56 protein-coding genes and 1 tRNA gene are annotated in these 56,203 nt (G+C 56.6%); 26 read left to right on the top strand and 31 right to left on the bottom strand.

Annotation, left to right across the window (positions count from 1 at the left end):
- The first annotated feature begins 61 nt into the window (after nt 1–61).
- The 5 genes from dapF to BLM14_RS19435 all read left to right on the top strand — a co-directional run bounded on the left by dapF (nt 62) and on the right by BLM14_RS19435 (nt 5,032).
- On the top strand, nt 62–955 hold the full coding sequence (dapF, locus tag BLM14_RS19455) for a diaminopimelate epimerase (protein ID WP_100000889.1): 894 nt from the start codon (nt 62–64) through the stop codon (nt 953–955).
- Nucleotides 955–2,250 carry a tRNA (N(6)-L-threonylcarbamoyladenosine(37)-C(2))-methylthiotransferase MtaB gene (gene mtaB, locus BLM14_RS19450; protein WP_100000888.1) on the top strand — a complete coding sequence of 432 codons (1,296 nt, stop codon included), beginning with the start codon at nt 955–957 and terminating at the stop codon, nt 2,248–2,250. Before dapF ends, mtaB begins: the two co-directional genes overlap by 1 nt.
- Before the next feature lie 23 nt (nt 2,251–2,273).
- The gene (gene ftsY, locus BLM14_RS19445; protein WP_100000887.1) at nt 2,274–3,836 is read left to right on the top strand and encodes a signal recognition particle-docking protein FtsY; all 1,563 of its coding nucleotides are present in this window, start codon (nt 2,274–2,276) and stop codon (nt 3,834–3,836) included.
- Complete coding sequence (locus BLM14_RS19440; protein ID WP_100000886.1) at nt 3,836–4,504, top strand: septation protein A; 669 nt, start codon at nt 3,836–3,838, stop codon at nt 4,502–4,504. Before ftsY ends, BLM14_RS19440 begins: the two co-directional genes overlap by 1 nt.
- Nucleotides 4,505–4,606: 102 nt before the next feature.
- The gene (locus BLM14_RS19435; RefSeq protein ID WP_100000885.1) at nt 4,607–5,032 is read left to right on the top strand and encodes a hypothetical protein; all 426 of its coding nucleotides are present in this window, start codon (nt 4,607–4,609) and stop codon (nt 5,030–5,032) included.
- A gap of 8 nt (nt 5,033–5,040) precedes the next feature.
- On the opposite strand, the gene BLM14_RS19430 is transcribed toward BLM14_RS19435, so the two are convergent.
- The 5 genes from BLM14_RS19430 to ccmA are packed head-to-tail and all read right to left on the bottom strand — an operon-like array spanning nt 5,041 to nt 7,892.
- A complete protein-coding gene (locus BLM14_RS19430) occupies nt 5,041–5,637 on the bottom strand; it encodes a DsbE family thiol:disulfide interchange protein (protein ID WP_100000884.1) in 597 nt (198 codons plus the stop codon).
- A complete protein-coding gene (ccmD, locus tag BLM14_RS19425; RefSeq protein ID WP_100000883.1) occupies nt 5,634–5,807 on the bottom strand; it encodes a heme exporter protein CcmD in 174 nt (57 codons plus the stop codon). Before ccmD ends, BLM14_RS19430 begins: the two co-directional genes overlap by 4 nt.
- The gene (locus BLM14_RS19420; protein WP_162293177.1) at nt 5,804–6,574 is read right to left on the bottom strand and encodes a heme ABC transporter permease; all 771 of its coding nucleotides are present in this window, start codon (nt 6,572–6,574) and stop codon (nt 5,804–5,806) included. Before BLM14_RS19420 ends, ccmD begins: the two co-directional genes overlap by 4 nt.
- A gap of 44 nt (nt 6,575–6,618) precedes the next feature.
- Nucleotides 6,619–7,284 (bottom strand): heme exporter protein CcmB, encoded by a 666-nt coding sequence (ccmB, locus tag BLM14_RS19415; RefSeq protein ID WP_100000882.1) that lies wholly within the window; start codon nt 7,282–7,284, stop codon nt 6,619–6,621.
- The gene (gene ccmA, locus BLM14_RS19410) at nt 7,284–7,892 is read right to left on the bottom strand and encodes a heme ABC exporter ATP-binding protein CcmA (protein WP_100000881.1); all 609 of its coding nucleotides are present in this window, start codon (nt 7,890–7,892) and stop codon (nt 7,284–7,286) included. Before ccmA ends, ccmB begins: the two co-directional genes overlap by 1 nt.
- Before the next feature lie 292 nt (nt 7,893–8,184).
- Between ccmA and acnA the strand changes: the two genes are divergently transcribed.
- From acnA to BLM14_RS19390, 3 genes are all read left to right on the top strand, one after another.
- On the top strand, nt 8,185–10,872 hold the full coding sequence (gene acnA / locus BLM14_RS19405) for an aconitate hydratase AcnA (protein ID WP_100000880.1): 2,688 nt from the start codon (nt 8,185–8,187) through the stop codon (nt 10,870–10,872).
- A gap of 235 nt (nt 10,873–11,107) precedes the next feature.
- Complete coding sequence (locus BLM14_RS19400; protein WP_418314245.1) at nt 11,108–11,833, top strand: DUF1223 domain-containing protein; 726 nt, start codon at nt 11,108–11,110, stop codon at nt 11,831–11,833.
- A 392-nt stretch (nt 11,834–12,225) separates the two neighbouring features.
- A complete protein-coding gene (locus tag BLM14_RS19390) occupies nt 12,226–12,600 on the top strand; it encodes a DUF2794 domain-containing protein (RefSeq protein WP_418314191.1) in 375 nt (124 codons plus the stop codon).
- 3 nt (nt 12,601–12,603) lie between these two features.
- Here the strand turns inward: BLM14_RS19390 and BLM14_RS19385 are convergent, their stop codons facing one another.
- From BLM14_RS19385 to BLM14_RS19370, 4 genes are all read right to left on the bottom strand, one after another.
- Nucleotides 12,604–13,152 (bottom strand): GNAT family N-acetyltransferase, encoded by a 549-nt coding sequence (locus BLM14_RS19385; protein WP_100001532.1) that lies wholly within the window; start codon nt 13,150–13,152, stop codon nt 12,604–12,606.
- 164 nt (nt 13,153–13,316) lie between these two features.
- Nucleotides 13,317–14,093 carry a Bax inhibitor-1/YccA family protein gene (locus tag BLM14_RS19380; protein ID WP_100000876.1) on the bottom strand — a complete coding sequence of 259 codons (777 nt, stop codon included), beginning with the start codon at nt 14,091–14,093 and terminating at the stop codon, nt 13,317–13,319.
- Between the two features lie 191 nt (nt 14,094–14,284).
- Entirely contained in the window at nt 14,285–16,852 is a 2,568-nt protein-coding gene (locus BLM14_RS19375) for an ABC transporter permease (protein ID WP_100000875.1), read from the bottom strand.
- On the bottom strand, nt 16,849–17,553 hold the full coding sequence (locus BLM14_RS19370; protein ID WP_100000874.1) for an ABC transporter ATP-binding protein: 705 nt from the start codon (nt 17,551–17,553) through the stop codon (nt 16,849–16,851). Before BLM14_RS19370 ends, BLM14_RS19375 begins: the two co-directional genes overlap by 4 nt.
- A gap of 70 nt (nt 17,554–17,623) precedes the next feature.
- Between BLM14_RS19370 and BLM14_RS19365 the strand changes: the two genes are divergently transcribed.
- Both BLM14_RS19365 and thpR read left to right on the top strand, forming a co-directional pair.
- A complete protein-coding gene (locus BLM14_RS19365) occupies nt 17,624–18,292 on the top strand; it encodes an arylesterase (RefSeq protein ID WP_100000873.1) in 669 nt (222 codons plus the stop codon).
- 169 nt (nt 18,293–18,461) lie between these two features.
- The gene (thpR, locus tag BLM14_RS19360) at nt 18,462–19,058 is read left to right on the top strand and encodes an RNA 2',3'-cyclic phosphodiesterase (RefSeq protein ID WP_100000872.1); all 597 of its coding nucleotides are present in this window, start codon (nt 18,462–18,464) and stop codon (nt 19,056–19,058) included.
- On the opposite strand, the gene BLM14_RS19355 is transcribed toward thpR, so the two are convergent.
- Nucleotides 19,010–19,480: a low molecular weight protein-tyrosine-phosphatase gene (locus tag BLM14_RS19355; protein WP_100000871.1), complete on the bottom strand. Its 471-nt coding sequence runs from the start codon at nt 19,478–19,480 to the stop codon at nt 19,010–19,012. The genes thpR and BLM14_RS19355 overlap by 49 nt on opposite strands.
- Nucleotides 19,481–19,699: 219 nt before the next feature.
- Here BLM14_RS19355 and BLM14_RS19350 point away from each other — a divergent pair, with 219 nt between their 5' ends.
- From BLM14_RS19350 to BLM14_RS19335, 4 genes are all read left to right on the top strand, one after another.
- A complete protein-coding gene (locus BLM14_RS19350; protein ID WP_100000870.1) occupies nt 19,700–20,092 on the top strand; it encodes a YkvA family protein in 393 nt (130 codons plus the stop codon).
- A 264-nt stretch (nt 20,093–20,356) separates the two neighbouring features.
- Nucleotides 20,357–20,860, top strand: a complete 504-nt coding sequence (locus BLM14_RS19345) for an invasion associated locus B family protein (protein WP_100000869.1) — start codon at nt 20,357–20,359, stop codon at nt 20,858–20,860.
- 127 nt (nt 20,861–20,987) lie between these two features.
- Nucleotides 20,988–22,226 (top strand): dual-specificity RNA methyltransferase RlmN, encoded by a 1,239-nt coding sequence (rlmN, locus tag BLM14_RS19340; RefSeq protein WP_100000868.1) that lies wholly within the window; start codon nt 20,988–20,990, stop codon nt 22,224–22,226.
- 8 nt (nt 22,227–22,234) lie between these two features.
- Nucleotides 22,235–22,648, top strand: a complete 414-nt coding sequence (locus BLM14_RS19335; protein ID WP_133123917.1) for a hypothetical protein — start codon at nt 22,235–22,237, stop codon at nt 22,646–22,648.
- Between the two features lie 16 nt (nt 22,649–22,664).
- On the opposite strand, the gene BLM14_RS19330 is transcribed toward BLM14_RS19335, so the two are convergent.
- Complete coding sequence (locus BLM14_RS19330) at nt 22,665–23,306, bottom strand: LysE family translocator (protein WP_100000866.1); 642 nt, start codon at nt 23,304–23,306, stop codon at nt 22,665–22,667.
- Nucleotides 23,307–23,496: 190 nt separating this feature from the next.
- Here BLM14_RS19330 and BLM14_RS19325 point away from each other — a divergent pair, with 190 nt between their 5' ends.
- The 4 genes from BLM14_RS19325 to BLM14_RS19310 all read left to right on the top strand — a co-directional run bounded on the left by BLM14_RS19325 (nt 23,497) and on the right by BLM14_RS19310 (nt 29,638).
- Complete coding sequence (locus tag BLM14_RS19325) at nt 23,497–24,288, top strand: phosphatase PAP2 family protein (RefSeq protein ID WP_100000865.1); 792 nt, start codon at nt 23,497–23,499, stop codon at nt 24,286–24,288.
- Between the two features lie 101 nt (nt 24,289–24,389).
- A complete protein-coding gene (locus BLM14_RS19320) occupies nt 24,390–26,090 on the top strand; it encodes an ArnT family glycosyltransferase (RefSeq protein ID WP_100000864.1) in 1,701 nt (566 codons plus the stop codon).
- A 121-nt stretch (nt 26,091–26,211) separates the two neighbouring features.
- Nucleotides 26,212–27,435, top strand: a complete 1,224-nt coding sequence (locus BLM14_RS19315; protein WP_100000863.1) for an argininosuccinate synthase — start codon at nt 26,212–26,214, stop codon at nt 27,433–27,435.
- A gap of 151 nt (nt 27,436–27,586) precedes the next feature.
- Nucleotides 27,587–29,638 carry a M3 family metallopeptidase gene (locus BLM14_RS19310; RefSeq protein WP_100000862.1) on the top strand — a complete coding sequence of 684 codons (2,052 nt, stop codon included), beginning with the start codon at nt 27,587–27,589 and terminating at the stop codon, nt 29,636–29,638.
- 6 nt (nt 29,639–29,644) lie between these two features.
- Here the strand turns inward: BLM14_RS19310 and BLM14_RS19305 are convergent, their stop codons facing one another.
- Both BLM14_RS19305 and BLM14_RS19300 read right to left on the bottom strand, forming a co-directional pair.
- Entirely contained in the window at nt 29,645–30,466 is an 822-nt protein-coding gene (locus BLM14_RS19305) for an alpha/beta fold hydrolase (RefSeq protein ID WP_100001530.1), read from the bottom strand.
- Nucleotides 30,467–30,655: 189 nt separating this feature from the next.
- On the bottom strand, nt 30,656–31,078 hold the full coding sequence (locus tag BLM14_RS19300; protein WP_100000861.1) for an organic hydroperoxide resistance protein: 423 nt from the start codon (nt 31,076–31,078) through the stop codon (nt 30,656–30,658).
- 157 nt (nt 31,079–31,235) lie between these two features.
- On the opposite strand from BLM14_RS19300, the gene BLM14_RS19295 reads away from it, so the two are divergent.
- Nucleotides 31,236–31,706 carry a MarR family winged helix-turn-helix transcriptional regulator gene (locus tag BLM14_RS19295; protein ID WP_100000860.1) on the top strand — a complete coding sequence of 157 codons (471 nt, stop codon included), beginning with the start codon at nt 31,236–31,238 and terminating at the stop codon, nt 31,704–31,706.
- A 48-nt stretch (nt 31,707–31,754) separates the two neighbouring features.
- Here the strand turns inward: BLM14_RS19295 and BLM14_RS19290 are convergent, their stop codons facing one another.
- Nucleotides 31,755–32,789 carry an aspartate-semialdehyde dehydrogenase gene (locus BLM14_RS19290; RefSeq protein ID WP_100000859.1) on the bottom strand — a complete coding sequence of 345 codons (1,035 nt, stop codon included), beginning with the start codon at nt 32,787–32,789 and terminating at the stop codon, nt 31,755–31,757.
- A gap of 574 nt (nt 32,790–33,363) precedes the next feature.
- On the opposite strand from BLM14_RS19290, the gene BLM14_RS19285 reads away from it, so the two are divergent.
- Nucleotides 33,364–35,250 carry an MFS transporter gene (locus BLM14_RS19285; RefSeq protein WP_100000858.1) on the top strand — a complete coding sequence of 629 codons (1,887 nt, stop codon included), beginning with the start codon at nt 33,364–33,366 and terminating at the stop codon, nt 35,248–35,250.
- Between the two features lie 67 nt (nt 35,251–35,317).
- Here BLM14_RS19285 and leuB read toward each other — a convergent pair whose 3' ends face one another.
- On the bottom strand, nt 35,318–36,430 hold the full coding sequence (gene leuB, locus BLM14_RS19280) for a 3-isopropylmalate dehydrogenase (RefSeq protein WP_100000857.1): 1,113 nt from the start codon (nt 36,428–36,430) through the stop codon (nt 35,318–35,320).
- 218 nt (nt 36,431–36,648) lie between these two features.
- On the opposite strand from leuB, the gene BLM14_RS19275 reads away from it, so the two are divergent.
- On the top strand, nt 36,649–36,858 hold the full coding sequence (locus BLM14_RS19275; protein WP_108724314.1) for a hypothetical protein: 210 nt from the start codon (nt 36,649–36,651) through the stop codon (nt 36,856–36,858).
- A gap of 156 nt (nt 36,859–37,014) precedes the next feature.
- On the opposite strand, the gene leuD is transcribed toward BLM14_RS19275, so the two are convergent.
- Complete coding sequence (leuD, locus tag BLM14_RS19270; protein ID WP_100000856.1) at nt 37,015–37,620, bottom strand: 3-isopropylmalate dehydratase small subunit; 606 nt, start codon at nt 37,618–37,620, stop codon at nt 37,015–37,017.
- A 157-nt stretch (nt 37,621–37,777) separates the two neighbouring features.
- Between leuD and BLM14_RS19265 the strand changes: the two genes are divergently transcribed.
- Together BLM14_RS19265 and BLM14_RS19260 are read left to right on the top strand one after the other, a co-directional pair.
- Complete coding sequence (locus BLM14_RS19265) at nt 37,778–38,659, top strand: HpcH/HpaI aldolase/citrate lyase family protein (RefSeq protein ID WP_100000855.1); 882 nt, start codon at nt 37,778–37,780, stop codon at nt 38,657–38,659.
- A 43-nt stretch (nt 38,660–38,702) separates the two neighbouring features.
- Nucleotides 38,703–38,909, top strand: coding sequence for a DUF1737 domain-containing protein (locus BLM14_RS19260; RefSeq protein ID WP_100000854.1), 207 nt, complete (start codon nt 38,703–38,705; stop codon nt 38,907–38,909).
- On the opposite strand, the gene BLM14_RS19255 is transcribed toward BLM14_RS19260, so the two are convergent.
- The 7 genes from BLM14_RS19255 to BLM14_RS19225 form a co-directional block, all read right to left on the bottom strand.
- Nucleotides 38,890–39,249, bottom strand: a complete 360-nt coding sequence (locus BLM14_RS19255; protein ID WP_100000853.1) for a YunG family protein — start codon at nt 39,247–39,249, stop codon at nt 38,890–38,892. The genes BLM14_RS19260 and BLM14_RS19255 overlap by 20 nt on opposite strands.
- A gap of 91 nt (nt 39,250–39,340) precedes the next feature.
- Nucleotides 39,341–39,763: a metallopeptidase family protein gene (locus tag BLM14_RS19250; protein WP_100000852.1), complete on the bottom strand. Its 423-nt coding sequence runs from the start codon at nt 39,761–39,763 to the stop codon at nt 39,341–39,343.
- A gap of 77 nt (nt 39,764–39,840) precedes the next feature.
- Nucleotides 39,841–40,419: a TetR/AcrR family transcriptional regulator gene (locus BLM14_RS19245; RefSeq protein WP_100000851.1), complete on the bottom strand. Its 579-nt coding sequence runs from the start codon at nt 40,417–40,419 to the stop codon at nt 39,841–39,843.
- A 76-nt stretch (nt 40,420–40,495) separates the two neighbouring features.
- On the bottom strand, nt 40,496–40,690 hold the full coding sequence (locus BLM14_RS19240; protein ID WP_100001528.1) for a Trm112 family protein: 195 nt from the start codon (nt 40,688–40,690) through the stop codon (nt 40,496–40,498).
- A gap of 20 nt (nt 40,691–40,710) precedes the next feature.
- Nucleotides 40,711–41,373 (bottom strand): LON peptidase substrate-binding domain-containing protein, encoded by a 663-nt coding sequence (locus BLM14_RS19235; protein ID WP_100000850.1) that lies wholly within the window; start codon nt 41,371–41,373, stop codon nt 40,711–40,713.
- 61 nt (nt 41,374–41,434) lie between these two features.
- Entirely contained in the window at nt 41,435–42,370 is a 936-nt protein-coding gene (gene trxA, locus BLM14_RS19230) for a thioredoxin (protein WP_237143575.1), read from the bottom strand.
- 107 nt (nt 42,371–42,477) lie between these two features.
- Entirely contained in the window at nt 42,478–42,987 is a 510-nt protein-coding gene (locus BLM14_RS19225) for a prolyl-tRNA synthetase associated domain-containing protein (protein WP_100000848.1), read from the bottom strand.
- A gap of 205 nt (nt 42,988–43,192) precedes the next feature.
- Between BLM14_RS19225 and BLM14_RS19220 the strand changes: the two genes are divergently transcribed.
- Both BLM14_RS19220 and holA read left to right on the top strand, forming a co-directional pair.
- Nucleotides 43,193–43,267, top strand: a tRNA-Gly gene (locus BLM14_RS19220).
- 167 nt (nt 43,268–43,434) lie between these two features.
- The gene (gene holA, locus BLM14_RS19215; RefSeq protein WP_100000847.1) at nt 43,435–44,487 is read left to right on the top strand and encodes a DNA polymerase III subunit delta; all 1,053 of its coding nucleotides are present in this window, start codon (nt 43,435–43,437) and stop codon (nt 44,485–44,487) included.
- Between the two features lie 15 nt (nt 44,488–44,502).
- Here the strand turns inward: holA and BLM14_RS19210 are convergent, their stop codons facing one another.
- The 5 genes from BLM14_RS19210 to mnmE form a co-directional block, all read right to left on the bottom strand.
- Nucleotides 44,503–45,387, bottom strand: a complete 885-nt coding sequence (locus tag BLM14_RS19210) for a ParB/RepB/Spo0J family partition protein (protein WP_100000846.1) — start codon at nt 45,385–45,387, stop codon at nt 44,503–44,505.
- 38 nt (nt 45,388–45,425) lie between these two features.
- The gene (locus BLM14_RS19205; RefSeq protein WP_162293176.1) at nt 45,426–46,220 is read right to left on the bottom strand and encodes a ParA family protein; all 795 of its coding nucleotides are present in this window, start codon (nt 46,218–46,220) and stop codon (nt 45,426–45,428) included.
- 53 nt (nt 46,221–46,273) lie between these two features.
- The gene (rsmG, locus tag BLM14_RS19200) at nt 46,274–46,918 is read right to left on the bottom strand and encodes a 16S rRNA (guanine(527)-N(7))-methyltransferase RsmG (protein ID WP_100000844.1); all 645 of its coding nucleotides are present in this window, start codon (nt 46,916–46,918) and stop codon (nt 46,274–46,276) included.
- Nucleotides 46,915–48,783 (bottom strand): tRNA uridine-5-carboxymethylaminomethyl(34) synthesis enzyme MnmG, encoded by a 1,869-nt coding sequence (gene mnmG, locus BLM14_RS19195; RefSeq protein WP_100000843.1) that lies wholly within the window; start codon nt 48,781–48,783, stop codon nt 46,915–46,917. Before mnmG ends, rsmG begins: the two co-directional genes overlap by 4 nt.
- 759 nt (nt 48,784–49,542) lie before the next feature.
- Nucleotides 49,543–50,877 carry a tRNA uridine-5-carboxymethylaminomethyl(34) synthesis GTPase MnmE gene (mnmE, locus tag BLM14_RS19190; RefSeq protein WP_100000842.1) on the bottom strand — a complete coding sequence of 445 codons (1,335 nt, stop codon included), beginning with the start codon at nt 50,875–50,877 and terminating at the stop codon, nt 49,543–49,545.
- A 74-nt stretch (nt 50,878–50,951) separates the two neighbouring features.
- Here mnmE and BLM14_RS19185 point away from each other — a divergent pair, with 74 nt between their 5' ends.
- The gene (locus BLM14_RS19185; protein ID WP_100000841.1) at nt 50,952–52,958 is read left to right on the top strand and encodes a thioredoxin domain-containing protein; all 2,007 of its coding nucleotides are present in this window, start codon (nt 50,952–50,954) and stop codon (nt 52,956–52,958) included.
- A 2-nt stretch (nt 52,959–52,960) separates the two neighbouring features.
- Here the strand turns inward: BLM14_RS19185 and rho are convergent, their stop codons facing one another.
- The 3 genes from rho to hemE all read right to left on the bottom strand — a co-directional run bounded on the left by rho (nt 52,961) and on the right by hemE (nt 56,018).
- A complete protein-coding gene (rho, locus tag BLM14_RS19180) occupies nt 52,961–54,226 on the bottom strand; it encodes a transcription termination factor Rho (protein WP_027230937.1) in 1,266 nt (421 codons plus the stop codon).
- A 197-nt stretch (nt 54,227–54,423) separates the two neighbouring features.
- A complete protein-coding gene (hemJ, locus tag BLM14_RS19175; RefSeq protein ID WP_100000840.1) occupies nt 54,424–54,963 on the bottom strand; it encodes a protoporphyrinogen oxidase HemJ in 540 nt (179 codons plus the stop codon).
- 23 nt (nt 54,964–54,986) lie between these two features.
- Nucleotides 54,987–56,018 (bottom strand): uroporphyrinogen decarboxylase, encoded by a 1,032-nt coding sequence (hemE, locus tag BLM14_RS19170; protein ID WP_100000839.1) that lies wholly within the window; start codon nt 56,016–56,018, stop codon nt 54,987–54,989.
- Nucleotides 56,019–56,203 lie beyond the last annotated feature (185 nt).

Raw genomic sequence — 56,203 nt, 5'->3', positions numbered from 1 at the left:
CCTTTTCCGCCATATAAGCCCTCTACGACGATGTAATGGCAATGACAGGCTGGCGATAAGCATGGCGGCACGCGCACAATTTGCGAAGATGAACGGGCTCGGCAACGAAATCATCGTTGCCGATATGCGCGGACGTGCGGACCGGATTACGCCGGAGGCCGCCATTGCGCTAGACCGTGATCCCGCGACCAAGTTCGACCAGATCATGGCCATTCACGCACCAAAGACCAGCGGCACGGAAGCCTATATCGAGATCATCAATTCCGACGGCACGCAGGCTCAGGCTTGCGGCAATGGCATGCGCTGTGTGGTCCAGGCGCTCAGTTCCGAAACGGGCAAGCGCGAATTCACGTTCGAGACCATCGCGGGAATTCTGACCGCGCACGAACATCCCGACGGCCAGATATCCGTCGATATGGGCAAGCCGCGCTTCGACTGGCAGGATATCCCACTGGCTGAACCGTTTCACGACACGCGCAGGATCGAACTGCAGATCGGCCCCATCGACGCGCCGGTATTGCATTCGCCCTCCGTTGCCAGCATGGGCAATCCGCATGCGATCTTCTGGGTCGACCAGGATGTCTGGACCTATGACCTCGAACGGTTCGGCCCGCTGCTCGAAAACCATCCGATCTTTCCGGAGCGCGCCAATATTTCAGTCGCACATGTAACCAGCCGCCACGCCATCACACTGCGCACCTGGGAACGCGGCGCTGGTCTGACCCGCGCCTGCGGCTCGGCCGCCTGTGCTGCCGCGGTTTCTGCCGTGCGCACTGGCCGTACCGAGCGCACCGTTACGGTAACCGTTCCAGGTGGCCCTCTGCTTATCGAATGGCTCGAAAACGATCACGTGATGATGACCGGCCCGGCCGAGTGGGAGTTTTCAGGCGCCCTCGACCCGCAGACCGGTGCATGGCAGCGCGACGAAACGGCACCTTCGCAGGGAGCCGCCTGATGGCTGTCGACGTCGTCACCTTTGGCTGTCGGCTCAACACCTATGAGTCCGAGGTGATGAAGCGTGAAGCCGATGCGGCCGGGCTCGGTACGCTGGAAAATGGTGCGATCATCTTCAATACGTGTGCCGTCACCAGCGAAGCGGTGCGCCAGGCAAGGCAGGCGATCCGCAAGGCGCGCCGCGACAACCCGGAAGCGCGCATCATCGTTACGGGTTGCGCGGCCCAGACAGGCGCGGATGATTTCGCCGCTATGGATGAGGTTGACCTTGTACTTGGCAACGAGGAAAAGCTGAAATCCAATTCCTACCGCATGCTGCCGGATTTCGGTGTCAACCAGTTCGAGAAGGTGCGCGTCAACGATATCATGGAGGTGCGAGAGACCGCGTCACACATGGTCGACGCGATCGAAGGCCGAGCCCGCGCCTTTGTTCAGGTGCAAAATGGCTGCGACCATCGCTGTACCTTCTGCATCATTCCCTATGGACGCGGCAATTCCCGCTCGGTCCCGATGGGCGGGGTAGTTGAACAGGTCAAGCGGCTCGTCGGCAATGGCTATAATGAGGTAGTTCTGACAGGCGTGGACATGACCAGCTACGGTCCTGACCTGCCGGGAAACCTTCGCCTCGGCAAGCTGGTCAAGACTGTCCTCAAAGAAGTGACGGATTTGCAGCGCCTGCGCCTCTCCTCCATCGATTCAATCGAAGCTGACGAAGATCTGATGGAGGCGCTGGCGACTGAAAAGCGGCTGATGCCGCATCTGCATCTGTCGCTGCAGTCAGGCGACAACATGATCCTGAAGCGCATGAAACGGCGCCATTTGCGCGAAAATTCCATCGAATTTTGCGAAAATGTGCGCCGGATTCGCCCCGATATCGTCCTTGGGGCGGATATTATCGCGGGTTTTCCGACCGAAACGGACGAGATGTTCGAGAATTCGATCCGGATCGTCGAGGAATGCGGACTGACGCATCTCCACGTTTTCCCGTTCAGTCCGCGCGAAGGTACACCTGCTGCGCGTATGCCGCCGGTTAACCGCCGGATCGTCAAGGCACGTGCTGCAAGGCTGCGGGCTGCGGGCGATGCCGCCTATCTCAGCCATCTGCATGGCCTTGTCGGCACTCGCCAAAAAATACTCATCGAACGCGAAGGCCTTGGCCGCACGGAAGGTTTTACTCTCGTCGGTATTGACGGTGGGACGCCGGGCCAACTCATCGAGTGCACGATCAACGGTCATGACAGTGACAAGCTGTTGGCCATTGATAGTGGCAATGATAGCAATCGGCGCGCAGCGTAAACTTAATCAGCAAAGCAGTTTTCATGGCTCTGGGTTTCATCAAGAAGATTTTCTCCTTTGGCAAGAAGGAGGTCGAAGGGGTTCCGGTCGAAGAGACCCCGACCGTGCCGGGGGCGTCTCCGACAGTCGAACAGGTCTACGAGGATACGGCGGCACAAGAGGCACTACCGGTTGCGGCTGAAACTGCACCTGTTGCAGCGGAATCGGTCGAAAGCCAAGCGGCTTACGCCGAGCCCGAAGCTGTCGTCGATGAACCGGCGCCGGAACCGGAAATTCTGCCGGAAATCGAACCTGTCATCGTTGAGCAGGTCGAAATCGCGATTGCTCCGCTCGAAGATCCGGTCACAGCAAAGATCGAAGCGGCACCCTTACCTGAAGCAGTCGGAGAGCCTGATGAAGCCGCCATTGCGGCTCTCGAAACTGTTCCAGAAATAGAGGCTGCAGCGGAAGAACCATCCGGGGCTGCGGCAGAACTCCTTGAACCGCCGATGGGCGAGCGAGTGATTGAACCGGTAGCAATACCAGCGCCGGAAATTCCAGCGGCTGAAATTGCGGTGTCGATTGAACCTGCTCCCGTGCCGGTGAAGCCCTCGTCGTCAAAGGTGACGGTCAGCAGAACGGTCGAGGAAAAGCAAGCCGACGAACCACTTCCCGTTGAGCCGGAAAAGCGGCTTACCTGGTTCGAGCGCTTGCGCAAGGGCCTGTTCCGTTCCTCGCAACAGCTCGGTGATTCCATCGGCAGCATATTCACCAAGCGCAAGCTCGATGAAGACACGCTGCAGGATCTCGAAGATGTTCTGATCCAGGCCGATCTTGGCATGGAAACGGCTATCCGCATCACCGATGCCCTTAGCGCCACGCGCTATGGCAAGGATATCAGCACGGAAGAAGTCCGTACCATCATGGCGTCGGAAATCGAAAAAGTGCTCGGCCCGGTCGCCAAGCCGCTGGAGCTTGATCTCTCGCACAAGCCGCACGTCATTCTCGTCGTTGGCGTCAACGGCACCGGCAAGACCACGACAATCGGCAAGCTTGCGGCCAAACTTACCGCGGGCGGCCTGAATGTCATGCTTGCCGCGGGCGATACGTTCCGTGCCGCCGCCATCGAGCAATTGCATATCTGGGGCAAGCGTACAGGCGCTCCGGTCGTCTCGTCGAAACTTGGCGCCGATGCAGCAGGACTTGCCTTTGACGCCTGGAAACAGGCAAAGGAAGCGGGAAGCGATGTTCTGATCATCGACACCGCCGGCCGCCTGCAGAACAGGGCGGAATTGATGGAAGAACTGGCGAAGATCGTTCGTGTGCTTGGCAAGAACGATCCGGAGGCACCGCACACGGTGCTGCAGACGCTCGACGCCACCACCGGTCAGAATGCGCTGAATCAGGTCGAGATCTTCAGGAATATCGCCGGCGTCAATGGTCTGGTCATGACCAAGCTTGACGGCACGGCACGGGGTGGCATTCTTGTCGCCATCTCGGCCAAACACAAACTGCCTGTTTATTTCATTGGCGTGGGCGAACAGGTCGAAGACCTTGAGCCGTTTGCCGCGAGAGATTTTGCCAAAGCCATTGCGGGAGTTGCATGATGGAAGAATCCGTATTCGAACGTGATCCGTCCGATCCGGCACATAAGGAAGTCAATCCCCTGCTGAAACTGGCTTTGGAACTGGGCCCCCTCATGGTCTTCTTCTTCGCCAATGCGCGCGGCGAATGGCTGATCGAACGTTTTCCAGTATTGGCCAATATAGGTGAGCCGATCTTCATCGCGACAGCCCTGTTCATGGCTGCGACGGCGATAGCACTGAGCGTATCGTGGATCTTGATCCGCAGCCTGCCGATCATGCCGCTGATTTCCGGTATTGTCGTTCTGGTTTTCGGTGCCCTGACGCTCTGGCTGCACAATGACACCTTCATCAAGATGAAGCCGACCATCGTCAACACGCTGTTCGGCGTCATTCTGCTTGGCGGGCTTTACTTCGGCAAATCGCTGCTCGGCTATGTGTTCGACAGTGCCTTCAAGCTGAATGCCGAAGGCTGGCGCAAGCTGACCATGCGCTGGGGTATTTTCTTCCTGTTCCTCGCCGTGCTGAATGAAGTCATCTGGCGCAGTTTCTCAACGGATTTTTGGGTAGCCTTCAAGGTCTGGGGCACCATGCCGATCACCCTGCTTTTTACCTTTGCGCAGATGCCACTGGTGATGAAATATTCCCTTGAACAAGAGACACCCGAAAAAGCGGCAAGCAAAGACAAGTAAATCCGCCAAACGGCCATAATTTCCACCCGATCGCGACGAAATCCCGCCGCGATCTGCGCTCAAGAATCGCGGCAACAGCAACGAATTCAGAAAGCGCGCTCCATGAAAACGGCTCTCATCGTGATGACCCTGATGGGTTGCGACTGCGATGCGAAAATCTGCGAATATATCAAGACCGCAGATGCCGGCTGGACCAGCATCGAGCGTTGCCGCGCTGATCTCGAAAGCCAGATTCGCCAGAACACCAAGGCCGATTACCCGCTGATTACCGCGACCTGCACGGTAAAAGCTGCACCGGGAACAGCGGTAGCCAGCCGGTCCTTTACAGTTCCGGCGCCCGCCGCCGACCGGCCGATCGAGACGTTGGCGCTCGGAACACCTATTGACGCGCCGGTTACGGTCGCAACGAAGACGACATTCGGCTATCGGATGATCACCGTCCCGCTCACCCACGCCTATGACAGCACAGCGACGGCCGCAACCCGCGCGGCTGGTTGGGTGAGGCACTACGCCATGCTGGAAAACTGAGAGAACTGTTACTTCTTTAGAGCGGTTTCCACAGCCGGCATCAGATCATCGCGGATCGACTGTTCGGTGAAGGGCCCGACATGCTTGTAGGCGACGATGCCGTCCCGACCGATCAGGAAGGTTTCCGGCACGCCGTAGACGCCCCATTCGATCGCGGCACGGCCATTCGTGTCTGCACCGATCATCGCATAGGGATTGCCGAGCTCATCCAGAAAACGCAAGGCGTTTTCGGTCTTGTCCTTGTAATTCAATCCGGCCAGACGAATCCGCTTGTCTTCGGCAAGCTGCATCAGCAACGGATGCTCCACCCGGCACGGCACGCACCAGGAACCAAAGACGTTGACGAGGGTGACCTGTCCCTTGAAGCTTGCAGGATCAAGGCCGGGAACCGGCTGTCCATTCTTTTGCAAGCCGCTGACGGCAGGCAGGACAAGGTTTGGTGCGGGCTTTCCGATAAGAGCCGAGGGGATGACGGATTCATCCCGGCCGGATGCAAGCTGGAAAGCGAAAATCGCCGCGAGAGCGACGAAGAGAATAAGCGGCAAGAAGACGAACAATGAGCTGCGCTTCGCCGGGATCTTGTCCACCTGATCCTGTTCCGTCACGATGCGCTGTCCATCTTCGTCTCGGACCTGCGCCGCACACCGCGCGATTCAAGTTCCAGCAACGCCCGGCGCTGGATACGCTGATCCATGAAAATCCACCCAATCAGGCCGGCCAGCACAATGAGCGCGGCGCTATATGAGGCAAGGACAAACCCGGTATGGCTCATCATTGTTCCGTCCTCCGTTCCGCGCTACGCGCCGCGACACGGCGCATGGCGATAACCCGGCGGCGCCAGATTTCATTGCGCATCGCCATGATATGTAATGTGAAAAACAGCAGCGTAAAGCCTATTGCCATCACCAGCAGTGGCCAGAGCAATGACGGATCGATGGTCGAGCCACCCATGCGGAAAACCGATGCGGGCTGGTGCAAGGTGTTCCACCAGTCAACGGAAAACTTGATGATCGGAATATTGATGAAGCCGACCAGCGTGAGGATGGCGGTGGCTTTCGCCGATTTCGCTGGATCGTCCATGGCGCGTGTGAGTGCGATGATCCCGAGATACATAAGGAACAGCACGAAAACCGAGGTGAGACGCGCATCCCACACCCACCATGTGCCCCACATGGGCTTGCCCCAGAGCGAGCCGGTGATCAGGGCGAGCGCTGTGAACACCGCGCCTATGGGGGCAGCAGCCTTGGCGGACACATCCGCCAATGGATGACGCCAGACCAGTGTGCCGAGCGCCGCGATGGACATGATCGTGTAGCACATCATGGACAACCAGGCGAAAGGCACATGGATGAACATGATCTTGACGGTCGAGCCCTGCTGATAATCGTCGGGCGCCTGCATCGACATCCAGAAGCCAACGGCAAGTACGATAATCGTCAATCCGCCGAGCCAGGGTAGTACAGCGCCGGCAAGGCTCAGGAACCTTGTCGGGTTTGCCAGGTCGATCCATCGTCCGGTCTTGGAAACTGCATCACTCATCATGTTCTCTTAGCTTTCCGGGGCCCTTTTCGCAATTCACCTCTCTGTCAGTCTGCCGAGGATTTCAACGCCGCTGCCGCCGCCAGCGGTCCGAGAACCGCAAAGAACAGCGTAATCGCAGCAAGAATAAGGAAAGGTGCCAGAAATGGTGCCGGGTCTTCAACTGCGCCATAGGACGCAGACACACCGAAAATCAGTACCGGTATGGTCAGCGGCAGGATGATTACCGAAACCAGAAGGCCGCCTCGGGGCAGCGAAACCGCGACGGCTGCCCCCACCGCACCGATCAACGTGATTGCGGGAGTACCGACCAGCAGCGTCAGCGTGGTCGCACCAATCGCGGCCGGTTCCATATTCATGAACAGGCCGAGCAGGGGCGATGCGACCACCAGCGGCAGCACGCTCACGGTCCAGTGCGCCAGGCATTTCACCAGCACGGTGAGCGCCAGCATGTGCCGCTCCTGCGCCATGATCAGCAGATCGAGCGAACCATCGTCGCGGTCTGCCTGAAACAACCGGTCGAGACCGAGCAGAGTTGCCAGCAGGGCGCCGATCCACAGCATCGCAGCGCCGATACGGGCGAGCAGCTTTAAGTCAGGCCCGACACCGAAGGGAACAACGGCGATAACCGCGAGGAAGAAGAGGATGCCGACCAGCGCGCCGCCGCCGGCACGCAACCCCAACCGGATTTCGCGCAGGAACAAGGCCCCCATTATACCATCGTCCCTAATGACAGTTCTCTTGAACCTTCGAGCCCGAGCGGCAGATGCGTTGCGGCGACAATGATCCCGCCCCCTTTGAGATGCGCTTGCATCAATCCGGCGAATTGCAATTCCGATGCCTTGTCCAATCCTGCCGTCGGCTCGTCCAGCAGCCACACCGGGCGATCGCTGAGTAGCAGGCGGGCAATGCTCGCTCGGCGTTTTTGCCCGGTGGAGAGATAGCCGAACGGCAGGTGGCCTATATCGCCAAGACTGACACGTTCGAGTGCTTCGGCAATGGAGTACTGGCCCGTCCCGTTGAACGACTGCCAGAAGCGCAGATTTTCATCGATGGTCAAGACAGGTTTCATGGCATTGAGGTGGCCGAGATAATGCGAGGCTGCCACAAGACCCTCAAACGCAACCGGCGCATCATCGAGCCGAAGCTTGCCTTCTGCCTGTAGCAGCAGCCCGGCGATGATTCGCAGCAGCGTGGATTTACCCGCTCCGTTGGGCCCGGTGACAAGCAGGGCTTCACTGGCGGAAACAGCGAAATCAAGGCCGGAAAACAACCGTTCTCCACCCCTTTCCCCGCCCAAGTTTTCCGCGATTAGTCGCATCAATGGCCCGCTTCTTATATGTCCCCGAATACCACGCGATCATTTCGACGCAGCATGCATTTTTGACCAATGTCGGTCTGGCACAGATCGACGAAAAACTCTATATAGCTGTGAACCATGCCAGCGGTCGGTGTGGAAACCATTTTTGGCCGATCTCGATATGGGTGCCGTTTTTGGACACCTGTTGCGGGACGGACAGCGGAAATGACTGCACCCGCACCTTAGCGCGTCCTTGAAACGCGGCAAAGGCGTTCGTCCCGGGTTTAGGCCTCAGCATAAGGACGAACGCAAAATGTCTCAGATTGACAGTTTCAAATGCCGTAAAACCCTCACCGTGGGGGACAAGGAATATGTCTATTACAGTTTGACCGAAGCCGAAAAGAACGGCCTGGAAGGCATTTCCCAGCTTCCATTTTCCATGAAGGTGCTCCTCGAAAACCTGCTTCGCTTTGAAGACAACCGCTCGGTTTTCAAGAAGGACATTGAAAACGTTGCCAAATGGCTTGTCGACCGCGGCAGTGCCGGTGCAGAAATCGCCTATCGTCCGGCGCGCGTCCTAATGCAGGACTTTACCGGTGTTCCCGCAGTCGTGGATCTTGCAGCGATGCGCGACGCCATGGTCAATCTCGGCGGTGACCCTGAGAAGATCAACCCGCTCGTCCCGGTCGATCTCGTCATCGACCATTCCGTTATCGTCGATGAATTTGGCAATCCGCAGGCGTTCAAGCGCAATGTCGATCTCGAATATGAACGCAATGGCGAGCGTTACCGCTTCCTGAAGTGGGGCCAGCAGGCCTTCAAGAATTTCCGCGTCGTGCCGCCCGGCACAGGCATCTGCCACCAGGTCAATCTCGAATATCTGGCGCAAGCCGTCTGGACCAAGGAAGAAGACGGCGTAACCGTCGCCTATCCGGACACCTGCGTCGGCACCGACTCGCACACCACAATGGTCAATGGTCTGGGTGTTCTGGGCTGGGGCGTTGGCGGTATCGAAGCTGAAGCCTCCATGCTCGGCCAGCCTGTTTCCATGCTTCTGCCGGAAGTCATCGGTTTCCGCCTGACCGGCAAGGTCAAGGAAGGCGTGACGGCGACCGATCTGGTTCTCACGGTTGTGCAGATGCTGCGCAAGAAGGGCGTCGTGGGCAAGTTCGTCGAATTCTTCGGCCCCGGTCTCGAAAGCATGACACTGGCTGACCGCGCCACCATTGGCAATATGGGCCCGGAATATGGCGCGACCTGCGGCTTCTTCCCGATCGACCGCGAAACCATCAACTACATGCACATGTCCGGCCGCGACGAAGACCGTCTCGCCCTTGTCGAGGCCTATTCGAAGGCGCAGGGCATGTGGCGTGAACCAAATTCAGCCGATCCGGTATTCACCGACACGCTGGAACTGGATCTCGGTACCGTCGTTCCGTCCATGGCCGGACCGAAGCGTCCGGAAGGCCGTATTGCTCTTGAGGGCATTGCATCGGGCTTCCATGAATCGCTGCAGAAGGAATACAAGAAGACCACGCAGCTCGATGCCCGCTATGTTGTCGAAGGCGAGGACTACGATCTTGGCCATGGCGACGTTGCCATCGCCGCCATTACCTCCTGCACCAACACCTCGAACCCAAGCGTTCTAATTGCGGCCGGCCTTCTTGCCCGCAATGCCGCTGCCAAGGGCCTGAAGTCCAAGCCCTGGGTAAAAACATCGCTTGCGCCTGGCTCGCAGGTTGTCGCCGCCTATCTCGAGAATGCCGGGCTGCAGAAGGAACTCGACAAGCTCGGCTTCAATCTCGTCGGCTTTGGCTGCACCACCTGCATCGGCAATTCCGGCCCGCTGCCGGCGCCGATCTCCAAGACCATCAATGACAAGGGCCTGATCGCTGCGGCTGTCCTTTCCGGCAACCGCAACTTCGAAGGCCGCGTGTCGCCCGACGTGCAGGCAAACTACCTGGCTTCGCCGCCGCTCGTCGTCGCCTATGCGCTGGCTGGTACCGTCACAAAAGACCTGACCACCGAGCCGCTCGGTGAAGATCAGAGCGGCAACCCGGTATTCCTCAAGGATATCTGGCCGTCTTCGCATGAAATCCAGGAATTCATTACCAAGAACGTCACTCGCAAACTGTTTTCAGCCAAATATGCGGACGTGTTCAAGGGCGATGAAAACTGGCAGGCGGTCAAGGTGCCGGCGGGTCAGACCTATGCCTGGGACGACCAGTCGACCTATGTGCAGAACCCGCCGTATTTCGTTGGCATGGGCAAGACCCCCGGCAAGGTCAATGATATCAAGGGAGCCCGCATCCTTGGCCTGTTCGGCGACAAGATCACCACAGACCACATCTCCCCGGCCGGTTCGATCAAGGCTGCTTCGCCGGCCGGCAAGTACCTCACGGATCACGGCGTCGCTCCACTGGACTTCAACCAGTACGGCACGCGTCGCGGCAATCACGAAGTGATGATGCGAGGCACCTTCGCCAATATCCGCATTCGCAACCACATGCTCGGCGAGAACGGCCGTGAAGGCGGCTACACGTTCCACTATCCCTCCAAGGAAGAGATGCCGATCTATGATGCGGCCATGCAATACCGCGCCGAGAACGTCCCGCTGGTGATCTTCGCCGGTGTGGAATACGGCAACGGCTCGTCACGCGACTGGGCGGCCAAGGGCACCAACCTGCTGGGTGTTCGCGCTGTGATTGCCCAGTCCTTCGAACGTATCCACCGTTCGAACCTGGTCGGCATGGGTATCGTGCCATTCGTTCTCGAAGACGGCACAAGTTGGCAATCGCTTGGCCTGAAGGGCGACGAAATCGTCTCCATCGAAGGTCTGGCCGCGATCCAGCCGCGCCAGAAGACATTTGCCACGGTGACCTACGCCGATGGCAGCGTCAAACAGGTGCCGCTGATCTGCCGCATCGATACGATCGATGAACTGGAGTACCTGAAGAACGGCGGCATTTTGCAGTACGTTCTGCGCGATCTCGCTGCCTGATCGATCGGAATCATGAAAATAAAAGGCCGCCGGGCAACCGGCGGCCTTTTGATTGGGTTGGAGAGAACAAACGTGATCGAATTCACCTCAAAGTGACTTCCTCTTGAAACGTCCGGCTCCTATCAATCATCTCGCAATCATTTTATCTGACAACAAGCCCATTCAAATTGGGAAGTGAATACAACCTGTGCCTTTGCCTGTTCTATCCAGACGTATTTTGATCGGTGCTCCGCTTCTGGCGGCAGCTGCCTATGTGCTGCCGGTCTGTGCGGAGAACGTTGGCAAAAAGCCTGATGGTGTTGTCGAACTTTACACGTCCCAGGGTTGCGGTTCCTGCCCGCCAGCAGATGCGGTGCTGAAAGAGCTCGCGACCGAAGGGAAGGTTGTCGCCCTCGCATTTCACGTGGACTATTGGGATTATCGCGGCTGGACGGACAATCTTGCATTGCCGGAAAACACCGACCGGCAGAACGCCTATCGCACGGCGCTGCGCCTGAACGGCGTTTACACTCCCCAGGTAATCCTGAACGGCCGCGAACATATGAATGGGCAGGATGGCCAAAAGATTCGCAGGCGCATTGCAGAAACGCGCGGCACACCGACCGGCCTGACCGTCCCGGTTTCGATCGAGAAGACCGCGCCTGACCGGCTGCTGATAGATATTGGCCCCGGTTCCGGCGCGACAAATCCTGTTCGAGTTCTGCTCGCCTATTTTAACCGGGAAACCATCGTTGAAATTCCCGACGGCGAGAATGTCGGGCGCAAGGTGAGTTACGCCAACAGCGTGCGGGCGATGGAAACAGTCGGCATGTGGGACGGCAAGCCCCAGAAAATTGAAATTCCGCTGAGTGAACTCGCCAGTAAAAAAGCGACCGGATGCGCAGTTTTGCTGCAGGAAATGCTCGGCGAAGGCAAACCCGGTCCCATCATTGGGGCGTCCATCATGGCGGCGAAACCCTGATAGAACCGGCTCCCAAACAAAAACAGGCCGGATAAATCCGGCCTGAGGTATTGGGGCATGTTGTCATATATAGGGAGACTAATTGGTTCGGACCCAAACAACCCGTTGGGCGGGGGGCTTGGGGTATCGGATTGCTCGAGAGCGAACCGTCTCAGACAACATGACAACGATGTTGGGTTTCGAATCGGGCGGCAATGCGAACAGATAATGGCGAGAATGTGTCAGACCATCACCATTGGAATCAAGCCGTATTGCTTCGTGAGAATGATCAAAAAACAGTTTGCAAAGCCAATAATTGGCATCCGCACGATCATTCCGGTCTTGTAAATACATGCGGAACAGGTCACCTTTATGTCATCCAGGTGTCACACGACAAATTTAAGGGCGGTTGATTGATGGACAGCAATGCGGGTGGCGATGAATCGCAACAGCAGGCGAAACTTATCTCTCTAGTGCGCACCAGTGATCCGCCCATTACCTTCAATCGGCGTGAGCTTGATCAAATCCTTCGCATATACGGCTTTATGGTCTCCGCGGGCGAGTGGCGCGATTATGCCATCGATCACCTGATGGATCGCGCCGTCTTTTCGATTTTTCGGCGGGCCAGCGAAGTGCCGATGTTTCGGGTCGAGAAAAACCCCAGACTGGCCCGCAAACAGGGGGCCTATAGCGTCATCGCCGCCAGCGGCCTCATTCTCAAACGCGGCCATGAACTCGATCGCGTACTCAGGGTCTTTGACAAAAGCTTGAGTATCGTCCGGGGATAGGCGTTACGCTCTTAGTGGGGGCTTGCCGGGCAGCGTCTCGGCGCCGCCATTCATGTCGAGTTGCATCAACGCCGTATCCAGCCAACGGCCATGCTTGAAGCCCGAACCTCTTATGGTGCCACAAAACGAGAAGCCGGCGCTGGTGTGCAGCCGTACCGACGCGGAGGCTTCGTGACCATCGCCAATGACTGCGATGAGCTGGCGAAAACCGAGAGCAGTACAATCCTTGATCAGTCGCTGCAGAAGCAATTTGCCAAGTCCGCGGCCTTTGGCTTCGGGCGCGACATAGATCGAATCTTCCACGGACCACCAATAGGCAGGGCGTGTACGGAAGTAGTTGGCATAGGCATACCCGAACACCGATCCTCCGTACTCCGCCACAACATACGGAAAACCGTCTGCGGTAATGGCATGAAACCGCCGGACCATTTCGTCAAAGTCAGGCGGATCAATTTCATAAGTCGCCGTTCCATGGAGAACGGCATCACGATAAATCTCGGTGATGGCGGCAAGATCGGCAGGACGCGCCGAGCGGATTTCTATTGGAGACATGGGCTTCGCAGCAAAGGTCAATCTTGACAGCTTCATGCACTTCTTTGCCAACAATTTGAAGAGGCCCAGACATAAACTTTGCCTGCGGCATCGTTTGGTGAACGAGGCACCAAAGAAAAGGGCAGCGTTTCCGCTGCCCTGATCTTCAATTCATGTTCGGGTGGTTATTCGCGGTTGCCCAGGAACTGCAGCAGGAACATGAACATGTTGATGAAGTCGAGATAGAGACGCAGCGCGCCCATGATTGCCTTGCGGCCATAGGTGTCCGCAGCATCGCCTTCGTAGTACATTTCCTTGATATTCTGCGTGTCATACGCGGTAAGGCCAGCGAAGACCAGAACGCCGATGGCCGAGATCGCGAACTGCAACGCACTGGATGCAAGGAAGATATTGACCACGGAAGCCAGGATGATGCCGATCAGACCCATGAACAGGAACGAGCCCATTCCGGAGAGATCACGCTTAGTGGTATAGCCATAAAGCGAGAGCGCGCCAAACGATGCCGCCGTGATGAAGAATGTCTGCACGATGCTTCCGGACGTATAGACCAGGAAGATCGAGGACAGCGACGCACCAACAAGGGCTGCATAAACCCAGAAGGTGGTTTGAGCTGCCGCTACGGACATCTTCTCGATACGAAAACTCAGGAAGAACACTGCGGCAAGCGGTGCGAGCATCACGAGCCACTTCAACGGCGACGTGTAGAAGACAACGCCGAAGCTGGTCAGCATCTTGCCGTTTGGCAGTGTCGCTGCGGCCAGAGAAGGATCATTAGTGGTCGTGAGATAAACGAGTGCAAGAGCAGCAAGACCGGTCACTGCAAGACCGATCCCCATCAAATTGTAGACTTTGAGCATGTAGCTGCGCAGACCCTGATCGATCCCCGCGTCCACACGCACTCCGGCCGATGTACGGGCCTGGATGTTGCGATAGTCAGCCATGATTAACCTCATTTGCTTCGTCCCGTCGGGTGTCGGGTTTATCCCCAGGCGCCGCTGGCGGGACCCCAGCATGCCTTGGGACAAATTATGGGGATTCACAGGCCTCATAACAAGACCTCATTCACTCAAGAATACGTGTATCGCAGCCAAAAGGCCATGAATTGCTCTAAAATTACACTTTTTTAACGAATTCAGAGGTTTCGCAGAATTGGCGCGGCCTTCTGGCCCAGGATTCTCCATGTACCCGCAAGTCCAAATCCGACGGTCAGAACCAGCGCGATTATCACTGTCATGACCGCTACTTCCGGCTGGAAGGATGCGGGCAAGGTCATGACCCTCACGATCACATACCAGGCCGCAAGACCACCGGCAATGAGCGCGAAAACCGCTGTTGCAAGACCGAGCAGGACATATTCGAGCGTGAAGGCCCGGATAAGGGTGCGGCGTGTCGCACCGAGAGTCTTCAGCACCACGGCGTCGTGAACGCGTGCCCGATTGCCTGCCGCCAACGCACCGCCCAGCACGAGGATGGAGGCGATGAGTGCCACCGATGCCGCCGCTCGGATTGCGACGGCCAGCTGGCCGACAAGCTCATTGGCGATGGTGATCGCATCTTTGACGCGAACCGTCGTCACGGCCGGAAAGGCACGGGTCACGTCTCGCATAACTGTGGCTTCCTCCTGCGGTGTTGAAGACGGATCTGTCAAAGTCGCCAGCCAGGCATGCGGCGCGCCGGCAAAAGTATTGGGTGAAAAGACCATGACAAAATTGATGGCAAGCGATTCCCATTGCAGCTGACGGAAATTGGCGATGCGCGCGGTGACATTGCGGCCAAGCACGTTGACTGTCACCATATCACCGATCTTGAGTCCGAGATTATTCGCCTCTTCCGCCGAGAACGACACCAGAGGTTCGCCGGAATAGTCCGCTGGCCACCAGGTGCCCTTGGTCAAAGCCGAGTTTTCCGGCACGCTCTTGGCGTAGGTGATGCCGCGATCGCCGCGCAGCACCCATGCCCCCTCGGGTGGAATCGTCAATTTGGTAATGTCGGTACCGTTGAATGCAACAATGCGGCCGCGCAGCATCGGCGCGCTGACGATCTTGCCATTGGGCGACGCCTTTTGCACAAGGCCCGTGAATTGATCCACCTGCTTGCTCTGGATATCCACGAAGAAGAAGTTCGGGGCACGTTCGGGCAGATTGCCCGCCAGCTGCTGGCGCAAACTGCCATCGATAAGCGCGAGCGTGACGAGAAGCGTCAGGCCAAGACCGAGAGACAGGACCACTGACGGCGTGAGTGCGCCGGGCCGATGGATATTGCCGATGGCGAGGCGTAGCGCCGTGGAACGAACGCGTGGCGCACGCCGGGCCAGCCACTGGACCAGGACCGAAACAGCCCGCAAAACCAGAAAAGAGAAAGCCACAGCACCTATGAAGATCGTGGCGATCCTCCGGTCATAGGCGAAAAACACAGCAAGCAAGCAGAGAACAGTGATCAGCAAAGCTGCAACAGCAATGTAGAATGGCTTTGGCCAGCCCCGCTGTTCAAAACCTTGTTCGCGGAAAAGCGCCGTTGCCGGAACGTCCCGCGCCCGGCCGAGTGGCAGGATTGCAAAGGTCAGTGTCGTCAGAAGTCCGAACAAGGCGGCCCAGGCCAATGCGCCAGGATAAAAGCCGCCCTTGGCCGCAATGGGCAGAACGTCTCGCAGCGCATAACCCGCCGCATAGGGAATGACGGCTGCAAGGACGAGGCCGATGAGGATGCCGACAAGCGCAATGATCACAATCTGGATGAGATAAACGGCAATGACGAACCAGCCAGGCGCGCCGAGCGATTTGAAGGTTGCGATAACGCCGCGTTTGCCATCGAGATAGGCTCTGACCGCATTGGCCACGCCGACTCCGCCAACGATAAGTGCGGTGAGCCCGACCAACGTCAGAAATTGCGAGAACCGCTCGATATTGGCGCTGAGCGACGGCGCTGCGTTGGTCCGGTTTCGTACGGTCCAGCCGGCTTCAGGAAACGTTTGCTGCGCCTCATCGCGTATCGCCGTGATGGCGGCCTCGCTCGTGCCAGCGGGCAGCGCAATCTTGTAGCTATGGTCGACAAGACTGCCCGGTTGAACGAGGCCTGCGGCGTTGAGCCCGCCCAGCGATACCATGAAGCGCGGCGCAAAGCCGAAACCATCGGATAAGAGGTCAGGCTCGTTGGTAATGACAGAACGCAGCTCGAATGTCGCCGATCCCATTAAGACCCGGTCGCCCAGCTTGAGATTGAGCCGGTCAAGCAAGCTTTGCGCGACGGCGGCACCGAACGCGCCGCCCTTTTCAGTAAACAGCGTTTCGCGACCGAGTGCGGGCGCTGTCACCAGCGTACCATAGAGGGGGTAGGCCTCGTCCACCGCCTTTACTTCCACGAGCGACTGGTCGGAGCCGTCGGCAAGCCTTGCCATGGACCGCATATTGGCACTCACCGCAACCCGGCCCTTGCCATCCAGAAACGCCCGCTCTTCCGGAGTGACTTCACGCTGATTCAGCTGAAAGCGTATATCACCGCCAAGAATGCTCTGCCCTTGCGTGGAAATGCCTGCTGTAACGGAATTGGCAACGGAATTTACGCCGCCGATGGCCGCCACACCCAGCGCAATGCAGGCGAGGAATATGTAAAATCCGGACAAGCCACTGCGCATTTCGCGCAAGGCGAATCGCAAAGCCAGTTTGAGCGAGGGCGAAGAGCGGGTGGGCGCGATCTCGCTCATGCGCTTTTCGCAAGCTCCGGGGCATCATCATCCGCTTCGATCAAACCCGACCGAACGCGGATTTCGCGATCGCAGCGTGCTGCGAGGGCAGCGTCATGCGTGACGAGCACCAGTGTAAGGCCAAGCTCTTTCTGCTTTTCGAATAGAAGATCGGCGATCTGGCGGCCTGTTGTTGTGTCAAGATTTCCGGTTGGCTCATCGGCGATGAGTATCTTGGGCGAAGGTGCAAGGGCGCGGGCAATCGCCACACGCTGCTGTTCGCCGCCGGAAAGCTCGCCAGGATAATGGGTGACGCGATCCGCAAGACCGACTGCTGCCAGGACACGTTCGGCAATGGCGAAGGCATCCGGGTTTCCCGCCAGTTCCAGCGGCACGGCGACATTTTCGAGCGCAGTCATATTGGGAATGAGATGAAAGGACTGAAAAACGATACCAATATTCTTACCGCGAAACGCAGCCGCTTCGTCCTCGTTCATGATCTCGAGCCGCTCACCAGCAATCCGGACCGAGCCGGAATCAACGTGCTCAAGACCGGCAAGCACCATCAGGAGGGTAGATTTACCCGATCCGGACGGCCCGACAATACCAACGGACTGTCCGGAATTGATACTGAGCGATATGCCTTTCAGAACATGCACGGAGGAAGCACCCGTGCCTAGTGTCAACTCAATGTGATCAAGCGCGATGACGGATTTAGTCACGAAAGAACTTCCTTTGCGATATGGTCGCAACCAATGTTGGTCGCAGCTTGTCTGATATGGGTACCTGAAAATGAGATTCAAACCATTGATACAATTCCTGGTTTCACTTGGCCTTGTTGCCTTGCCATCCCTGGCCTTGGCCAATCAAAATGCCGTGTCCGATCACCCTCTGGCGGTGGTGGGTTTCGGTGACAGCCTGATGTCAGGCTTCGAGCTGCCAATGCAGGACTCCTTCACGGCACAGCTGGAAAAGGCCCTGAAGGAAAAGGGCGTGAATGTAACAATCGCCAATGCGGGGGTGGCCGGAGAGACGACAACGGATGGCCTCGCTCGTCTTGATTGGTCGGTGCCCGATGGGACGGATCTCGTCATTCTCGAATTTGGCGCCAACGACGCACTGCGCGGCATCTCCCCGGAACTCAGTGAAAAGAACCTCGCTGAAATCATTGAAAAGCTCAAGCAGCGAAACGTGCAGGTCATCCTTGCCGGAATGCTTGCACCGCCCAACATGGGCGACGACTACGAAGGGAAGTTCAACGCGATTTTCCCCCGGCTGGCAGAGAAATACGATGTACCGCTCTACCCATTCTTCATGGACGGCGTGGCCACGGAAAAATCACTGCAGCTGGAGGATGGGATGCATCCCAATGCCGAAGGCGTTGCCAGGATGGTCGAAGGCTTTATGCCCGTTATGGAGAAGACAATCGCCCAGTCCACTGCATCCGACACTTCTCAATAAGGCAATCATCCAAATCAATCGCGCGTAATCCCGTTGACGGAGCCTCACGGCGCTTATGGGCTATGCGTGTCTAATTTGTCGCGCCAAAAGATAATCTGAACTTATGTCTTGCTCCCGGACTCATTCAATGATTCTCTAGAGTTACAACTCGATTCGGGGAGGATGCCTTATGCCGCGTCTCTTTACTGCCCTCGAAATCCCGAGGGACGCCGCTCTCTCGCTGTCGCTCTTGCGCGGTGGCCTGCCAGGTGCCCGATGGATTGATGTCGAAAACTATCACATCACACTACGCTTTATCGGGGACGTCGAAGGCCATGTTGCTGATGAGGTGGCCAATGCGCTTGATCGTATCCGGCGGCCGGAATTCACCCTCAAACTTGCTGGCGTCAATGCGTTCGGTTCTAAAAAACCGCACAGCATCTTTGCCGGCATCTCGCCATCACCGGATATCCAAGCGCTGCAAGCCGAGATCGAACGTATATGTCAGCGCCTGATGCTGCCGGCCGATCCGCGCAAATTCACACCGCACGTGACTCTGGCACGATTGCGCAATGTTCGTAATGAGGAGGTCGCGCACTATCTGTCGTCGCGTGGCAACTTCTCGACAGCGCCATTCACGATCGGACGATTTGTTCTGATGTCGTCGCGCGATTCGATCGGCGGCGGGCCATACATTGTCGAGGAAGCCTGGCCGCTTGAAGCGCCTCGCTCTTCCTATCAGAACAGCTTCGAAAGACCTTTGGAAGCTGCCAGAATCATTCGGTAGACGCGCTCGAAATCGACATTGGTACCGTAATAGGGATCGGGAATCTGCGTGGTCTCGCGCGACGCCATCTCGTAAAAGAGTCCGATCTCCGCAGTAGCGTTCAGGGGCCGGCGCGCTTCGATTGCGACCACGTTGGCGTGGTCCATGCCGACGATCAAATCAAAGCGGGTGTAGTCTTCAAGCGTCAATTGGCGGCAGCGTTGGTTGGAAATGTCGATTCCGTGTCTGCTTGCGACCGCGATTGACCGCTGATCCGGTGCCTCACCCGTATGGTAGCCATTGGTTCCGGCGGAATCGATGATTGCCCCTTCGCCCTTCTCCTCCGCCTCAAGCACCGTTCTGAATACACCTTCGGCCAAGGGCGACCGGCAGATATTGCCAAGACAGACAAAGAGGACAGAGCGAAGCGGACGCGTTTTCATCGACTGGCACCGTGATCGGAGGCGGAATTTGTCGCCCAGATATGAAGGAAATGGCTTGCGGCACGCAATTGGTTTATTCCCCGCGCCATGGAAAGCCTACCTCGCACAAGCGATTGAGACCCCTTTTGTCATGGATAAATTACAGCAATTTGATCGAAACTCTTGCAGCTGTTGGAAAGCCTACCCATGTCTCCACAGCTGAACCTTGAAGGAAAAGGGATGGACGACGTAAAAATTGGCGAGATTCTTGAGCCAGGCAGCGATGACCGACAGCGCTCCCATGAGGAGCGCGTCCGCGCGCGCTTTTGGAAAACGGTGCGCAAGGCCGCAAAGGCCGTGCCGTTTCTGGACGAAGTCATAGCCGGGTATTTTTGCGCGCTAGACCCGGCAACGCCAACGAAGGTGCGTGGGATCCTTCTCGCATCGCTGGCCTATTTCGTCCTGCCACTCGATTTCATCCCGGATTTCGTCCTTGGCCTTGGCTTTTCGGATGACGTGGCGGTTTTGATGACAGCGCTGACGGCCATCCGCACTCACATCACACCGGCACATCGGGCCGCGGCAAAGAAAGCGCTCGAGGATTTCGATCGCGATCCTTCGCCGGCTGGCTGACGATCACCACCATCACAAGCTTGTGATAGCGCCAAGCGTCAAAGTCTCGCCGCTTTTGGCTGGCTGGAGTTTGCACGTGGACTTTGATGAAAACGTAACCTTCTTGGCTCCGAAAACTGCTTTTTTGACCCTGTGTTCACCCTTTGGTAACCCAGATTAAGTCAAATTAAGAGAAGCGAACTGGACAATGCGGCATCCGGATTATCTTCCGGGCCATTGCCGGTTCGCGAGTTATGAAGCGAACGACAGAAACTGGTAGGTAAAATGTTTGGAAAATCAATCGTAGCAGCGTCTGTGCTCATGCTTGGGCTGACAGGAACAGCTCTTGCCCAAACCCCGAGTCAGATCAGCCAGTTTAACGCTTGGGGTGCCTACAGCTACCAGCAGGGCAAGGGCAAAGTATGTTACGTGCTCTCGGTTCCGATCGACAAGCAGCCTGCCAAGATTGACCATGGTGACAATTTCTTCATGGTAAGCCAGAAACCGGGGCAGAATGTCAGCTTCGAGCCGCAGTTCAAGGCCGGTTACGATCTGCAGGAAAATTCCAAGGTCACCGTGACGATCGACGCTCGCACTTTCTCCATGTTTACCAATGGCAGTCACGGCTGGATGGAAAATGCCGCGGAAGAGCCTCAACTCGTCGCTGCTCTACGCTCCGGTCAGAAGATGTCGATCAATGCAGTGTCAAAACGCGGCACCAAGACCAGTTACGCCTATTCTCTGAAGGGTGTGTCGGCCGCGCTGAAAGCCATCGCGACCTGCAAATAGCCAATTTCATTTCGTTTATCAAAGGAGGCCGGACTGGGTTAGGTCCGGCCTCTTTTGCATGTGGAGGTGACGCGCGCCCCGGAACGTGATATGAGCCGCGCTTCCGAAAAGAACGTTAGAAAATCCCATGTCCGCATCGCTTGACCTTACACATCCCGTTATTCGGGATAAATCCCGTGACGCACTTCGCGCTTCGACGGCCGAAATGCCCTCGCTGATCGGCTTGTCACGCGTGGAAATGGGGGAAGCCCTTATTGCCATTGGCGTTCCGGAGCGGCAGGTAAAGATGCGGGTTGCGCAGCTCTGGCACTGGCTCTATGTGCGCGGCGTCTCCGATTTTGCCGACATGCTGAACATTTCGCGCGATATGCGTGAGCTGCTTGCCCGCCATTTCACCATTGCCCGTCCGGAGATCGTCGAAGAGCAGATTTCCAATGATGGCACGCGCAAATGGCTGTTCCGCTTTCCGCCGCGCGGCGCCGGGCGTCCGGTCGAGATTGAAACCGTCTATATACCGGAAGAAGGCCGCGGCACGCTGTGCATTTCCAGTCAGGTCGGCTGCACCCTCACCTGTTCCTTCTGCCATACGGGTACCCAGAAACTCGTCCGCAATCTGACGGCTGAAGAAATCCTGGCCCAGCTGCTGATCGCTCGGGATCGTCTTGGCGATTTCCCCGATCGCAACACGCCCGACGGCGCCATCGTTCCCGCGGAAGGCCGCAAGGTTTCCAATATTGTCATGATGGGCATGGGGGAGCCGCTCTACAATTTCGAAAACGTTAAAAAGGCCCTGCTGATCGCCTCCGATGGTGACGGGCTCTCGCTGTCCAAGCGGCGCATCACGCTTTCGACTTCCGGTGTCGTGCCGGAGATTTATCGTACGGGTGAGGAAATCGGCGTGATGCTGGCTATCTCCCTGCATGCAGTGAACGATGATTTGCGCGACATGCTCGTGCCGATCAACAAGAAGTACCCGCTGAAAGAGCTGCTGGACGCATGCCGCGTTTATCCGAGCCTGTCCAATTCAAAGCGCATTACCTTCGAATATGTAATGCTCAAGGGCGTCAATGACTCGCTCGACGATGCAAAGGAACTGGTCCGTCTTCTGAGAGGCATCCCGGCCAAGATCAACCTGATCCCGTTCAATCCGTGGCCCGGCGTCAACTACCAGTGCTCCGATTGGGAGCAAATCGAGAAATTCGCGGACTATGTCAACAATGCCGGCTATGCCTCACCTATCCGCACGCCGCGTGGCCGCGATATCCTCGCAGCCTGCGGTCAATTGAAGTCGGAATCGGAACGGATGAAAAAAACCGAACGCCTGGCATTCGAGGCGGCCATGATCGCCGGGCACGGTGAAGATTGAGCCAGTTCTTGCTCTATCTGCTAAGGTTTGCGCTAATCGTTTTCGGCTTTGTCTGTGCGATCGTAACCGCATCCCTGTTTCTCAACATGTTGCTGATCGGCAGCTCACAACTTATCGGAGCTGAAGGGCCATTTCTCTATCTGACAGTTCCGGCATTTGCAGTGGTCATTGGTTATAGCGTCTTCGTTCCCGCAGCGATTCTGATCCTCTATGCGGAGCTGACCGCTTGGCGCGATTGGCTTTTCTATGCACTCGGCGGTGCAGCCATTGCCGTTGTCGTCATTGTCTGGAAATGGCGGCCGCAAACCGAAGACATCAGTACATTCGCGGCGATCCTCGCTACAGGCGTCGTCGGTGGTTTTTCCTATTGGCTGGTTTCAGGACGCAGCGCAGGCCTGATCGCACAGCGCCCCAAAAACTAAGTATCGGATGGGCGTTTTACTTCGCCTGTGCCATCAGAATTTTCGCAGCGAACGCCGAGAACACCCCGGCAAACAGCCAGTCGGTGATCCGCGTGACGGTCGGGTTTTTCTTGAGCAGTTTTGAGAACCTGTCGGCCGCAATGATCATTGGCGCCACGACAGGCAAGGCCAAGGGGATGAACAAAACGCCCAGAAAGAACAGTTTCCCGGGAGCGTGTGGATCATTCGCCGACACGAATTGCGGCAGGAACGTCATGAAGAACAGGATGATCTTCGGATTGAGAAGGTTGATCCCCAGCCCGGTCAGCCAGTTCTGGAACAGCGTATGCGACTGACCCACCTTTTTTTCCGGTGAGAAAGCCGACCCGTGACGGATTGCCTGATAGGCAAGCCATACCAGATAGCCCGCGCCGACAATCTTGAGTGCGAAAAATGCATTTGGCGAAGCCACGATCAATGCCGAGAGACCGATGGCAACCATCGTCGTATGAATAACGATACCGCTGCTGGCACCTGCCAGGCAAGCAAAGCCGGCCGCCTTGCCTTCCGACAGGGCTCGGCCAACAAAGAGCGTCATGTCGGGACCCGGCGTAATGGATAGAACGAAGGTTGCGATGGTAAATTGCAGGATGATTGGCCATTCCGGGATAAAAGTCATGGTGGGCTCCGTCTGAAACTGGGAAGCTAACGCGAAAGACGAGTTTTCGCCACTCGATTTAACGGAAACCGCGCCTCGGACAAAATTTTTCTACCCGGCATGCTGCCACGGAAAATTCCCGATCATGCCGTAATCACCCTGCAATATCCAGGCGTCACAAGGGGCTGCATCATCAGCCTACAGAGAGCGCATGGTTTACTATCGCACAACATCGGAACCATGCGGAACGGCTCCTTACGGATTTGGACTGTGGAGCCAGCCTGCCTGCCTATGCGGTCTTTTGGTGCTGTGGATCGCCCTGGCTATCCTGTTCAATAGCGCCCCCGAGATCGATAAGGCCGTGTCGTCATTCTTCTTCGTCGCCACGGAATGCACGAATGCCCTGACCACCACCAGGATATGTGGCGATTTTCCAGCCGCCTCCGCTGCGCTCCTCAAAACGCTTCGGCGCGTGTTCTATGCCCTGCCAATGGTCGGAGCCAGCGTCATTGTTACGATTGCCCTGCGCGATCTCGCCTTCGGCATGCGCTGGAACCATGAACGTATCCGGATCTCGACCATTGCGCTGACAACGCTTGCTCTCGGCCCTGGATTACTTGTCAACGGCTATATGAAGGAGTTCATAGGCAGGCCGCGGCCTGCCGATACGCTGCTCTTTGGTGGAAATCATCATTTTGTTGCCGCCGCCGAGTGGTCACAGGCCTGCCACCACAATTGTTCGTTCGTATCAGGCGAGGCGTCCGGCATTGTCTGGATTATCTGTCTCCTGCCGCTTTGGCCGCATCGCGACAGGTTGAGGTTGCTTTGGCCTATGATCACGATTGTCGGTGTTGCCGACATGCTGCGGGTTGCCTTCGGCCGACATTACTTGTCCGATGTTGTTCTAGGATCCTTGTCCACATTGGTTGTTTTTGCCGCCATGGCGTGCCTGTGCGAAGTGCTGACCAGCCGGTTTTATCCCATCCCAGGTTCCCGGAGATGATGATCTGTGCAATCTCGTTGCGATTGCATCTTTACGTTGGCTGGCGCTCGTGAAACGGGTTATGAAGCCATAACGAGAGTGAGAAGTGCTACAGAAGAACGATGCTCCAACAAAAAATTGCGACGGCCGATTCAGGCTTAATCTACAGTCTGATCTCAAGGGCGAAACTTGCAGTATTTCTCGCGCTATCGCTCGTTGTCGGGCTGTTGCCGCTCGCATCCAGCCTTGTCGTGCATTTTCCCGATGAGCGCTACTACTCCAACGGCGCCGTGATCATGATCCAGAGTGGCGATTATCTGACGCCACGCACGGCGGAAGGCGATGTGCGGCTGAAGAAGCCGCCGTTCACCTACTGGATGAGTATAGCCGGCATGGAGATTTTCGGCATATCCGCGATAGGCTCGCGTTTCTTCTGGCTCATTGCTGCGGCCGCAACCCTTCTGGCGACTTTTCAGTTTACCCAAATCCTCACACGCAATGATCAGATGGCTTTGCTCGCTGCCGCGATGCTTACCTGCAATTTCGTTTTTTTGCGTGCCTGCATCAATGCTATTCCGGACCTGCCGCTGACATTGTTCATGCTTTTGGGTTTTATCGGCTTTACGGGCCTTCTTTTCCGTGAAGACCGTCAACAGCTCTATGGTCTGCTTTCCTACGGCGGTACAGGCTTCGCCGTTCTTACAAAGGGTTTGTTGCCGCTCGGCATGGTCGCCTATGTCGTTGCGTTTAGCCTGAGTGTCCCCTCAATGCGCCAGCATGCAAAGCGTCTTTGGCTGCCTGCGATAATCTGGCCATCGATCGTTCTGTTCGGCGCCTGGTTTGTCTATCAATCGTTCACGGCAGCGAGCGAGATGGCGTCGGATTTTGTTGGCGACCAGCTTTCCGAAAAGGTCTCCATCGGCATCGGCACATTTATCAATGGTATTTCGAACAACCTCGCGGGGCTGTTTTTGCCGGTGGTGTTGTGGCTGACCATGCTCGTCATCGCCAGCAAAATGAACGGCAAGCGCCCGAATTGGCGACCGATCGGAGCTGCTGCACCGTTTCTGGCCGGTTGGGTCGCCAGTGTTGTCATCATATTCTCATTATCCAACTATGCATCCCACCGCTATGTGATGCCAGTCATACCCCTTGTCAGCATTCTGCTCGCCTGCGCCTTGCAAAGTGTCATGGATCAGAAGTCAGAAAATCTGCTGCGCATGATCCTGCGGGTATCCATGATTCTCACAGCCGGAGCGCTCGCGGCACTCTTGATGATAGGTTTGCTCCTCCTGGCCCCGACTACCATAATCGGCCTTGCGACAGCAGCATTTCTGGGATTGGTCACCCTATGGCTCGTCAGCCGCAATGCCGGGATCGACCGATTGGCCCTGTGTTTTGCACTCCTGTTGCTGGGAAGCGGTTTCATCGGCGCGCCCGTTCTCAGTGGATTATTGCTGCCGGATATCGGCGAAGTTCTTGCGGCGAAGGCAAAACCGCTCCACTTGCCTGAAAATGAAGTGCTGTTCATCGGTTCTCATCTTGATGCGGCCAAGGTCCGGCTGCACACTGACCGCGACACGCCATTCAAGCAGATGCGCCGATTCCCGGAAGCGGGAATAGCACCCGAGATCAGAATGGTCATGACCAACGAAAAATCCGTAGCGGATACTCTCGGCGCGAGAGGGTTTTCGGTTGAAGAGGTCGTCGCCGGCTGGCGACGCGTACAATGGCAGCCATTCATAGCCGCGCTGAAGTCCGGCCAGCTGATCGAGGCGCGGGAGCAAAATGGTCAGCACGGCTGGATTGCGCTCCGCAAATAGAATGTTGCTGCTTTGGCCCCAAATCAATACCAACCTTGCCAACATCACGGCAACTGCTAAAAGACCCGCAACATAGAGACAATTGGCGCCGCGATTGCGGTCGGGATTCCAGGGAAACACAATGAACAAGTGGAAAGACGTCAAGAAAGTCGTACTGGCCTATTCGGGCGGTCTCGATACATCCATCATCCTGAAATGGCTGCAGACGGAACTTGGTGCTGAGGTCGTGACTTTCACCGCCGATCTTGGCCAAGGCGAGGAACTCGAACCGGCGCGCAAGAAAGCCGAGATGCTCGGCATCAAGGAAATCTATGTAGAGGACGTGCGCGAAGAATTCGTGCGCGACTTCGTCTTCCCGATGTTCCGCGCCAACGCCGTCTATGAGGGTGTCTATTTGCTTGGCACCTCCATCGCGCGCCCGCTGATTTCCAAGCATCTGGTCGAGATCGCTGCCCGCACTGGCGCAGATGCCATCGCCCATGGCGCGACCGGCAAGGGCAATGACCAGGTGCGCTTCGAGCTTTCTGCCTACGCACTCAATCCCGATATCAAGGTGATCGCCCCCTGGCGCGACTGGACTTTCAAGTCCCGCACGGATCTACTGGAATTTGCCCGCGAGCACCAGATCCCGATCGCCAAGGACAAGCTCGGTGAAGCGCCGTTCTCGGTCGATGCGAACCTCCTGCACTCGTCATCGGAAGGCAAGGTGCTTGAGGATCCCTGGCAAGAGGCGCCGGAATATGTGCACCAGCGCACGATTTCGCCGATGGAAGCGCCGGACAAGGTGACGGAAATCGAGATCGCCTTCGAAAAAGGTGATGCAGTCGCCATCGACGGCAAACCGCTTTCGCCAGCAAACCTGCTCAAGACGCTCAACGATCTTGGCCGCGACAATGGCATCGGTCGTCTTGATCTGGTCGAGAACCGTTTCGTCGGCATGAAATCACGCGGTGTCTATGAAACACCGGGCGGCACCATCTTGCTCGCGGCACACCGCGCCATGGAATCCATCACCTTGGACCGCGGTGCGGCTCATCTGAAGGATGAGTTCATGCCACGCTACGCCGAGCTCATCTATAACGGATTCTGGTTCTCGCCGGAGCGCGAAATGCTGCAGGCGATGATCGACAAGAGCCAGGAAGATGTCGAAGGTAGTGTTCGCCTGAAGCTGTACAAGGGCAATGTCATGGTTTCCGGCCGCAAGTCGAAAAAGTCGCTCTATTCCGATGCACTCGTGACTTTCGAAGATGACCGCGGCGCCTACGACCAAAAGGACGCCGCCGGCTTTATCCGTCTGAACGCCCTGCGTCTGCGTACGCTGGCCGCTCGCAAGCGCAACAGCTGATATTACTCGACGCAGAATGAAGCAGGGCCCTGCCCCGCTTTTTTTGTTTCGTTTGCCGCCCCATACTTTATTGGCTGCCCGGCTTGTGGCCATCGCATCTCCGTCTTAGATGTTAGAACCAAACTGTTCTTGCCACATGACGGAGTGCCCCATGTCCTCGACTAAAACGGCCATCAATCCCGCACTGACTGAATGGACTGGGCCTCTGGGGCTGCCAGATTTCACAGCATTCAACGACGATGATTTCGCTGCTGCATTTGACGCTGCGCTGGCGGCTGATCTTGCGGATATCGAAGCGATTGTCACCCATCACGAAGCGCCAACAATAGACAATACGTTGAAGGCGCTGCAGCTCTCGGGCAAGGATCTTGATCGTGTCTCGGCAATCTTCTGGTTAAGGGCCGGTGCTCATACCAATGACACGATCCAAGCCCTGGAGCGGGTATTTGCCCCGAAAATGTCGCGGCATTCTTCCTCCATCATGATGAACCCGTTGCTCTTTGCCCGCATCGACTCGCTGTATGAACAGCGCGACCTGCTCGGTCTCGACCCCGAAACCGATCGCGTGCTGGATAAAACCTGGAAAGGTTTCGTACGCAGCGGTGCAAGACTGGATGAGCAAGGCAAGGCGCGGCTTGCGGACATCAACGAGAAACTTGCAAGTCTTGGCGCGCAATTCGGCCAGAATGTCCTGAAGGATGAGGCCGACTGGGCGCTTTTCATCACTGATGAAACGGAACTGGCGGGTCTGCCAAACTTCGTGCGCGACGCGATGCGTGGCGCGGCTGAGGAGCGCGACCGTCCTGATGCATGGGCGGTTACGTTGTCGCGCTCAATCATCGAACCCTTCCTGTCTTTCTCTGAAAACCGCGCCTTGCGCGAAAAGGCATTCCGCGCCTGGGCCGCTCGCGGCGAGAATGGCGGCGAAACCGACAATACGGGCATCGTCGCCGAGATGGTGAAGCTGCGCGCCGAGAAAGCCGGACTGCTGGGCTATCAGAGTTTTGCTGCGTACAAGCTCGATAACACAATGGCCAAGACACCGAAGGCGGTCATGGATCTGCTTGAGCCCGTCTGGGACAAGGCGCGGGCACGCGCGGCCGAAGAAGAAATTGACCTGCAGCGGCTCATTACTGGCGAAGGCCGCAATCACAAGGTTGAGCCATGGGATTGGCGGTACTATGCCGAAAAGCTGCGCAATGAGCGCTTTGCTTTCGATGAGACCGAGTTGAAGCCCTATCTGCAGTTGGAGAAGATCATTGAGGCCTGCTTCGATGTCGCCACACGCCTGTTCGGCATCCGTTTCGACGAGAAGACCGGCATCCCGACTTGGCACCCTGATGTGCGCGTCTGGGAAGTCCTCAATCCGGATGGCAGCAAGCGCGGTCTCTTCCTTGGTGACTATTTCAACCGCCAGTCGAAGCGTTCCGGCGCATGGATGAGTGCACTCCAATCGCAGCACAAACTCGACGGCGTGAACAAGCCGATCATCTACAATGTCATGAACTTCGCCAAGCCGCCCAAGGGTGAGCCGGCTCTGCTTTCGCTTGATGGCGCCCGAACACTGTTTCACGAATTCGGTCATGCTCTGCATGGGCTTTTGTCGGACGTGACCTGGCCTGCAGTTTCCGGAACATCGGTATCGCGCGACTTTGTCGAACTGCCATCCCAGCTTTACGAACATTGGTTGACTGTACCAGCCATCCTGGAAAAATATGCCATCCACTACCGCACGGGCGAGGCCATGCCGAAGGCCCTACTCGACAAGGTGCTTGCAGCGAACACGTTCAATGCAGGATTCAATACGGTGGAGTTCACCTCTTCCGCATTGGTGGACATGGCGTTCCACGCTGACGGCACACCACCAGCCGATCCGATCAAGTTCGAAGCGGAAACATTGAAGCAATTGGAGATGCCGGACGCGATCATCATGCGTCACCGTACGCCGCATTTCACGCACGTGTTCTCCGGCGATGGATATTCGGCCGGCTACTATTCCTACATGTGGTCGGAAGTGCTCGATGCGGATGCCTTCAAGGCGTTTGAGGAAACCGGCGATGTGTTCAACGCCGATCTCGCGGCAAAGCTGAAACAGTATATCTACTCAGCAGGTGGAAGCCGGGATCCGGAAGAGCTTTACAAAGCTTTCCGCGGCAAGATGCCCACGCCCGATGCGATGATCGAAAAGCGTGGGCTTGCTTGAGTTAGATCAGGCCTTGGCGAAGGCGAGCAGATCCTCGTTGAGCTGTTGCTTGTGCGTCGTGGCAAGGCCATGCGGCGCACCGGGATAGACCTTCAGCGTGGCGTTCTTGACAAGCTTGACCGCTTTGCGGGCGGCATCGTCAATCGGCACGATCTGGTCGTCATCGCCGTGGATGAACAATGTCGGCACGTCAATTTTCTTCAAGTCTTCGGTGAAGTCGGTTTCCGAGAACGCCTTGATGCAGAAATAGGAGGCTGGCATCCCTGCCATCATGCCCTGCAGCCAGAAGGAATCCCTGACGCCTTCTGAGGCTTTTGCGCCGGGCCGATTGTAGCTATAGAACGGCAATGACAGATCCTTGAAGAACTGCGAGCGGTCAGCGATGACACCGTCGCGGATGCCATTGAAGACATCGATCGGCAGGCCTTCCGGATTGGCGTCGGTCTTCAGCATCAACGGCGGCACGGCGCCGACCAGCACGGCCTTGGCGACTCGTTTCGTGCCGTGGCGGCCGATATAGCGCGCCACTTCGCCACCGCCAGTCGAATGACCGATCATGATTGCGTCCTTCAGATCGAGCTTTTCAAACAGCTCTGCCAGATCGTCTGCATACTGGTCCATGTCATTGCCGTTCCACGGCTGGCTCGAACGGCCATGGCCGCGGCGGTCATGGGCAATGGCCCGGTAGCCATGCGACGCCAGAAAGAACATCTGGTCTTCCCAGGCATCGGCGGTGAGCGGCCAGCCATGGCTGAAGACGACCGGCTGTCCCTTGCCCCAATCCTTGTAATAGATTTCGGTTCCGTCCTTTGTCGTGATCGTGGTCATCGCATTGTGTCCTTTCACTGGTTGGCTGGATTTTGATGTCTTGGGTGTCTGCACCGCCATTGCGCCGCTGGCTGGAAGGCTGGCGGCGGCAACAAGGCCTGCGCCGGCGGTCAGGAAGGAACGGCGTGACGTCCAATGAGAATTGCGCATGATACTGGTCCCGTTGACCCTGCTTAACAACCCAGGGTGTCAATTAATTGAAATACGTACGTTCAGATTGCTGCGGGTTGCTTCGGAATAGGGGCAGACCACGTGTGCGCCATCGACGATTTCGCGAGCCTGTTCCGCTTCTACACCGGGCAGAGTAACAGCCAGCGCGACATCGAGGCCAAAGCCCTTGCCATCGTCGCGGGGACCAATGCCAACCGTGGCGCTGACTGCTGTGCCCTCGGACAATTTGACCTTCTTTTGCGAGGCCACATATTTGATTGCGCCGAGGAAGCAGGCGGAATAGCCGGCCGCAAAGAGCTGCTCGGGGTTGGTACCCTCGGCACCATTGCCGCCAAGTTCCTTCGGAGTTGAAAGGGTGACGGCCAACCGGCCATCTTCGCTGGTAGCGCGGCCATCACGGCCGCCGGTTGCTGTCGCCTTAGTCGTATAGAGAATACTCATTGGTCTGTTCCTTGGTTGGATTTGTTCGGCACATATTAGATTGCACACAATTCAATTGTGTGCAATCTATTTTTATTATGAGTGATGAAAAATTAAATGATGCGCAATCTAATGCGCTTGGCTATCTTGCGCAGACAGAACCGTAGGAGTGACCAGGATGGAAAACGCGACAGGAAATGCGCAGGAGTCGCAGCTGAAGCTGTCGAATTTTTTGTGCTTCGCCATTTACTCCACCGCGAATGCGGTAACGCGCGCCTATCAGCCGCGTCTTGCTGCGCTTGGGCTGACCTATCCGCAATATCTGGTGATGGTGGTATTGTGGGAGCAGGAAAATCAGACCGTGAAGGCCATAGGCGACAAGCTCAGCCTCGATTCAGGCACACTGACACCCCTGTTGAAACGCCTTGAGACTGCAGGACTGATTACAAGGCGGCGCGACACCGTTGATGAGCGCCAGGTCCTGATCGGACTTACGGATGAAGGCCGTAGCATGCGCGAGCGCGCTGAAGCTGTGCCTACCGCCATGGGCAAGGCATTTGGCTGCACCATGGACGAAGCGCAGACACTGCGATCAGAGCTCATTGCAATGCGCGATAATCTCGTCGCGAGCATTGACGAGGCAAAGTAAAAGGGCGCGGTTTCCCGCGCCCTTTGTATTCTCGACAGTACAGATCGATCAGGCAGCGATCTTCTTCGGCTGAATCAGTCCGCGTGCAACCAGAAGCTCGGCAATCTGGATCGTGTTGAGTGCAGCGCCCTTGCGCAGATTGTCCGACACAATCCAGATGGAAAGGCCGTTTTCGACCGTAATGTCTTCCCGGATACGCGAAATATAGGTGGCATCCTCACCCGCTGCTTCATAAGGCGTGATATAGCCGCCATCTTCATGGCGATCGATGACCAGGCAACCTGGTGCATCGCTCAGGATATCCCGGGCTTCTTCTGCGCTCATCGGGCTTTCGAATTCGATATTGACCGCTTCCGAGTGGCCGATGAAAACCGGAACGCGCACGCAGGTCGCCGTGAGCTTGATCTTGGGATCAAGCATCTTCTTGGTCTCGGCGACCATCTTCCATTCTTCCTTGGTGTAGCCATCTTCCATAAACACGTCGATGTGCGGAATCACATTGAAGGCGATGCGCTTGGTGAACTTCCTCGCTGTCACCGGATCGGCAACGAACACCGCGCGGGACTGTTCGAACAGCTCGTCCATGCCTTCCTTGCCGGCCCCCGACACGGACTGGTAGGTCGAAACAACGACACGCTTGATCTTTGCCTTGTCATGCAAAGGCTTCAAGGCAACGACAAGCTGTGCGGTCGAGCAATTCGGATTGGCAATGATGTTCTTCTTGGTGAAACCGGAAATCGCATCGGGATTCACTTCCGGCACGATCAGCGGTACGTTGGAATCGTAGCGCCAGGCCGAGGAATTATCGATGACGACGCAGCCTTGCGCGCCGATCTTGGGCGACCATTCCTTGGAAATATTGCCGCCTGCCGACATCAGGCAGATATCCGTATCGGAAAAGTCGTAGGTGTCCAGCGCCTTGACCTTCAGCGTACGGTCACCAAAGGAAACTTCGGTTCCTTGCGACCGGCGCGAGGCGAGCGCAACGACTTCGCTGACGGGAAAGCCGCGCTCTTCCAGTATTGTAAGCATTTCGCGGCCCACATTGCCTGTGGCACCAACAACTGCAACCTTGAAACTCATCTGTAATATCTCCTGTCCCTCTCTGCTGTTCAGAAACCCGCTGGCCACTGCGGGTCTTCTCCCCCGGGCCGGACCCGGGAGGGGGCGAGCAGGCCAAGGGAAATCAGACCGTTTTGGTGGTCGTTTTCGCAGTCTGTTTGGCCGAAATTTTGCGGATAAGAGCAGGCGCACCAGCGCATCCGGCAATCTCGCCGGAACCGTTTGTCAAAAACAGTGCTGTTGATTCGCTACCCACCTGGGCGTCTCCTTGTCCGATTGTGCTTGTACGCGGTTTCCTAAAAGAGTCAATTGTCTCTTCAAATGACAAGAATATGTCGTGTTACGCACAATTTTAGACAATTGACGTAAGATACGGGCTTTGCTTTCATCAATATTTGTTGAACACTCCGCGCGTGCATCGGGTGCGTGACCTTTGGGGGAGAAAATTCCGAGGGACATTCACCGACGTATGGTTTGCCGCAGCAAGCAAGCGCAGCAAAGGGGCCATGCGTAGTGTCAACGGTCGAGGCCATGATCGAGGGGTTAGAACTGATCATGTCCTTGGCTCAACTGCTGTTTTCTGGGAGGAATAGTAATGGCAACCACGTCTGTGGCCGACACTTCTAGTCGGGGTATGACGAGAGAAGAGAAGAAGGTTATCTTCGCTTCTTCGCTCGGAACTGTTTTCGAATGGTACGATTTTTATCTTTACGGTTCTCTGGCCGCTTTCATCGGCGCAGCCTTTTTTAGCGAGTATCCGGAAGCAACGCGTAATATCTTTGCGCTGCTTGCCTTTGCGGCAGGCTTCCTTGTCCGGCCATTCGGTGCGCTGGTCTTTGGCCGCATCGGCGATCTGGTCGGCCGCAAATACACATTCCTCGTCACCATCCTCATCATGGGTCTGTCAACCTTCCTGGTTGGCGTACTTCCGGGATCAGCCAGCTGGGGCATTGCCGCACCGATCATCCTGATCGCCCTTCGCATGCTTCAAGGTCTTGCCCTTGGCGGTGAATATGGTGGTGCGGCAACCTATGTCGCCGAACATGCACCGAGCAACAGACGCGGCTATTACACATCGTGGATTCAGACTACGGCCACGCTGGGTCTGTTCCTCTCACTCATCGTCATCCTGATCATCCAGAATTCGCTCAGCAAAGAAGCATTCGCTGCCTGGGGCTGGCGCATTCCTTTCTTGCTTTCATTTGTTCTTCTCGGAATTTCCGTGTGGATTCGGCTGTCGTTGAGTGAATCACCGGCCTTCAAGAAGATGAAGGAAGAAGGCAAGGGTTCCAAGGCTCCGCTTTCCGAAGCTTTCGGCCAATGGAAGAATGCCAGGATCGCTTTGCTCGCGCTTTTCGGTCTCACTGCCGGTCAGGCTGTCGTCTGGTATTCAGGCCAGTTCTACGCGCTGTTCTTTTTGCAGAATGTGCTGAAAGTCGACGCGCAGTCGGTCAACATCATGATTGCAATAGCACTCCTGCTCGGCACCGGTTTCTTCGTCTTCTTCGGCTGGCTGTCCGACAAGATCGGCCGTAAGCCAATCATCATGGCCGGACTGGCGCTCGCCATTATCACTTACTTCCCGCTGTTCAAGGCCTTGACCTGGGCTGCAAATCCGGCACTTGCCGCCGCGCAACAGAATGTTCGCGCGACCGTCACAGCTGCACCCGGCGACTGCAAATTCCAGTTCAACCCGACAGGCACGGCTAAGTTCACCACTTCCTGCGATATCGCGACATCGTTCCTGACCCGCAACTCGGTTCCCTATGACGTTGTGGCCACTGCAGCGCCCGGCACTGTAGCCACGGTCAAGATCGGTAATGAAACGGTCGAGTCTTACGACGCCGTTGCCGCTGGAGCCGATGCAAAGGCAAAGGAAGGTGCTTTTGCAAAGGGCATCAACATAGCGCTTCAGGACGGCGGTTACCCCCTAGTCCGCGATCCAGTAAAGGTCGCCGATTCGAAGCTTGACGCCTTGATTGCTGCCAATCCGAAACTTGCGCTCGACCCGGCTGCGATCCGCGGTGGTGCAAAGACCATGGTTCCTGTCGATCAGGCGATCAAGGACAAGCTTCTGACCACGGAAGAGGCGGCCGGCGCGACTGAGGTGCCGGTCTACACGATTCCGGGCGCTGGCGCCTTTAAGATGGTTGCCGATCCGGCGGCCGTCAGCTGGCCAAAGGTGATTGCGATCCTGTTCGTGCTCGTGATCTATGTGACCATGGTCTATGGGCCGATAGCGGCCATTCTGGTCGAGATGTTCCCGACCCGCATCCGCTACACCGGCATGTCCTTGCCATATCACATTGGTAATGGCTGGTTCGGTGGTCTGCTTCCAGCAACAGTCTTCGCGATGAGCGCGGCCAAGGGTGATATTTATTATGGCCTCTGGTACCCGATCGTCATCGCGGCAATGACCTTGGTCATCGGTCTCATCTTCGTACGGGACACGAAAGACACCGATCTCGACGCAATCAAGTAATTGCCAATCAAAAAAGCCCGGCGCGATCACTCGCGCCGGGCTTTTTTCATAGTTCAAATTCTCTGGATCAGGCAGCCAACGCCTTGAATTTGGCCAGGATTGCGTCGCCCATTTCGGTGGTGCCGACCTTGGTCTTTCCTTCCGACATGATATCCGCCGTGCGAATGCCGTCATCAAGAACGCCGGCAATGGCTGCTTCCAGCCTGTCGGCCTCGGCAACCATATTGAAGGAGTAGCGCAGGCACATGGCGAAGGACGCAATCATGGCGATCGGATTGGCCGCACCAGTACCGGCGATGTCCGGTGCCGAGCCGTGTACGGGCTCGTAAAGTGCCTTGCGGCTGCCGGTTTTGGCATCAGGCGCACCAAGCGACGCCGAAGGAAGCATGCCAAGGGAGCCTGTAAGCATCGCCGCGATATCGGAAAGCATGTCGCCAAACAGATTGTCGGTGACGATCACATCAAACTGCTTGGGCCAGCGGACAAGCTGCATACCGCCGGCGTCGGCCAGCATATGCTCGAGCTTGACGTCGAAATACTTCGCCCTGTGGGTCGCCGTAACGACTTCGTTCCACAACACGCCCGACTTCATGACATTGCGCTTTTCCATCGACGTCACCTTGTTGCCGCGCGTGCGCGCCAATTCGAAGGCAACTCCGGAAATTCGCTCGATCTCGTATGTATCATAGACCTGCGTATCGATGCCACGCTTCTGGCCATTGCCCAGGTCGCGGATTTCCTTCGGCTCGCCGAAGTAAACGCCGCCGGTCAATTCGCGCACGATCAGGATATCGAGACCCTCGACAACTTCCTTCTTGAGAGACGACGAATCGGCGAGCGCCGGATAGCAGATTGCCGGGCGAAGATTCGCAAAGAGTTCCATATCCTTGCGCAGGCGCAAGAGACCTGCCTCCGGGCGCACGTCATAAGGAACGCTGTCCCACTTGGGCCCGCCCACCGCACCAAAGAGAACGGCGTCGGATGCGAGCGCCTTTTCCATATCCGCTTCGGAGATGGCCTTACCGTGCGCGTCATAAGCTGAGCCGCCAACGAGACCTTCGTCCAGCTCAAACCCGCTCTTCAATTCGGCATTCATGTAGGCAATGATTTTGCGGACTTCGGCCATTGCTTCAGGTCCAATACCGTCGCCGGGAAGAAGAAGGAGCTTTTTCGATGCCATGCTGGGAAACCTCATTGATTGATCGCTGTAATCGGGATGGCGCGTACTTAGCGCAAGTTCAGCAAAGATGGAAAGCTTTCTGCGAAATTTTCTGAATGCCGATAACACTGGCAATCAATTGTGAACGATTCGCGCGATCCAAAGATGTGCAGTTGTAATGTCGGCGCAATCTTCGCAGCCTAGTTGCCGGACATGGTTTTTACGATGGGGGGTGAAACATGTCTTTCTGCAAAGCCGGCCGCTTGAGGCATGTCGCCTTTGGCGCGTTCCTTGCGACGATCACGATTGTGCTGGCGGGATGCGCTTCCGATATCATGAAGAATTACATCGGACAGCCGGTTGAATCGGTCATTCTGGACTACGGCCCGCCAACAACTATTGTCGACCTCGACCAAAGTCAGCGTCGCGCGGAGCGGGTCTGGGCTTAAACCTTGCCCGACAAATCGCGATATTGCATGACGGGACGATCGAGATATTGCGGGGCCCCTGGCGGGGGGGGGCGCATTCGGATGCAACTGCCGACCCAGCGCGAATACAAATAGCCAAAGACCCGGAAATCCGGGCCCTCAGAACATTCTAACCATTCACGCCCAGGGACGCTTTGCTGCATTGGCAGATTCGAAGTTATCAATCTTCGCTGCCTTTTCCATGGTCAGGCCGATATCGTCGAGGCCGTTGAACATGCAGTAGCGGCGGAACTCATCAAGCTCGAAGCTGATTGTACCGCCATCCGGCCCCTTGATCGTCAATTCTTCGAGATCAATCGACAGTGTCGCATTAGCGCCGCGCTGTGCATCATCCATCAGCTTGTCGAGATCTTCATGACTGACGCGGATCGGTAGAATCCCGTTCTTGAAGCAGTTATTGTAGAAAATATCCGCAAAGCTCGTCGAAATGACACAGCGTATGCCGAAATCCAGCAGCGCCCACGGAGCGTGTTCACGGCTCGATCCGCAACCGAAATTATCGCCGGCGACAAGGATCTGTGCCTTTCGATAGGCTGGCTTGTTTAGAACAAAATCCGGATTCTCGCTGCCATCATCGTTGTAGCGCATCTCGGCAAACAGGCCAGTACCAAGGCCAGTCCGCTTGATCGTCTTCAGATAGTCCTTGGGGATGATCATGTCGGTATCGACATTGATGATTGGCAGCGGAGCGGCAACGCCGGTGAGCTTGGTGAATTTGTCCATGATGTCTGCCTGTAGATCCTGGGTAATGACTTTGCGCTTCGCTTTACACCAGCTTGACTGCGAATCAAAGAGTTTCGCCTGTGGCACTTTGGGTCAGAGCGGGGGTCACGCATGATAGCACTTGTCTTGGCTTCGCGAGCAAGGCAAGAAAGTCGGCATGAGTAAACCCTTCCGCCCTCGCCGCTCCGTGCTTTATGTTCCCGCCTCCAATGCCAGGGCGCTGGCCAAGGCTGCTTCGCTGACAACGGACGCTATCATCTTTGATCTGGAAGACGCCGTCGCCCCTGACGCAAAGGAAGATGCGCGTGAGGCATTGCGGAGCTACTTTCTGGCTCACACAGCCAGCACGGCCGAGCGAATTATCCGTATCAATAGTCTTTCAAGCGAGTGGGGTGCGGAAGATCTGCTTGCGGCCAGGGCGTGCAAGCCCGATGCAATCCTTCTGCCGAAAGTCGAGACCCCTCAGGACATCACCAGCGTCACCGAGATACTGGAGGAAACCGACGCTTCGGAGAATGTCCGTCTTTGGGCCATGATCGAGACGCCGCGCGGTATTCTCAACGCCGATGAAATCGCTGAACTCGGCCTGCGATCGACGGCGCGGCTCGATTGTTTTGTCATCGGGACCAATGATATCGCCAAGGAAACCGGAAGGGGATTAGCCGGGAAGCGCGCTTATCTTACGCCATGGCTTATGCAAATTCTGCTCTGCGCCAAGGCAGGGAAACTCGATGTGATTGACGGCGTATATAATGATTTTACGGACGGCGATGGTTTCGCCGCCGAATGCGCCGAGGCTGTTCAAATGGGGTTTGACGGTAAAACTCTTATCCATCCATCACAGATCGAAGCGGCCAATACAGCATTTTTCCCCGATGCAGCGTCCATCGAGGAAGCACGGTCCATTGTAGAGGCCTTCTTCCACCCGGAGAACAAGAACAAGGGAGCCATCGCGCTAGGCGGCAAAATGGTGGAGCGCCTGCATCTCGAAACTGCGCAAAAACTATTGGCAAAAGTCGAGACAATAGGCAAAAAGTGAACCAGGACTGGCCGATTTTGGCACAAATTTAGGAAAGAAAATCATGAAATTGTACCGGCTTCTGACAGGCCCCGATGATGCAAGCTTCTGCCACAAGGTAACGGCAGCTGTGAACAAGGGTTGGCACATTTACGGCTCGCCAACCTATGCGTTCAATTCGGCGACCGGCGTGATGCAGTGCGGCCAAGCCGTAGTCAAGGATGTGGATGGCGTTGATTATGAGCCTGGCATCAAGCTGAGCGACTACTAAGCACAAGCTCCAGACGGCGCTTGAGTGCATGGTACTGAGCTTCTGATGTGTCGGCCATGGCTTCCTCGCGTGTCGCCGGCCTGTCCTCGAATGGGATGGGCCGGTCAAACTGGCTCACAGTCATATCCCATTTGACGCCATCAATCGCATTGTAGAAATGCGTACCGCCATAGGTCTTGGTTTTGAGGATCGAGCCACCAAAAAGATCCTGCGTAACCAGTGACGTCACACTGCATTGTCCCTTGGCGGGATTCTCAATCGACCATGAGCTGGAGCTTTCTGAACTCCACGCCGCTTTAAGTGCCTCATAAAGATCGTAGGGTGTTGAAAAATCGGCCAAAGCAGTCCTCCGAAACTATCGAGTGATTGATCGTGGGGAGCAATATCGCAATCGTCACAAACAGCAACCGGCATTTTGCGCCGCATTGATACTATTCGGCACTTGCTTCGATGCGTTCCATATCCTCGTCCGACAGGCCAAAATGATGGCCAATCTCGTGGATCAGGACATGGGTTACGATTTCACCCAGCGCTTCCTCATATTCTGCCCAGTAATCCAGGATAGCACGGCGGTAGATCGTGATGCGATTGGCCTGTTCACCCGTCTGAAGGGAAAAACGCTCGCCAATGCCGGTTCCTTCAAAAAGCCCGAGGAGATCAAAGGGTGACTCCAGCCCCATATCCTCGACGATCTGGTCGTCGGGAAATTCAGAAACCTGAATGGTGATATCACCGCAAAGCGCGCGAAATGTTTCGGGCAAATGCGCGTAAGCCTCGATCGCCAGAGATTCTATCTCGCCGAGCGAAGGTGACAAACGATTACCCCAGTCGGCGGTTTGGTTACTTCGGGCCATCGGAACTCCTGGCAGGGCATTTCCGGTTTCATATAATGCGTTTGAATGACAGATGCGAGGGGGCCTGACCTTTACCGTCAGGTCCTGGAGGGCGCCACCATTAGCAATCGCTCGATTCGCCGAAAACTCTCGGCAAGCACCGTTGGATCCTTCAGACCGTGAGCAAGCATGATGCCACCCTGCCATTCGGTCAGCGCATTGCGCGCAAGTCCCAGCGCCGTTGAGGGCCGAATGCCGGAGCGCCCGAGTTCCCTGCCGATAAACCCAATGAGAAGACTGAAGGATTCCGCCGCGCGACCGGCCGCTTCCGGAGATTCATGCCGAAAATCGCGTATGCCAAGCGCAATGGGACAACCATGCTCCACGCGGCTCTTCAGGGACTGCGCCAGCTTTTCTACAAGGAGTTGCAACCGGATCCGCGGGTTCTGGTTTGCCTCGGTGATTTCCGCCAGCATGATCTCGGTTTCCGCCACGAAAATGTCCGCCACCCCGCGCGCCAGTTCGGCCTTGCTCTTGAAATAGTAGTAGATATTGCCGAGCGGAATCCCCGAGGCCGCGGCGATATCGGCAAGGCTTGTCACGGCGTAACCTTGGTGCCAGAACAACCCCGCGGCTGATGCAATAAGGATATCGCGTTTTTCATTTTGCTTTGCCATATCGCCATCTGTCAGTCAGTCATGCAACTGACTCTGACAATGGCGCATATGCTCAAAAAATGAAAGGCCAAGTCCATCAGTCTTCGATGTTACGCGCTTCGGATGGCAGCATGATCGGGATACCGTCCCTTACCGGATAGGCCAAATGCGCCGATTTGGAAACCAGTTCCGAATTTTGCTGATCGTAAATGAGCGGCCCCTTGGTCAAGGGACAGACCAGAAGATCAAGCAGCTTGCGATCGATCGGCGTCTCGCGTTTTTCGTCGGTCATGATGTGATCCTTCTCGAAGCTCACTGCAAGCTTCCTTCGAAATCATCCTGGTCCTTGGCCAGAGCAATCTCGGTTATAGCGATCAAAGTCTCTGCCCTGGTTTTCAAATCAGCCGCTTCCAATAGGGCCTGCTTTTCCGCAGCCCCAAACGGCGACATCATGGCAAGTGCATTGACAAGCGTCTCATTGCCCGCCCGGGAGATGCTGTCCCAGTCCGCTTCGAGATTGTTGGCATCGAGATACGCTCGAAAAACGCGCAGCAATGACAGCCGGTCGACGTCCGAATCGTCGGCTTCATCGAGATCGGCACGCAACGGCGCGATCTTGCACTGGCGGAAAGGTGTGCGGGTGGTAAGTTCCTTGATCACGCGAAAGCGGCATATGCCCTGGAGCGTTATCAGCAGGCGCCCATCGCCAGTTTCGGCGAATGAAGTAATCCGGCCAAGGCATCCCACTTCGCATAGATCACCATCGGCCTCTCCGTCCTGATCAAGGCGGGGTTGAATCATACCGATGATTCGTTTGCTGCCAAGCGCGGTATCGACCATTGCGAGATAGCGAAGTTCAAAAATATTGAGTGGCAGTTGGCCGCCCGGCAGCAGCAAGGCTCCCGAAAGGGGGAAAATCGGCACGCTGTCCGGAATATCATCGAGCGTTCGATAACGAACATTTCCTGCTTGCATCGCTTAACTCCAGCCGGGATCCGAAAAGATCGAGATCGCGGGCTATAGTGCCTGACTTTCTTCAGGAAAACAGCAGCGAAGACAATTTTCGGCGTGCGGTGGCGGAAGCTTCGTCACCTGCGCCCCACGCATCAAAGAACTGCAACAGCTGCTTGCGGGCACCATCGTCATTCCATGCACGATCGGCTTTCATGATGGCGAGAAGATGATCGGCTGCTTCATGGCGCTGCCCCTTGGCGTTCAGGATCATTGCAAGGTCAAATCGCGCCTGATGGTCCTTGGGATTCTCGCGCAATCGCGCTTCCAGCGCCGCTGGATCGCCGAGCGTCGCAACCTGATCTGCCAATGCAATCTTCGCTTCGGCGGCTCGAACACCCGCATCTTCCTTTTTGTCTGCGGGCACCCGCTCCAGCGTGGCTTTCGCCTGTTCAAGGTCACCGAGTTCAATCAGACAATTGGCAAGGCCGGCAAGAGCCGCCACATGATCCGGCACTTCAGCAAGAATGGCCGCATAGATCTGGGCCGCCTGCGCGGCATCGCCGGTTTCAACAGCCTGCGTTGCCGCGTCGAGTGCCGACTGAATGGCCGCGTCTTTCCCGCCATCGGGCGAAGCAATACGATCGATAAATTCCCTGACCTTGGATTCAGGCAGCGAGCCCATGAAACCATCGACAGGTTTGCCGTCGGCAAATACGATGACAGCCGGAATGGATTGAATGCCAAGTTGTCCGGCAATCGCCGGGTGATCGTCGATATTCATCTTGACCAGCTTTACCCGCCCGCCTGCCGCGCGAACCACCTTTTCGAGGACAGGAGTCAGCTGCTTGCACGGTCCGCACCACGGCGCCCAGAAATCCACGAGAACCGGCTGGCTCTTTGATTCGGCGATAACATCCGCAGGAAAGGCAGCCGTCGTTGTGTCCTTGATCACCTCGCCCGCACTTCTGGCCGCCCCGTTCGGAGCCGCCCCGTAGGACACGGTCGTGGTGCCCGGCATGCTTCCATAGCCGCCGCCAAACGGGTTATCTGTATCGCTCATGAAGTTCTCCCGTCATTTGCCGATCGATTTGATCAATCACTGCCGCACTTGACCATATTCAGCTATCAGTTTGGGGTCGATCCGTCTATTTTCAAGATCAATGGTTCATGACCCGTTGCCTTGAGGAATTTCAACAGATCGTCCCGGCCGATTGATGTGGTGGCCTCGTTGGTCAATGGATGCGCATTGACAATGTCATTTTCCAGCAGGTCGGCATCGATCACGACCTTGACCTGATGTTGGGTGTCGTTGATCGCGCCAAAGACGCTGACTGCGCCAGGCGTCAAACCGAGAAAGTCCAGAAGTTTTTCCGGCTTGCCGAAGGAAACCCGGCTGGCCGCACCAATCTTCGTGTGAATCGTTTTGAGATCGACCTCAGCTTCCTCATCAACCGTCACAAGAAAATAATGATCTTTCTTGTCCTTCAAGAACAGGTTCTTGGTATGCGCACCACTAACCTGGCCGCGCAGATCCTGGGCTTCAGCCACGGTGAACACCGCCGGATGATGGATTGTCGATACCTTGATGCCAAGTTCAGTGAGATATTGCATCAACTCGTCAATTGTCTTGCCCATGATCGCCTTCCGAATAAACCGCTCGACCGAATATGCCTGCGTCTCTCGTAATGGGTCGATGATGCGTCCTCAAGGGAAAAGCTGCGCCTTGTCAAATCGGCGTGCTCGATTTTTTGACATATCTCGCAAAAGTCGAAAATTCCCTGTTGCAATTAGCCGGCGCTTGGGTCATACAGGCCCCGCTTCGCAAGACAGACTGGCGCATGCGGGAGTAGCTCAGGGGTAGAGCACAACCTTGCCAAGGTTGGGGTCGAGGGTTCGAATCCCTTCTCCCGCTCCAGTTGTCCGAAGATCAAAAGGCTCAGGTTTACCTGGGCCTTTTTGCTGTCCAGACCCTGGCTGTGACTATGCGGGGTCATTGGTCCAGGTAACGTAGCACTGGCCTGTCGCACCTCCCGAATACAGGTTGCAATTGCAATCTCTGCTCAAACCATTAAACCCGAGAGCATGGCACAGAAGAAAGCACACGAGGTTGATTCTTTTCTGAAAAGGCTGGATCGCGCCTACCCCATCGTGCTGCTTTATGGCCCCGACAAGGGTCTGGTGAGCGAAAGAGCCGGGGTATTTATCAAGCTCACCGGTCTCGCCCAGGACGATCCCTTTGCCGTGATTCGACTCGACGCGGATGACATCAATTCTGAACCTGGCCGGCTTTCCGACGAGGCCAACACGATTTCGATGTTTGGCGGCGAGCGGTTGATCTGGGTGCGCAATGCGGCAGGTCAAAAGGGGCTGGCGGATGCGGTCGCCCATCTCAGCAAGAACCCGCCTGTCGATACCCATATTCTGATCGAAGCCGGGGACCTGAAGAAGGGTGCCGGTCTGCGCGGCACCGTGGAACAAAGCGCCAGCGCCATGGCTCTGCCCTGCTACAGCGACGATGCGCGCGGGATCGACAGCACCATCGATGACATGTTTGCCAGGAACCGGCTGCAGATAACCCTCGATGCCCGCAACCTCCTCAAGGAGAGCCTTGGCGGCGACCGGCTGGCGACACGTGCCGAGCTCGAGAAGATCTGCCTCTACGCCCATGGCAGGGAGCGCATCACCGCAGACGATGTGCGCGATATTATTGGCGATGTCAGCGCCACTTCATACGAAACAATTGTCGATGCCATGATGATCGGCAACATGACGGATTTCACCCACGCGTTCGATCGGGTAATCGGAACCGGTTCATCCAGCTTTCTCATCCTGAGCGCGGCAATTCGCCAGTTCCAGTCGTTACAAACGTTACGTTACGGCATGGAGAGTGAGGGAAAGAATGCTGGATCGGCCGTTGCTACGGCACGGCCACCGGTTTTCTTTGCAAGGAAGAAGCTGGTTGAGACCGCCCTGCAGCGCTGGACGACGCAATCCTGCGCCAGGGCTATCGAGCGCCTGCAGCGCACCGTTCTGGAGAGTCGGCGCAATGCGGCGCTCGCCATTCCCGTCATCCGGCAATCGCTCATAGCGCTGGCTGCTGAGGCCGCGCGGGCGGGCCGCAGCAGCGGGCGCTGATATTTCCCAAACAACTTAGCTTTGCAGGCGGCGGCAAATCTCGTCGAGCTGCTCCAGCGTCGCGTAGTGAATGCGAACATCGCCGCCCTTGTTCTGATGATTGACCGTTACACGCATGCCGGTCACATCCGATAGCAGCTTCTCCAAGGCACGCGTATCCGCGTCCTTACCGTCATCCCCATCAGCCTTGACTTTCGCAACCGCTGGTTTTGTACCGCCACCCTGCGCCAGGGCTTCCGCCTGGCGCACCGAAAGGCCGTCGCGCACGATTTTATCAGCAAGCGCGCCGGGATTTGTCGCTGTGATCAGCGTCCGGGCATGACCGGCCGACAATGCACCATTCGTGATCATGTCACGAACCGGCTCGGGCAGTTTCAGGAGGCGCAAAGTATTGGCCACATGGCTACGGCTCTTGCCAATAACCTGCGCCAGATCGGCCTGCGTATACTCGTGATCATCGATAAGTAGTTGATATCCCATGCCTTCTTCGATGGGATTAAGGTCGGCACGCTGAACGTTCTCGATGATCGCAAGTTCCAGCGCGACACGGTCATCAACCTCACGGATAATGACCGGAACAGTGGCCAGACCAGCGCGCTGCGCGGCACGCCAGCGGCGCTCACCAGCGATCAGCTCATAGTGATCCGGAGAGTCCTTGACCGGCCGGACGACGACCGGCTGAACAATACCGTGCTCACGAATGGATTGGGTCAGATCCTCGAGATCGCCTTCGGTAAACAGGCGGCGTGGATTGCGTGGATTGCGTGTAACGAACTCAATGGGAATCTGACGATCCAGAGTGGCGATGCGCGGCGCATTTTCATCCGGCAGCCGGTCCATCTCGCCGATCAGTGCTGCAAGGCCACGGCCGAGGCGCTTTTTTGACAGATCTTCATTCATTGTCACAGGCTCTCATAAATGTTTCGTATTCGAATCGATCAAGCGGCGCGTAAATGCCGCTCTCTCTGGATGACTTCCGACGCCAGCTGCAGATAAGCCTGGCTGCCGGCGCACTTCAGATCATAAAGAATCGCGGGTATACCGTAGGACGGCGCCTCGGAAACGCGGACGTTGCGGGGAATGACGGTGCGGTAAACCTTGTCACCCATAAAAGAGCGGACATCATCAACGACCTGGGTCGCCAGATTATTGCGACCGTCATACATGGTAAGCACGATGCCCTGAATGGTCAGATTGGGGTTGAGCGCAGTCCGCACCTGATTGACGGTCTCAAGCAACTGGCTGAGACCCTCAAGCGCAAAGAACTCGCACTGCAATGGAACCAGAACGGAATCCGCCGCAGCCATGGCATTCATCGTCAACAGGTTGAGTGAAGGCGGGCAATCAATCAATATATAGGAGAAAGGCGATGCTGCAGGATTGCCGCGGAATGCCTTGCGCAGACGAGTCGCGCGATCCGCAGCATTAGCGATCTCCATTTCGACACCCAAAAGGTCGAGTGTCGAGGGTATCAGGGACAGGCTAGGCACAGCTGTCGGCACCGCCGCTTCCTCAACTGACGCAGTCTGCATCAAGACGTCGTAGGAGGAAACTTCACGATTCTTCCGATCGATCCCGAGGCCCGTGCTCGCATTGCCCTGCGGATCCAGATCGACGATGAGCACATTCTCACCAATCGCGGCCAAGGCCGTCGCAAGGTTGATCGCCGTCGTGGTCTTGCCGACACCACCCTTTTGATTAGCTATGGTAATGATACGAGTCTGGCTGTTCATCACTGTTCCTCAAGCAAAACACCGTTCTCGGCGGTCAGATGGATGCTAGTTGTCTATCGGTTCCGGTCCGCGTGCCGCAAATTGCTGATTTGCAACACGACAGAATCTTTGTCGACCACACTTGCTCGTTCTACCAGATCAAAGACCCAAGCGTCACGGCTTTCCTCGATTTCGCGGCGGTAATCCCGTCCTTTTTGAAACAGGGCGGTTGCGCCAGTGGTCAACCAGGGCTCGGCAAGCACAAAAAGATCGCTTAATGAAGCGAGGGCACGAGCCGTGATGACCTCCGGCGTCGGTATTTTGGACGATACGGCATCGATTCTTGCGGCATGGACCGTTCCAGGGGCGGAAAATTGACCAATGGCTGTTCGTAAGAACGCGGCTTTCTTGCCGTTGCTCTCTACCAGATCGATTCTGCCACCCGGGCGTTTTTTCAACAGGATTGCCAGCACAACACCCGGAAAGCCGCCGCCAGAGCCAAGATCAAGCCATCGGGTGGCGGCCGGTGCCATGTCGAAAAGCTGCGCACTGTCGACGATATGCCGCTCCCAAAGCTCATCCAGCGTCGAGGGTGATGCCAAATTTATGGCTTTTGACCATTTACGAAAGAGTTCCTCAAAGCCGAGCAAGTTATCCACTGTTTCACGTGAAACATTGGATAATACTTCTTGCAACCGCTTTTCGCGCCAATTGCTCACGCAACGTCTCGCGGGGGCGGCGTGCGGCGTATCTGCGTGATAATCAACGCCAGTGCCGCTGGTGTCATGCCGTCAATGCGTTGGGCTTCAGCAATGGAACGCGGCTGCCGTTGTTTAAGCTTCTGCTTCAGCTCATTCGAGAGCCCCGATGTAGCAGAAAAGTCGATGGACTGCGGAATCAACAGTGATTCTTCGCGCTCCATAGCTGCCACATCAGCCTTTTGCCGCTCAAGATAAACCGCATACTGCGCTTCGATCTCCAACGCATCGGCAATGCGACTATCGATCTCACGAAGCGCCGGCCAAATTCGCTTGATCCGTCCGAGATCGATATCGGGAAATGCCAATAGATCATAGGCCGAGCGCCGGATACCATCCTGGTTGAGATGAAGATCGAACTGCGCTGCTGCGTTTGGGGTGATGGTCAGTTTTTTCGCCAAGGCGCGAGCAGCATCCAGATTGCACGTCCGGGCGTCAAAGCGCTCCTTCCGCGCAGCACCGAGAATGCCCAGACGCTCCGCCATCGGGGTCAACCGCTCATCTGCATTATCGGCGCGTAATGAGAGGCGGAACTCTGCGCGCGAAGTGAACATACGGTATGGCTCGCTCACGCCGCGCGAGGTAAGGTCATCGACCATGACGCCGATATAGGCTTCGGTCCGCTGAATGATCACCGGCTCCACACCGCCGGCAAGCCGTGCAGCGTTCAGACCGGCAAGCAAGCCCTGCGCTGCAGCCTCTTCGTAACCGGTGGTTCCGTTGATCTGCCCTGCCAGGAACAAACCGCCGATACGGCGTGTCTGCAGGCTACGGTCGAGTTCGCGCGGATCGATAAAGTCATATTCGATGGCATAGCCTGGCTGCTGCATGACCGCGCGCTCAAGGCCGGGGATTGTCTTCAACAGGTCAAGCTGTACGTCTTCCGGCAGCGAGGTCGAGATGCCATTCGGGTAAACCGTATGATCATCAAGGCCTTCCGGCTCCAGGAATATCTGATGGCCATCGCGGTCACCGAATTTGACGATCTTGTCTTCGACAGAAGGACAGTAGCGTGGACCGATGCCTTCGATCGAGCCGGAGTACATCGCGGATCGATGCAGGTTGGCGCGGATGATCGCGTGAGTCTTCGGCGTTGTCCGTGTGATCCCGCAGTCGATTTGCGGATTCTGGATCCTGTCCGTCATCAAGGAGAATGGCAGCGGATCCTCATCCGCTGATTGCACATCCAGGCTCTGCCAATCAATCGTGCGGCCATCGAGCCGCGGCGGTGTTCCTGTCTTCAAGCGGCCAAGCGCAAATTCGTGGCTAGCCAGTGTGTCGGATAGGCCAAGGGCAGGGGCCTCACCCATTCGCCCCGCTGGAATCTTCTTCTCGCCAATATGGATCAGGCCACGAAGGAAGGTGCCTGTCGTCAGCACCACAGACGCGCAAGGCAGTACGCGGCCATCCATCAGCTGGACGCCGGAAACCGTACCGTTCTCAATGACGAGATCATTCGCCCCGCCTTCGATCACGATCAGGTTTGCCTGCTCGGCTATAGCCTGTTGCATGGCCAGGCGATAGAGTTTCCGGTCGGCCTGGGTGCGCGGTCCCCGAACGGCAGGACCCTTGCGACGGTTAAGGAGGCGAAACTGGATGCCCGCTGCGTCGGCGACGCGCCCCATGAGGCCATCAAGCGCGTCAATCTCACGAACAAGATGGCCCTTGCCAAGCCCGCCAATGGCCGGATTACATGACATTACGCCGATCGTATCGGCGCGATGGGAGACGAGCGCCGTCCTGGCACCAAAGCGCGCGGAAGCCGCTGCTGCTTCACAGCCGGCATGACCACCACCAATAATGATGACATCAAAAACGTCTTGCACGTGCCAGAACTTTCAGAGATTCGAATCTGCGTCTTGATGGGCAAAACCGAGCCGTGAGTCAAGTGTGAGTCAATAAACAGTGTTTCACGTGAAACATTCCAGCGCTCCTTTGACGCTGCGAACTCCTCCCTTGCCACGCCCTCATCTCGAGTCTGGCCATTGAGTTGGTGGGAAAGACGGGCGGTCGTCGAAGCGCGTCTTTTGGTAGTGATATGCGATCCGAAGACCGCCCGTCCGGCGTTTTTCTATCGCATCCGTTCCGCGTCGCGACGGCAGCGGCCGGGCTCGTAGCCCTTACCTGACCCACCGCCCCTCACAGTGCTCGTCCAGCACGCACCGGTCCTAGTACCGGCAGGGGAACCCTTGGACGCAACTTCCCCGGACAGCGGGTCCGTTACCCGCCATCGGAGGCGCCGATCCTCTCCCCACTTCGAACGGCTCCGGAAGCAGTTCCCCGTGGAAAGGACCGGGATAGAATAAACGAGGTTCGCGGGTGTTGGATAAGTTGGCGGGATTATTTTGCGTGCAAGCCAGGAACCGCTGTTTCACCCACCCCGGACCTGCGGTCCGACCCTCCCCATCGAGGGGAGGGTGAAGCCGGTATAATGGCATCCCCACCTCCCCCTTCGATGGAGGAGGTCGCAGCGGAGCTGCGGGTGGGGGTGAATTTTCAGGAGCAGAAAGCGCGTGACAAATCGTAAGTGAGGTAAACTAACCGCGCAAAAAGCTTATCCATGAAATCCTAGTGTTTCACGTGAATCATTTGCCAATGCAAAACTGCGAGAACACCACATCCAGAATATCCTCGACATCGACGTCACCAGTAATGCGCCCCAGCGAATGTGATGCACGGCGGAGGAATTCTGCGCGTACTTCCAGCGGTGCCCTGACTTCTTGGATTGCAGTGTCCACTTCGTTGCTTGTCTCAACGAGCAGTTCCAGGTGCCGGCGCCGGGTCGGTAATGGGTCCGAGAGATTGCCCGCGGCCAACTCTGCCCGATAGGCAAGAACTTTCAGGAGATCCGCAAGTCCTGTCCCGCTTCGCGTCGAAATCGTCAGATCATAATCTGCTGCAGCTGGAGCAGGAGCCAGATCCGACTTCGTACCAACCTTGAGCATTGCACCAGTCTCTATATCGTTGAGAGCTGGCGCGATCGGGTCAGACAAGTCGATGAGCGCCAAGACCAGATCGGCCGAGGATGCTCGTTCAAGCGCGCGGCCGATGCCGATCTTTTCGACCTTGCCTTCGGTTTCGCGTAACCCGGCGGTATCCGTGACGAGGACGGGAAGGCCAGCAAGATCAAGTTTGATCTCGATCAGATCGCGCGTCGTACCGGGCTCGTCCGATACGATTGCAACATCGCTGCCGGCCAGCGCATTCAGCAGGCTGGACTTTCCGGCATTGGGAGCACCAACAATAACCACACGGAAGCCATCGCGGATAATGACGCCGCGCTTTCCATCAGCAACGTGTTTCCGGATACGCTCTGCCAAGTCCCGCATGGAGTGCCATACCTGATCGGATACCGAACCGGGAACGTCAGCTTCATCGGCGAAATCAAGCTCCGCTTCGATCAATGCCCGCGCTCGGATCAGTTCGGTTCGCCAGGATGCGTATAACTGGGCCTGGGCTCCCGACGAAATCTGCAGCGCGAGCCTTCTTTGGCTGTCGGTTTCCGCGGCGATGAGATCGGCCAGTCCCTCGGCAACGGTCAGGTCGAACTTTCCATTGGCAAAGGCCCGGCGGGTGAATTCACCAGCCTCCGCCATCCGGCAATCCTCAAACGCGTACAGCGCCGATAGCATCGCATCGACGACTGCCTTGCCTCCATGAAGATGAAATTCACCACAATCTTCGCCGGTGAAACTATGTGGAGCGGGGAAAAAGAGCACAAGTCCGCGGTCGATTGCACTGGCCTGGGTATCCTTGAACGTTCGCAGGGCAGCGTAGCGCGCTTCAGGAAGGTTACCGCAAATCGTTTCGATAACGAATCGAGTCTGTGGTCCGGAAATGCGGACAACCGCGACGCCGGAGGGCAATCTGCCGCTGGAGAGGGCGAAAATCGTCTCGCCAAAAACATGGGTCTGTTTCATTTCATTCTGTCCAAGCTTACATTGGAACCTTGTAGACTGCTGCGCTTCATACGAAAAGGGCATGAGAAGTTCCGATGTTTCAGCAAGCCAATCTCCTCGGTCATGAATCCAGTCCCTATCTGCGCCAGCATGCGGACAACCCGGTTCATTGGCGGCCGTGGGGCAAGGCGGCGCTTGAGGAGGCGCGTGCAACAGACAAGCCTATACTTCTTTCGGTTGGCTATGCCGCCTGTCACTGGTGCCATGTCATGGCGCATGAATGTTTCGAGGATGCGGAAGTCGCGGCCCTCTTGAATGCGCTCTATGTCAATATCAAGGTGGACCGCGAAGAGCGGCCGGACATCGATCAGATCTACATGGCAGCCTTGGCAGCAATGGGCGAGCAGGGCGGATGGCCGCTCACAATGTTCCTGACGCCGGAAGCCAAACCGTTCTGGGGTGGAACCTATTTCCCCAAGCACTCGCGCTATGGCAGGCCGGGTTTTCTCGATGTGCTGCAATCGATCAACAGGGCTTGGAACGAAGACCGTTCGCGTGTCGCGCAGAATGTCGAGGCATTGACAACACACGTGAGCGCTCGGCTTGACGCCAAGGCAGAGGCCTCGCCGCTTGATCAGCGCCTGTTCGATCAGTTCTCCGAAAATATCCATGGAATGGTGGATCGTACCAAAGGCGGCCTCTCTGGTGCGCCCAAGTTTCCGAATGCACCGTTTATGGATGCGCTATGGCTGTCCTGGCTGCGCAACGGCGAAAAGAACCATAGGGATGCGTTTCTGCTTAGTCTCAGGACCATGCTGCAGGGCGGAATTTACGACCATCTTGGTGGCGGGCTTTCCCGTTACTCCGTTGACGATGAATGGCTGGTGCCGCATTTCGAAAAGATGCTCTACGACAATGCGCAATTCATTCGCCACGCGACATATGCTTATGCGGAAACCGGCGAGGAATTGTTCCGTAACCGAATCGAAGAAACCATTGCCTGGCTGCAGCGGGAAATGCTGGTGGACGGGCGCTTTGCCTCGAGCCTCGATGCCGACAGCGAAGGCGAGGAAGGTCGATTCTATGTCTGGACCACAGGCGAAGTTCCGGGCAGTCCGGAGTTCGATACGTTCCGCCGGGTTTATGATGTGAGCGAGCAGGGCAATTGGGAAGGCAAGACGATCCTCAATCGCTTGCACTCACTCGACGTGCTTGACGTCGAAAGCGAGGAACAATTGAAACAGGCGCGCCAGGCGCTCTTTGCTCTCCGCGAAAACCGCATTCGCCCTGGCCGCGACGACAAGGCATTGACGGACTGGAATGGCCTGATGATCCGCGCACTCGCCGAGGCCGGCCGTGCATTCGAGCGCAAGGATTGGCTGGATCTCAGCCTTACCGCATATCGTTCCATATCCGAATCGATGATCGATGGCCGGCTCCCGCATTCAGTATTGGGCGATTCGCGCCTGTTTCCTGGGCTATCCTCCGACTACGCGGCGATGATCAACGCGGCTCTTTCGCTTTATCAGGCGACGCAGGACGGGACATATATTGACGACGCGCGCCATTGGCTCACCATGCTGGACAAATGGCACAGGACTGACGACGGCAACTATGCCCTCAGCGCATCGGACAGCGCGGATGTCATCATCCGTGTGCGTGGCGATCAGGATGAGGCCATCCCAAGCGCCACCGGACAGATCATGGAAGCCATCGCCCGTCTGGCGGTGGTCACGAGTGACGAGACATTGCGGCAGCATGCGGAACGAATTGCCGAGAATGCGCTCGGCCGGGTGCTGCAGCAGCGCTATGGCCAGGCTGGTGTTCTCAACAGCGCCAGTCTCCTGCTCGAGCCGATGAAGCTCGTGCTGGTTGCGCCAGACAAGAACCACCCGTTGATGCAGGTGGCTGACCGCCATCCGGATCCGCGGCGCGTGGACATCTGGATCCCCTTCAACAAGGACAAGAAGATTGAACTCCTGCCCGGCGGCGGAGAGACAACGATAAAAAAACCCGCGGCCTATTTGTGCCGCGGGCTTGTATGTCTTGCACCAGTGGCGACAGAAGAAGCACTTGAAGCGCTTTTTCGCCCAACTTCGTAGGGTTATGTATTCATCGAGTCGAAGAACTCGCCGTTGGTCTTGGTCTGCTTCAGCTTGTCGATGAGGAACTCGATCGCGTCGGTCGTACCCATCGGCGCGAGAATACGGCGAAGAACAAAGATCTTCTGCAGATCCTGACGCGGCACGAGGAGGTCTTCCTTACGCGTACCGGATTTGAGGATATCCATTGCCGGGAAGATACGCTTGTCGGCGACCTTCCGGTCGAGCACAATTTCCGAGTTACCGGTTCCCTTGAATTCTTCGAAGATGACTTCGTCCATGCGGCTGCCGGTATCGATCAGGGCTGTCGCGATGATGGTCAGCGAGCCGCCTTCCTCGATGTTACGAGCGGCACCGAAGAAGCGCTTCGGGCGCTGCAGGGCATTGGCATCAACACCACCAGTCAGTACCTTGCCGGATGATGGCACGACGGTGTTGTATGCGCGGCCAAGACGGGTGATGGAATCGAGCAGGATAACCACATCGCGGCCATGTTCAACGAGGCGCTTAGCCTTCTCGATGACCATTTCCGCCACCTGAACGTGACGGGAGGCCGGTTCGTCGAAGGTCGAAGACACGACTTCGCCCTTCACGGAGCGCTGCATGTCGGTCACTTCTTCCGGCCGTTCATCGATCAGGAGAACGATGAGATAGCATTCCGGATGGTTGGCAGTGATCGAATGCGCGATATTCTGTAACAGGACGGTCTTACCGGTTCGCGGCGGTGCAACGATCAGCCCGCGCTGGCCTTTGCCGAGCGGCGCCACCAGATCGATCACGCGAGCGGAAAGATCCTTGGTCGTCGGATTTTCCAGTTCCATCTTGAAGCGCTCATTCGGGTAGAGCGGCGTCAGATTGTCGAAGTGGATCTTGTGGCGGATTTTTTCCGGATCTTCGAAATTGATCGTGTTGACTTTCAGAAGGGCGAAATAACGCTCACCTTCTTTCGGTCCACGGATCGGGCCCTCGACCGTATCGCCTGTCTTCAGCGAAAAACGCCGGATCTGCGATGGCGAGATGTAGATGTCATCAGGGCCGGGGAGATAATTGGCATTGGCGGAACGCATGAAGCCGAAGCCATCCTGCAGGATCTCGACAACACCTTCGCCGATGATTTCGACTTCTTGCGAAGCCAGTTTCTTCAGAATGGCAAACATCAATTCCTGTTTGCGCATGACGCTGGCGTTTTCGACCTCAAGCGATTCGGCAAAAGCGAGAAGATCGACCGCAGTCTTGTTCTTGAGTTCTTGTAATTTCATTTCCTGCATGTGTGCGGAACTCTTAATTCTATTGGTTTGAAATGGGGAAGGGAAATGACGATGCCTGAATGCAGTGCCACTGAAAATGGCTGAGGCTTGCTGTGGCGGTATTTCCAGAGAGGAGGCCCTTATCTAGCCAATCATGGCGGCAAGGGCAAGAGGTTTCATGAGTGGTATTGATATCTGACCGCAGTTTTTGTGATTGATCAAAATGGCTTTATGATGACCATGAGAACAATGATAATCATGAGAACCGTTGGCACCTCATTCATCATGCGCCAGAAGCGTGCCGGTTTCTCGTTCCGGTCCTCGGCAAACAGCCGCACGGCCTTGGAAAAATACCCATGCACGCCCGATAAAATGAGAACTGCCAGAAATTTCACATGGAACCAGCCATCCATATAGGCCGCCGATTGCCACGCGAGCCACAAACCCGCGAGCCAGGTTATCCCCATGGCCGGATCGATGATAGCCTTCAGCAACCGCTGTTCCATGACCTTGAATGTCTCTGACTGGGCAGAGCCGCGTTCGGCAGCGCAATGATATACGAACAAGCGTGGCAGATAGAGCATACCTGCCATCCATGAGATGACGGCGATAACGTGGATCGCCTTCACCCACAAATAGGCACTGTCGGGGTACAGCAAAACCAGTGCAATGACGCAGATCGCGACCACCGCCCCGATCGATCGCGGCAAGAGCGGAACTTTCCGTGAGTTGCTCTCATCCGGTCTTGTGGTCGTCATGCTGTCGTCCTTGCCGATTATGGTTATTTTCGCCGGGTAGCCTGGCGCACGCGGTGAACCATCTGTTCAACATGCGATACCGGCGCATCCGGCGTAATTCCATGGCCAAGATTGAATATCAGTGGCCCCTGACCGAGAGAATCCAGAATGGCATCGACACCTTCATCAAGGGCGCGACCACCGGCAACGACCCGCAAGGGGTCAAGATTCCCCTGAACCGCGCCACCACCCTGAAGTGACGATGCCATTGAAAGCGGCACCGACCAATCCAGTCCGAGGGCCGTCACTCCGGTACGTTCCCGGTAATTGACATAAAGCGCGCCGGCACCCTTTGGAAAACCGATAATCGGCACACCCGGGTGAACGGCCCGGACCTTTCTGACGATACGCGCTACCGGTGCTACGCAAAACTGCTCGAAGCAGGCTTCGTCGAGAACGCCCGCCCAGGAATCGAAAATCTGCACGGCATCGGCGCCAGCATCGATCTGCCGGATCAGATATTCAGCTGAAACATCCGCAAGTTCATCCAGCAGTTTCCGGAAGGCTTCGGGGTTGCGATAGGCAAAAAGCCGGGCTGGAGCCTGATCAGGCGTTCCATGACCGGCAATCATATAGGTCGCCACGGTCCAAGGAGCCCCGCAGAAGCCAAGCAGTGTTGTCTCCGTGGGGAGCTGCTGCCGCAAGAGCCGCACCGTCTCATAGACCGGCTCCAGGCGATCCGCAGCACCACTGGATTCCAGCCAGAATATTCCATCGACGTCGATCGGGGTCATCACGGGCCCGCGTCCCTCTTCGAAATGAAGATCGCGCCCAAGCGCATGCGGGACAACCAGGATATCTGAAAACAGAATTGCCGCGTCAAAGCCAAAACGGCGAATGGGCTGCAGGGTCACCTCAACAGCAAGGTCAGGGGAATAGCAGAGATCGAGAAAACTTCCGGCGTTTTTCCTCACTTCCCTATATTCGGGGAGATAGCGCCCAGCCTGGCGCATCATCCAGATCGGAGGAGGAAAAACAGTCTCGCCTCCAAGGACTTTCATCACTTTGCGAACCATTGTCAGTCTCTCCGGCCTTGTCTTACAAAAAAGAAATTTAGATCTAATTTGGTTTTTCTGATTCTTAGAGTCTGTTTGTATCGGGAATTACCACAATGCCAGCATTTTCCCACAGTCTTGAATTTCAGCGAAAACTCAGGAAAACCATAGGTTGAATTTCGAGAAGAACGTGGAAACTGCCATAA

The sequence above is a fragment of the Phyllobacterium zundukense genome (genome assembly GCF_002764115.1).
GTDB classification, from domain to species: Bacteria; Pseudomonadota; Alphaproteobacteria; order Rhizobiales; family Rhizobiaceae; genus Phyllobacterium; species Phyllobacterium zundukense.
The sequence above is the reverse complement of the archived record's forward strand: the minus strand, read 5'-3'. Positions and strand labels throughout refer to the sequence as shown.

Excerpts from the sequence above, each read along its gene's own strand:
- dapF (WP_100000889.1), top strand. The coding sequence starts at position 62 with ATGGCGGCACGCGCACAATTTGCGAAGATGAACGGGCTCGGCAACGAA.
- mtaB (WP_100000888.1), top strand. The coding sequence starts at position 955 with ATGGCTGTCGACGTCGTCACCTTTGGCTGTCGGCTCAACACCTATGAG.
- ftsY (WP_100000887.1), top strand. The coding sequence starts at position 2,274 with ATGGCTCTGGGTTTCATCAAGAAGATTTTCTCCTTTGGCAAGAAGGAG.
- BLM14_RS19440 (WP_100000886.1), top strand. The coding sequence starts at position 3,836 with ATGGAAGAATCCGTATTCGAACGTGATCCGTCCGATCCGGCACATAAG.
- BLM14_RS19435 (WP_100000885.1), top strand. The coding sequence starts at position 4,607 with ATGAAAACGGCTCTCATCGTGATGACCCTGATGGGTTGCGACTGCGAT.
- ccmD (WP_100000883.1), bottom strand. The coding sequence starts at position 5,807 with ATGATGAGCCATACCGGGTTTGTCCTTGCCTCATATAGCGCCGCGCTC.
- BLM14_RS19420 (WP_162293177.1), bottom strand. The coding sequence starts at position 6,574 with ATGATGAGTGATGCAGTTTCCAAGACCGGACGATGGATCGACCTGGCA.
- ccmB (WP_100000882.1), bottom strand. The coding sequence starts at position 7,284 with ATGGGGGCCTTGTTCCTGCGCGAAATCCGGTTGGGGTTGCGTGCCGGC.
- ccmA (WP_100000881.1), bottom strand. The coding sequence starts at position 7,892 with ATGCGACTAATCGCGGAAAACTTGGGCGGGGAAAGGGGTGGAGAACGG.
- acnA (WP_100000880.1), top strand. The coding sequence starts at position 8,185 with ATGTCTCAGATTGACAGTTTCAAATGCCGTAAAACCCTCACCGTGGGG.
- BLM14_RS19385 (WP_100001532.1), bottom strand. The coding sequence starts at position 13,152 with ATGTCTCCAATAGAAATCCGCTCGGCGCGTCCTGCCGATCTTGCCGCC.
- BLM14_RS19380 (WP_100000876.1), bottom strand. The coding sequence starts at position 14,093 with ATGGCTGACTATCGCAACATCCAGGCCCGTACATCGGCCGGAGTGCGT.
- BLM14_RS19375 (WP_100000875.1), bottom strand. The coding sequence starts at position 16,852 with ATGAGCGAGATCGCGCCCACCCGCTCTTCGCCCTCGCTCAAACTGGCT.
- BLM14_RS19365 (WP_100000873.1), top strand. The coding sequence starts at position 17,624 with ATGAGATTCAAACCATTGATACAATTCCTGGTTTCACTTGGCCTTGTT.
- thpR (WP_100000872.1), top strand. The coding sequence starts at position 18,462 with ATGCCGCGTCTCTTTACTGCCCTCGAAATCCCGAGGGACGCCGCTCTC.
- BLM14_RS19355 (WP_100000871.1), bottom strand. The coding sequence starts at position 19,480 with ATGAAAACGCGTCCGCTTCGCTCTGTCCTCTTTGTCTGTCTTGGCAAT.
- BLM14_RS19350 (WP_100000870.1), top strand. The coding sequence starts at position 19,700 with ATGGACGACGTAAAAATTGGCGAGATTCTTGAGCCAGGCAGCGATGAC.
- BLM14_RS19345 (WP_100000869.1), top strand. The coding sequence starts at position 20,357 with ATGTTTGGAAAATCAATCGTAGCAGCGTCTGTGCTCATGCTTGGGCTG.
- rlmN (WP_100000868.1), top strand. The coding sequence starts at position 20,988 with ATGTCCGCATCGCTTGACCTTACACATCCCGTTATTCGGGATAAATCC.
- BLM14_RS19330 (WP_100000866.1), bottom strand. The coding sequence starts at position 23,306 with ATGACTTTTATCCCGGAATGGCCAATCATCCTGCAATTTACCATCGCA.
- BLM14_RS19325 (WP_100000865.1), top strand. The coding sequence starts at position 23,497 with ATGGTTTACTATCGCACAACATCGGAACCATGCGGAACGGCTCCTTAC.
- BLM14_RS19320 (WP_100000864.1), top strand. The coding sequence starts at position 24,390 with ATGCTCCAACAAAAAATTGCGACGGCCGATTCAGGCTTAATCTACAGT.
- BLM14_RS19315 (WP_100000863.1), top strand. The coding sequence starts at position 26,212 with ATGAACAAGTGGAAAGACGTCAAGAAAGTCGTACTGGCCTATTCGGGC.
- BLM14_RS19310 (WP_100000862.1), top strand. The coding sequence starts at position 27,587 with ATGTCCTCGACTAAAACGGCCATCAATCCCGCACTGACTGAATGGACT.
- BLM14_RS19305 (WP_100001530.1), bottom strand. The coding sequence starts at position 30,466 with ATGACCACGATCACGACAAAGGACGGAACCGAAATCTATTACAAGGAT.
- BLM14_RS19300 (WP_100000861.1), bottom strand. The coding sequence starts at position 31,078 with ATGAGTATTCTCTATACGACTAAGGCGACAGCAACCGGCGGCCGTGAT.
- BLM14_RS19295 (WP_100000860.1), top strand. The coding sequence starts at position 31,236 with ATGGAAAACGCGACAGGAAATGCGCAGGAGTCGCAGCTGAAGCTGTCG.
- BLM14_RS19290 (WP_100000859.1), bottom strand. The coding sequence starts at position 32,789 with ATGAGTTTCAAGGTTGCAGTTGTTGGTGCCACAGGCAATGTGGGCCGC.
- BLM14_RS19285 (WP_100000858.1), top strand. The coding sequence starts at position 33,364 with ATGGCAACCACGTCTGTGGCCGACACTTCTAGTCGGGGTATGACGAGA.
- leuB (WP_100000857.1), bottom strand. The coding sequence starts at position 36,430 with ATGGCATCGAAAAAGCTCCTTCTTCTTCCCGGCGACGGTATTGGACCT.
- BLM14_RS19275 (WP_108724314.1), top strand. The coding sequence starts at position 36,649 with ATGTCTTTCTGCAAAGCCGGCCGCTTGAGGCATGTCGCCTTTGGCGCG.
- leuD (WP_100000856.1), bottom strand. The coding sequence starts at position 37,620 with ATGGACAAATTCACCAAGCTCACCGGCGTTGCCGCTCCGCTGCCAATC.
- BLM14_RS19265 (WP_100000855.1), top strand. The coding sequence starts at position 37,778 with ATGAGTAAACCCTTCCGCCCTCGCCGCTCCGTGCTTTATGTTCCCGCC.
- BLM14_RS19260 (WP_100000854.1), top strand. The coding sequence starts at position 38,703 with ATGAAATTGTACCGGCTTCTGACAGGCCCCGATGATGCAAGCTTCTGC.
- BLM14_RS19250 (WP_100000852.1), bottom strand. The coding sequence starts at position 39,763 with ATGGCCCGAAGTAACCAAACCGCCGACTGGGGTAATCGTTTGTCACCT.
- BLM14_RS19245 (WP_100000851.1), bottom strand. The coding sequence starts at position 40,419 with ATGGCAAAGCAAAATGAAAAACGCGATATCCTTATTGCATCAGCCGCG.
- BLM14_RS19240 (WP_100001528.1), bottom strand. The coding sequence starts at position 40,690 with ATGACCGACGAAAAACGCGAGACGCCGATCGATCGCAAGCTGCTTGAT.
- BLM14_RS19235 (WP_100000850.1), bottom strand. The coding sequence starts at position 41,373 with ATGCAAGCAGGAAATGTTCGTTATCGAACGCTCGATGATATTCCGGAC.
- trxA (WP_237143575.1), bottom strand. The coding sequence starts at position 42,370 with ATGCCGGGCACCACGACCGTGTCCTACGGGGCGGCTCCGAACGGGGCG.
- BLM14_RS19225 (WP_100000848.1), bottom strand. The coding sequence starts at position 42,987 with ATGGGCAAGACAATTGACGAGTTGATGCAATATCTCACTGAACTTGGC.
- holA (WP_100000847.1), top strand. The coding sequence starts at position 43,435 with ATGGCACAGAAGAAAGCACACGAGGTTGATTCTTTTCTGAAAAGGCTG.
- BLM14_RS19210 (WP_100000846.1), bottom strand. The coding sequence starts at position 45,387 with ATGAATGAAGATCTGTCAAAAAAGCGCCTCGGCCGTGGCCTTGCAGCA.
- BLM14_RS19205 (WP_162293176.1), bottom strand. The coding sequence starts at position 46,220 with ATGAACAGCCAGACTCGTATCATTACCATAGCTAATCAAAAGGGTGGT.
- mnmE (WP_100000842.1), bottom strand. The coding sequence starts at position 50,877 with ATGAAACAGACCCATGTTTTTGGCGAGACGATTTTCGCCCTCTCCAGC.
- BLM14_RS19185 (WP_100000841.1), top strand. The coding sequence starts at position 50,952 with ATGTTTCAGCAAGCCAATCTCCTCGGTCATGAATCCAGTCCCTATCTG.
- rho (WP_027230937.1), bottom strand. The coding sequence starts at position 54,226 with ATGCAGGAAATGAAATTACAAGAACTCAAGAACAAGACTGCGGTCGAT.
- hemJ (WP_100000840.1), bottom strand. The coding sequence starts at position 54,963 with ATGACGACCACAAGACCGGATGAGAGCAACTCACGGAAAGTTCCGCTC.
- hemE (WP_100000839.1), bottom strand. The coding sequence starts at position 56,018 with ATGGTTCGCAAAGTGATGAAAGTCCTTGGAGGCGAGACTGTTTTTCCT.